General features: G+C 62.5%; 52 protein-coding genes, 1 tRNA gene, 1 rRNA gene and 1 pseudogene (1 of these 55 cut by a window edge). 38 read left to right on the top strand and 17 right to left on the bottom strand.

Translation table 11 applies throughout. The features are described from left to right. The 10 genes from rrf to xerD all read left to right on the top strand — a co-directional run. Positions 1 to 99 (top strand): 5S ribosomal RNA (gene rrf / locus HAV21_RS18540); the annotation flags it as partial. Positions 100 to 427: 328 nt separating this feature from the next. Next, positions 428 to 2,083, top strand: a complete 1,656-nt coding sequence (locus tag HAV21_RS18545; protein WP_166842711.1) for a hypothetical protein — start codon at positions 428 to 430, stop codon at positions 2,081 to 2,083. Next, the gene (locus tag HAV21_RS18550) at positions 2,076 to 3,062 is read left to right on the top strand and encodes an HAD-IIA family hydrolase (RefSeq protein ID WP_142939582.1); all 987 of its coding nucleotides are present in this window, start codon (positions 2,076 to 2,078) and stop codon (positions 3,060 to 3,062) included. The genes HAV21_RS18545 and HAV21_RS18550 overlap by 8 nt, the downstream gene beginning before the upstream one ends. Before the next feature lie 9 nt (positions 3,063 to 3,071). Further along, positions 3,072 to 3,332 (top strand): hypothetical protein, encoded by a 261-nt coding sequence (locus HAV21_RS18555; RefSeq protein ID WP_166842712.1) that lies wholly within the window; start codon positions 3,072 to 3,074, stop codon positions 3,330 to 3,332. A 3-nt stretch (positions 3,333 to 3,335) separates the two neighbouring features. Next, positions 3,336 to 4,148, top strand: a complete 813-nt coding sequence (locus tag HAV21_RS18560) for a TlyA family RNA methyltransferase (RefSeq protein ID WP_166842713.1) — start codon at positions 3,336 to 3,338, stop codon at positions 4,146 to 4,148. 12 nt (positions 4,149 to 4,160) lie between these two features. Continuing rightward, positions 4,161 to 5,201, top strand: a complete 1,041-nt coding sequence (locus tag HAV21_RS18565) for an NAD kinase (protein WP_166842714.1) — start codon at positions 4,161 to 4,163, stop codon at positions 5,199 to 5,201. Positions 5,202 to 5,204: 3 nt separating this feature from the next. Continuing rightward, positions 5,205 to 6,944, top strand: coding sequence for a DNA repair protein RecN (gene recN / locus HAV21_RS18570; RefSeq protein WP_166842715.1), 1,740 nt, complete (start codon positions 5,205 to 5,207; stop codon positions 6,942 to 6,944). A gap of 148 nt (positions 6,945 to 7,092) precedes the next feature. Then, entirely contained in the window at positions 7,093 to 8,838 is a 1,746-nt protein-coding gene (locus tag HAV21_RS18575) for a CTP synthase (RefSeq protein ID WP_166842716.1), read from the top strand. A gap of 27 nt (positions 8,839 to 8,865) precedes the next feature. After that, a complete protein-coding gene (locus tag HAV21_RS18580) occupies positions 8,866 to 9,528 on the top strand; it encodes an NUDIX hydrolase (protein WP_166842717.1) in 663 nt (220 codons plus the stop codon). 2 nt (positions 9,529 to 9,530) lie between these two features. Further along, on the top strand, positions 9,531 to 10,490 hold the full coding sequence (gene xerD / locus HAV21_RS18585; RefSeq protein WP_142939571.1) for a site-specific tyrosine recombinase XerD: 960 nt from the start codon (positions 9,531 to 9,533) through the stop codon (positions 10,488 to 10,490). A 6-nt stretch (positions 10,491 to 10,496) separates the two neighbouring features. Here the strand turns inward: xerD and HAV21_RS18590 are convergent, their stop codons facing one another. Continuing rightward, complete coding sequence (locus tag HAV21_RS18590; RefSeq protein ID WP_166842718.1) at positions 10,497 to 11,255, bottom strand: hypothetical protein; 759 nt, start codon at positions 11,253 to 11,255, stop codon at positions 10,497 to 10,499. A 56-nt stretch (positions 11,256 to 11,311) separates the two neighbouring features. On the opposite strand from HAV21_RS18590, the gene HAV21_RS18595 reads away from it, so the two are divergent. Further along, positions 11,312 to 11,809, top strand: coding sequence for an NUDIX domain-containing protein (locus HAV21_RS18595; protein ID WP_142939569.1), 498 nt, complete (start codon positions 11,312 to 11,314; stop codon positions 11,807 to 11,809). An 85-nt stretch (positions 11,810 to 11,894) separates the two neighbouring features. Here HAV21_RS18595 and HAV21_RS18600 read toward each other — a convergent pair whose 3' ends face one another. From HAV21_RS18600 to HAV21_RS18625, 6 genes are all read right to left on the bottom strand, one after another. After that, positions 11,895 to 13,034 carry a bifunctional 2-methylcitrate synthase/citrate synthase gene (locus HAV21_RS18600; protein ID WP_166842719.1) on the bottom strand — a complete coding sequence of 380 codons (1,140 nt, stop codon included), beginning with the start codon at positions 13,032 to 13,034 and terminating at the stop codon, positions 11,895 to 11,897. A gap of 76 nt (positions 13,035 to 13,110) precedes the next feature. After that, entirely contained in the window at positions 13,111 to 14,016 is a 906-nt protein-coding gene (gene prpB / locus HAV21_RS18605; protein WP_166842720.1) for a methylisocitrate lyase, read from the bottom strand. After that, positions 14,017 to 15,537 (bottom strand): MmgE/PrpD family protein, encoded by a 1,521-nt coding sequence (locus HAV21_RS18610; RefSeq protein WP_166842721.1) that lies wholly within the window; start codon positions 15,535 to 15,537, stop codon positions 14,017 to 14,019. Positions 15,538 to 15,560: 23 nt separating this feature from the next. Then, complete coding sequence (locus tag HAV21_RS18615; protein WP_166842722.1) at positions 15,561 to 16,202, bottom strand: GntR family transcriptional regulator; 642 nt, start codon at positions 16,200 to 16,202, stop codon at positions 15,561 to 15,563. A 75-nt stretch (positions 16,203 to 16,277) separates the two neighbouring features. Then, positions 16,278 to 16,991 carry a response regulator gene (locus HAV21_RS18620; protein ID WP_142939564.1) on the bottom strand — a complete coding sequence of 238 codons (714 nt, stop codon included), beginning with the start codon at positions 16,989 to 16,991 and terminating at the stop codon, positions 16,278 to 16,280. Further along, the gene (locus HAV21_RS18625; RefSeq protein ID WP_142939563.1) at positions 16,988 to 18,634 is read right to left on the bottom strand and encodes a sensor histidine kinase; all 1,647 of its coding nucleotides are present in this window, start codon (positions 18,632 to 18,634) and stop codon (positions 16,988 to 16,990) included. Before HAV21_RS18625 ends, HAV21_RS18620 begins: the two co-directional genes overlap by 4 nt. A 138-nt stretch (positions 18,635 to 18,772) precedes the next feature. Between HAV21_RS18625 and HAV21_RS18630 the strand changes: the two genes are divergently transcribed. The 10 genes and pseudogenes from HAV21_RS18630 to HAV21_RS18675 all read left to right on the top strand — a co-directional run bounded on the left by HAV21_RS18630 (position 18,773) and on the right by HAV21_RS18675 (position 28,560). Continuing rightward, positions 18,773 to 20,119 carry a cation:dicarboxylase symporter family transporter gene (locus HAV21_RS18630; RefSeq protein ID WP_142939562.1) on the top strand — a complete coding sequence of 449 codons (1,347 nt, stop codon included), beginning with the start codon at positions 18,773 to 18,775 and terminating at the stop codon, positions 20,117 to 20,119. A gap of 254 nt (positions 20,120 to 20,373) precedes the next feature. Next, the gene (locus tag HAV21_RS18635; RefSeq protein WP_024820433.1) at positions 20,374 to 21,273 is read left to right on the top strand and encodes an AAA family ATPase; all 900 of its coding nucleotides are present in this window, start codon (positions 20,374 to 20,376) and stop codon (positions 21,271 to 21,273) included. Between the two features lie 6 nt (positions 21,274 to 21,279). Further along, positions 21,280 to 22,218, top strand: a complete 939-nt coding sequence (locus tag HAV21_RS18640; protein WP_166842723.1) for a ScpA family protein — start codon at positions 21,280 to 21,282, stop codon at positions 22,216 to 22,218. Continuing rightward, the gene (locus HAV21_RS18645) at positions 22,202 to 22,867 is read left to right on the top strand and encodes an SMC-Scp complex subunit ScpB (RefSeq protein WP_208097132.1); all 666 of its coding nucleotides are present in this window, start codon (positions 22,202 to 22,204) and stop codon (positions 22,865 to 22,867) included. Before HAV21_RS18640 ends, HAV21_RS18645 begins: the two co-directional genes overlap by 17 nt. Positions 22,868 to 23,018: 151 nt before the next feature. Further along, complete coding sequence (locus HAV21_RS18650; RefSeq protein ID WP_166842724.1) at positions 23,019 to 24,233, top strand: pseudouridine synthase; 1,215 nt, start codon at positions 23,019 to 23,021, stop codon at positions 24,231 to 24,233. Positions 24,234 to 24,236: 3 nt separating this feature from the next. Continuing rightward, entirely contained in the window at positions 24,237 to 25,343 is a 1,107-nt protein-coding gene (locus tag HAV21_RS18655) for a prephenate dehydrogenase (RefSeq protein ID WP_166842725.1), read from the top strand. Continuing rightward, positions 25,343 to 26,056: a (d)CMP kinase gene (gene cmk / locus HAV21_RS18660; protein ID WP_166842726.1), complete on the top strand. Its 714-nt coding sequence runs from the start codon at positions 25,343 to 25,345 to the stop codon at positions 26,054 to 26,056. Before HAV21_RS18655 ends, cmk begins: the two co-directional genes overlap by 1 nt. Then, positions 26,046 to 26,781, top strand: a pseudogene (locus HAV21_RS18665) (lysophospholipid acyltransferase family protein). Before cmk ends, HAV21_RS18665 begins: the two are co-directional and overlap by 11 nt. A gap of 10 nt (positions 26,782 to 26,791) precedes the next feature. Further along, positions 26,792 to 28,342 carry a ribosome biogenesis GTPase Der gene (gene der, locus HAV21_RS18670; protein WP_024820440.1) on the top strand — a complete coding sequence of 517 codons (1,551 nt, stop codon included), beginning with the start codon at positions 26,792 to 26,794 and terminating at the stop codon, positions 28,340 to 28,342. Positions 28,343 to 28,483: 141 nt separating this feature from the next. Further along, positions 28,484 to 28,560: transfer RNA gene (locus tag HAV21_RS18675), tRNA-Pro, on the top strand. A gap of 125 nt (positions 28,561 to 28,685) precedes the next feature. Here HAV21_RS18675 and HAV21_RS18680 read toward each other — a convergent pair. Next, positions 28,686 to 29,132, bottom strand: coding sequence for a MarR family transcriptional regulator (locus HAV21_RS18680; protein ID WP_166842727.1), 447 nt, complete (start codon positions 29,130 to 29,132; stop codon positions 28,686 to 28,688). Between the two features lie 173 nt (positions 29,133 to 29,305). On the opposite strand from HAV21_RS18680, the gene HAV21_RS18685 reads away from it, so the two are divergent. The 6 genes from HAV21_RS18685 (at position 29,306) to HAV21_RS18710 (ending at position 33,871) form a co-directional block, all read left to right on the top strand. Then, positions 29,306 to 30,514, top strand: a complete 1,209-nt coding sequence (locus HAV21_RS18685) for an MFS transporter (protein WP_166842728.1) — start codon at positions 29,306 to 29,308, stop codon at positions 30,512 to 30,514. A 289-nt stretch (positions 30,515 to 30,803) separates the two neighbouring features. Next, entirely contained in the window at positions 30,804 to 31,190 is a 387-nt protein-coding gene (gene gcvH / locus HAV21_RS18690; protein WP_011774387.1) for a glycine cleavage system protein GcvH, read from the top strand. A 136-nt stretch (positions 31,191 to 31,326) separates the two neighbouring features. Further along, positions 31,327 to 31,803, top strand: coding sequence for an FHA domain-containing protein (locus tag HAV21_RS18695; protein WP_142939555.1), 477 nt, complete (start codon positions 31,327 to 31,329; stop codon positions 31,801 to 31,803). Positions 31,804 to 31,823: 20 nt separating this feature from the next. Further along, entirely contained in the window at positions 31,824 to 32,540 is a 717-nt protein-coding gene (locus HAV21_RS18700) for a MerR family transcriptional regulator (RefSeq protein WP_166842729.1), read from the top strand. Continuing rightward, the gene (locus HAV21_RS18705) at positions 32,540 to 33,043 is read left to right on the top strand and encodes a bifunctional nuclease family protein (RefSeq protein WP_017200817.1); all 504 of its coding nucleotides are present in this window, start codon (positions 32,540 to 32,542) and stop codon (positions 33,041 to 33,043) included. Before HAV21_RS18700 ends, HAV21_RS18705 begins: the two co-directional genes overlap by 1 nt. Before the next feature lie 234 nt (positions 33,044 to 33,277). After that, positions 33,278 to 33,871, top strand: coding sequence for a MerR family transcriptional regulator (locus HAV21_RS18710; protein ID WP_142939553.1), 594 nt, complete (start codon positions 33,278 to 33,280; stop codon positions 33,869 to 33,871). 118 nt (positions 33,872 to 33,989) lie between these two features. On the opposite strand, the gene HAV21_RS18715 is transcribed toward HAV21_RS18710, so the two are convergent. Next, on the bottom strand, positions 33,990 to 34,799 hold the full coding sequence (locus HAV21_RS18715; protein ID WP_142939552.1) for a ParA family protein: 810 nt from the start codon (positions 34,797 to 34,799) through the stop codon (positions 33,990 to 33,992). A gap of 303 nt (positions 34,800 to 35,102) precedes the next feature. On the opposite strand from HAV21_RS18715, the gene HAV21_RS18720 reads away from it, so the two are divergent. After that, positions 35,103 to 38,498 (top strand): pyruvate carboxylase, encoded by a 3,396-nt coding sequence (locus HAV21_RS18720; RefSeq protein ID WP_166842730.1) that lies wholly within the window; start codon positions 35,103 to 35,105, stop codon positions 38,496 to 38,498. Between the two features lie 65 nt (positions 38,499 to 38,563). On the opposite strand, the gene HAV21_RS18725 is transcribed toward HAV21_RS18720, so the two are convergent. Then, positions 38,564 to 40,375, bottom strand: a complete 1,812-nt coding sequence (locus HAV21_RS18725) for a long-chain fatty acid--CoA ligase (protein ID WP_142939550.1) — start codon at positions 40,373 to 40,375, stop codon at positions 38,564 to 38,566. Between the two features lie 187 nt (positions 40,376 to 40,562). On the opposite strand from HAV21_RS18725, the gene HAV21_RS18730 reads away from it, so the two are divergent. Continuing rightward, positions 40,563 to 41,621 carry an ROK family protein gene (locus HAV21_RS18730; protein ID WP_142939549.1) on the top strand — a complete coding sequence of 353 codons (1,059 nt, stop codon included), beginning with the start codon at positions 40,563 to 40,565 and terminating at the stop codon, positions 41,619 to 41,621. A 3-nt stretch (positions 41,622 to 41,624) separates the two neighbouring features. On the opposite strand, the gene HAV21_RS18735 is transcribed toward HAV21_RS18730, so the two are convergent. The 3 genes from HAV21_RS18735 to HAV21_RS18745 are packed head-to-tail and all read right to left on the bottom strand — an operon-like array spanning position 41,625 to position 43,754. After that, positions 41,625 to 42,179 (bottom strand): hypothetical protein, encoded by a 555-nt coding sequence (locus HAV21_RS18735; RefSeq protein ID WP_142939548.1) that lies wholly within the window; start codon positions 42,177 to 42,179, stop codon positions 41,625 to 41,627. Continuing rightward, complete coding sequence (locus HAV21_RS18740; protein ID WP_166842731.1) at positions 42,166 to 42,969, bottom strand: alpha/beta fold hydrolase; 804 nt, start codon at positions 42,967 to 42,969, stop codon at positions 42,166 to 42,168. Before HAV21_RS18740 ends, HAV21_RS18735 begins: the two co-directional genes overlap by 14 nt. Beyond that, a complete protein-coding gene (locus HAV21_RS18745) occupies positions 42,966 to 43,754 on the bottom strand; it encodes an alpha/beta fold hydrolase (protein WP_142939546.1) in 789 nt (262 codons plus the stop codon). Before HAV21_RS18745 ends, HAV21_RS18740 begins: the two co-directional genes overlap by 4 nt. A 111-nt stretch (positions 43,755 to 43,865) precedes the next feature. Between HAV21_RS18745 and HAV21_RS18750 the strand changes: the two genes are divergently transcribed. Beyond that, positions 43,866 to 44,657, top strand: coding sequence for a lysophospholipid acyltransferase family protein (locus HAV21_RS18750; protein ID WP_166842732.1), 792 nt, complete (start codon positions 43,866 to 43,868; stop codon positions 44,655 to 44,657). A gap of 66 nt (positions 44,658 to 44,723) precedes the next feature. Further along, positions 44,724 to 46,127, top strand: coding sequence for a 3-deoxy-7-phosphoheptulonate synthase class II (locus HAV21_RS18755; protein WP_166842733.1), 1,404 nt, complete (start codon positions 44,724 to 44,726; stop codon positions 46,125 to 46,127). Between the two features lie 63 nt (positions 46,128 to 46,190). Here HAV21_RS18755 and pknB read toward each other — a convergent pair whose 3' ends face one another. Together pknB and HAV21_RS18765 are read right to left on the bottom strand one after the other, a co-directional pair. Further along, positions 46,191 to 48,254: a Stk1 family PASTA domain-containing Ser/Thr kinase gene (pknB, locus tag HAV21_RS18760; RefSeq protein ID WP_166842734.1), complete on the bottom strand. Its 2,064-nt coding sequence runs from the start codon at positions 48,252 to 48,254 to the stop codon at positions 46,191 to 46,193. A 75-nt stretch (positions 48,255 to 48,329) separates the two neighbouring features. Then, entirely contained in the window at positions 48,330 to 49,667 is a 1,338-nt protein-coding gene (locus tag HAV21_RS18765; RefSeq protein ID WP_166842735.1) for a LysM peptidoglycan-binding domain-containing protein, read from the bottom strand. 255 nt (positions 49,668 to 49,922) lie between these two features. Here HAV21_RS18765 and HAV21_RS18770 point away from each other — a divergent pair, with 255 nt between their 5' ends. Continuing rightward, on the top strand, positions 49,923 to 50,276 hold the full coding sequence (locus tag HAV21_RS18770; protein ID WP_166842736.1) for an Rv2175c family DNA-binding protein: 354 nt from the start codon (positions 49,923 to 49,925) through the stop codon (positions 50,274 to 50,276). Positions 50,277 to 50,455: 179 nt separating this feature from the next. Here the strand turns inward: HAV21_RS18770 and HAV21_RS18775 are convergent, their stop codons facing one another. Beyond that, positions 50,456 to 51,550, bottom strand: coding sequence for a polyprenyl synthetase family protein (locus tag HAV21_RS18775; RefSeq protein ID WP_166842737.1), 1,095 nt, complete (start codon positions 51,548 to 51,550; stop codon positions 50,456 to 50,458). Beyond that, on the bottom strand, positions 51,547 to 52,125 hold the full coding sequence (locus tag HAV21_RS18780) for a hypothetical protein (RefSeq protein WP_166842738.1): 579 nt from the start codon (positions 52,123 to 52,125) through the stop codon (positions 51,547 to 51,549). The genes HAV21_RS18775 and HAV21_RS18780 overlap by 4 nt, the downstream gene beginning before the upstream one ends. Before the next feature lie 72 nt (positions 52,126 to 52,197). Between HAV21_RS18780 and dinB the strand changes: the two genes are divergently transcribed. The 6 genes from dinB to HAV21_RS18810 all read left to right on the top strand — a co-directional run. Further along, positions 52,198 to 53,460 (top strand): DNA polymerase IV, encoded by a 1,263-nt coding sequence (gene dinB / locus HAV21_RS18785; RefSeq protein ID WP_166842739.1) that lies wholly within the window; start codon positions 52,198 to 52,200, stop codon positions 53,458 to 53,460. Positions 53,461 to 53,700: 240 nt separating this feature from the next. Continuing rightward, positions 53,701 to 54,069 (top strand): DUF3040 domain-containing protein, encoded by a 369-nt coding sequence (locus tag HAV21_RS18790; RefSeq protein ID WP_142939537.1) that lies wholly within the window; start codon positions 53,701 to 53,703, stop codon positions 54,067 to 54,069. Between the two features lie 482 nt (positions 54,070 to 54,551). Continuing rightward, positions 54,552 to 54,983, top strand: coding sequence for a division/cell wall cluster transcriptional repressor MraZ (gene mraZ, locus HAV21_RS18795; protein WP_166842740.1), 432 nt, complete (start codon positions 54,552 to 54,554; stop codon positions 54,981 to 54,983). A 168-nt stretch (positions 54,984 to 55,151) separates the two neighbouring features. Next, entirely contained in the window at positions 55,152 to 56,150 is a 999-nt protein-coding gene (gene rsmH, locus HAV21_RS18800; RefSeq protein ID WP_166842741.1) for a 16S rRNA (cytosine(1402)-N(4))-methyltransferase RsmH, read from the top strand. Further along, complete coding sequence (locus HAV21_RS18805) at positions 56,147 to 56,815, top strand: hypothetical protein (RefSeq protein ID WP_166842742.1); 669 nt, start codon at positions 56,147 to 56,149, stop codon at positions 56,813 to 56,815. Before rsmH ends, HAV21_RS18805 begins: the two co-directional genes overlap by 4 nt. Before the next feature lie 42 nt (positions 56,816 to 56,857). Continuing rightward, on the top strand, positions 56,858 to 57,037 hold the beginning of the coding sequence (locus HAV21_RS18810; protein ID WP_142939533.1) for a penicillin-binding protein 2. The gene runs 1,617 nt beyond the window's last position; only the first 180 of its 1,797 coding nucleotides appear in the window; the start codon lies at positions 56,858 to 56,860; its stop codon lies beyond the right edge, outside the window.

A 57,037-nucleotide genomic window follows, 5' to 3' on the forward strand; every position in this document is an offset into this window, starting at 1 on the left:
GGGGAAACGCCCGGTCCCATTCCGAACCCGGAAGCTAAGACCCACAGCGCCGATGGTACTGCACCCGGGAGGGTGTGGGAGAGTAGGACACCGCCGGACAACCATTCACGGAGGAGCCCCGACCACACGGTCGGGGCTCCCCGCATTTAACAACCAAGCCACCCCACAGCTCTCTGCCTGGGGTGCTGTCTCCCATGGCGGATGAGCGCCGGTGGTGCGAGACGGCTTGGTAGCGTCGCGCTTGTGAGACTTGCCACGGGACGGCCTAAAGGTGCTTCCGGCGTTCGGTGGCTGTGGCGGGGTCGAATAGAATTGAACCAGATATACGAGTCGGTAGCCGAGCGCTACTGGCGGCGTGACAACGAAATAAGGGTTATGAGCGACTACGCACGCGCCAGTGGTCGGCTCGCAACAGGAGGAATCCACCATGGCTGAGCACAACGGCGGCAATCGCGGCGGCAATCGCGGAAACTTCGGAGGGAACCGCGACGACCGCGGTTCGTACCGCCCCAACAACAATTCCGGCGGAGACCCGCGCGGGTTCCGTTCCAGGGAGAACCGGGACGGTAATGACCGTCCGGCTCGTGATGGTGAGCGTCGCTCCTTTGGTGGCGACCGTGACCGTAAGCCTTTCGGTGACCGTGGCGATCGTCCGGCCCGTGATGGCGATCGTCGTCCGTTCAATAATGACCGTGGCGACCGTAAGCCCTTCGGCGACCGGCCCGAGCGTGGACCGCGGAACTTTGATGGCCCCCGCCGCGACAACGATGACCGTCGCTCCTTCGGCGGCGACCGTGACCGCAAGCCCTTTGGCGATCGTAGTGATCGTCCGGCCCGCGATGGCGAGCGTCGTCCGTTCAATAATGACCGCGGCGACCGTAAGCCCTTCGGCGACCGGCCCGAGCGTGGACCGCGGAACTTTGATGGCCCCCGCCGCGACAACGATGACCGTCGCTCCTTTGGTGGCGACCGTGACCGCAAGCCTTTCGGTGACCGTGGCGACCGCAAGCCCTACGGAGACCGGCCCGAACGCGGCGGCGATCGTCGTTCCTTTGGTGGCGACCGCAACGAACGCGGTGGCGCATGGGAAGAGCGCCCCGCACGCGTTCCCAACGCCAAGGACATCCGCAGCGCCAACCGTCCTGACCGTGAGCGTTCCCCCGAAATTGACGAGGACGTCACGGGCAAGGAACTCGACCGCGCTACGGGCCACCAGATCAAAACCCTCGAGGAGCAGAGCGCAGGTTGGGTCGCAAAGCACCTGGTCATGGCCGGACGTTTGATCGACATTGAGCCCGAGCTCGCCTTCCAGCACGCCCTTGCTGCAAGCCGCCGCGGTGGACGCCTCTCAGTAGTACGCGAAGCGGTAGGTCTGACCGCTTACGCCGCCGGCCATTACGGCGAGGCGCTGCGTGAATTCCGTACCTACCGCCGCATCAGTGGGTCCAACGTGCATTTGCCGGTGATGGCCGACTGCGAGCGTGGCCTTGGCCGCGCTGATCGTGCACTGGACATGGTGCGCTCTCCCGAAGCCCAGGATCTTGACGCTCCGGGCAAGGTTGAGCTCGCTATCGTTGCCTCCGGCGCACGTGCGGACCTCAATCAGCTGGATGCTGCTGTCAGCGAGCTCGAGATCCCACAGCTGGACATCAACCGAGCCTTCTCTTACAGCCCGCGCCTCTTCCGCGCATACGCTGAGGCTTTGAGCGCAGTGGGTCGTACCGAGGAAGCCGATAAGTGGGCCCGCCAGGCGCTCGTTGCTGAGAGCGCCTTGGGTGTTGGCGACTTCGCTGAGCCCGAAATTCTTGACCTTGGCTGGGACGAGCAGGAAGAAGCAGCCGCGCGGAAGCCGCGCTTCGAGAAGCCGGTGCGGGACACCGACGTCGTGAAGCCTGAAACAGAAACGGTCATTGTTGAGGCCGCAGCCGCTGACGTTGAGCACGATGAGGTTGAGCTTGATGATGCGGAGTCTGACTACTTCGAGTCGGATGACGCAGAATCTGACATCGATTCAGCTGAAGACGACGTAGAGGCAAAAGACGAAAATACCGAGAACGAGGGCTCCGACTCCCAGCATGGCTGATTCACTGATCTCACTGTTTGATGCTGTCCTTTCAGATCTGGACGGGGTGGTCTATGCGGGACCGCATGCCATCCCTGGGGCCGTGGAGTCATTGCGGCGTCTCGAAACTGTAGGCGTTGGCCTTGGTTATGTGACCAACAATGCCTCCCGCACTCCGGCTCAGGTTGCGGCGCATCTGCGGGAGCTTGGCGCGCCGGCTGAGGACCATCAAGTGGTCAGTTCCTCCCAGGCAGCAGGGGAGCTTTTGGCTTCCATGCTGCCTGCGGGGGCGCATGTCCTCATCACCGGCAGCGCAGCTTTGGCTCATGAGATCGAATTGGCGGGACTCAAGCCCGTGCACAGTGCCGCCGAATCTCCGGTAGCCGTCGTCCAGGGTTTCAACCCGGAGATCGGCTGGAAGGATCTCGCGGAGGCGTCGTATGTTGTGGCCGGGGGAGCCATGTGGTTTGCCACCAACACGGACATGTCCATCCCGCAGGCCCGCGGCATGGCCCCTGGGAATGGAACGCTTGTTGCCGCTGTGGCGGCTGCCACGGGAAAGACACCTCTGGTGGCCGGCAAGCCGGAAGCCCCTCTGTTCCATGCAGCGGCCAAACGGCTTAAGGCCGACCGTCCGCTGGTTGTGGGCGACCGTTTGGACACCGACATCCTGGGCGGCAACCGTGCAGGATTTGCGACGGCGGCCGTCCTCACCGGGGTGGACACCACCCACACCATCATTGCTGCACGAACGGATGAACGTCCGGACTACCTCCTGGCGGACTTGGAGGGCCTGTACGCGCCGTATCCGGAGGTTGTCAGCGACGCCGGTACGTTCCGTTGTGGTGCGGCATCTGCAGTTGCCGGGGATGGCACCGTGACCGTCACAGGAGACGAGGCCGATCTCGACGCTTGGCGGGCGGCATGCGCGGCGTGGTGGGCAGCTGTTCCGGACACGGACGTGGCGCAAACGCCGCAGCTGGTGTGGCGAAATCACTAGACTGGTGCGATGACCGACCCCCAACAGTCCGATGCGGAACATCCCGATGCGGAACCACCCGCAGTCCAGTGGCCTGACATGGCGAGCCCCACGGGGGATCCCCTGGTGGACAGGGCCCTCGGCCTGCTGGACGGCGTAGCGGAGTCACCCGTGCCGGACCATGGGGAGCTGTACACCGGCATCCATGACGCCTTGTTGGAAGCTTTGGACGCGGAACCCGGGCTTCCGGCAACCCCGAAGAGCGGCTCGCGCCCGGAAGGCGAAAGTTAACGAATGCCAAGACTTGATCAGGAACTCGTCACCCGTGGGCTGGCGAGGTCGCGTACGCATGCCGCCAAACTCATCAGTGATGGCAAGGTCAGCTCGAACGGTCACGTCCTCGTCAAAGCCGCACATCAGGTGGATGCGGAGACGGAGCTGGATGTCGAATCCCATCTGGAGGACATTTACGTGAGCCGTGCCGGGCACAAGCTGGCCGGCGCGCTGAAGGCGTTCCCCGCCGTCGTGGTTGCCGGTAAGCGGTGTCTCGACGCCGGTGCCTCCACAGGCGGTTTCACTGACGTTCTGCTCCGGCAAGGTGCCGCCCAGGTGGTGGCGGTGGATGTGGGGCACGGCCAGCTGGTGCCGCACCTTGGGGAGGACCCCAGGGTGGAGGTCCATGAAGGCCTCAACGTCAGGTACATGACACCGGAGCAGATCGGTGGCCCGGCGACGTTGACGGTGGCTGACTTGTCGTTCATTTCCTTGACGCTGGTCCTGTGGCCACTTGCACAATGCACCGAGCCGGGCGGTGACATGGTCCTCATGGTCAAACCACAGTTCGAGGTTGGCAAGGAACGCCTAAGCCGAACCGGTGTGGTGTCCTCCGAGAATGAACGCCGGCGGGCGGTGGCCCAGGTTGCCCGCGCTGCAGTGGACGCAGGCCTGGAACTTCAAGACCTTGCGGCCAGTCCGCTGCCGGGCCAGGACGGAAATGTTGAATACTTCCTGTGGATGAAGCGCAGTATGTCAGCGGTGTTGCCTAAGATCGAAGAGCGGGACGAGGACGTTGCTGCGTTGATCAAGAAACTCTGGCCGAACCACTAGAAAGCAGATCTGATGAGCAGGCGTGTACTTGTCCTTGCCCACACAGGGCGGGAGGAATCGCTCCGCGCAGCGTGGGATGCCTGTACGCAACTGCATTCCTCCGGCCTGGTTCCCGTGCTGCAGAAATCCGAACTTGCAGATATTGAACGATTCTTCGGCGCCCTTGATACGCCTATCGAGATCCTCAACGATCACGTCAATCTTGAGGACGTGGAGCTGGTGATGGTTCTCGGCGGGGATGGCACCATCCTGAGGGCTGCCGAACTGGTGCGCGAGGTTGACGTCCCGCTGCTGGGCGTCAACCTGGGGCATGTGGGCTTCCTGGCGGAAAGTGAACGCGCCGATCTGGCCCAGACCGTGGAGTGGATCGCCAGCCGCCAGTACACGGTGGAAGAACGCATGACCATCGATGTCCAGGTGTGGGTCAAGGGCCAGAAGATTTGGCACACGTGGGCTTTGAACGAAGCTGCCATCGAGAAGGCCAACCGGGAACGGATGCTGGAAGTTGTCACCGAGGTGGACGAGCGTCCTTTGACGTCGTTCGGCTGTGATGGTGTTGTCCTCGCTACGCCCACCGGTTCCACAGCCTATGCTTTCTCTTCAGGAGGGCCCGTAGTGTGGCCTGAGGTCGAAGCATTGGTCATTGTTCCCATCAGTGCACATGCGCTTTTTGCCAAGCCCTTGGTGGTGTCCCCGCGTTCCAAGCTGGCCGTGGAAATCATGAACCGGACCGACGCCACCGGAGTTCTCTGGTGCGATGGCCGTCGTTCGGTGGATCTGCCGCCTGGAGCCCGTGTTGAAGTAACGCGCTCGGCCACCCCGGTGCGCCTGGCCCGGACCCACAAGACGCCGTTCTCTGCCCGGCTTGTCCGCAAGTTCCAGCTTCCCATCCACGGCTGGCGTGGCCCGGCCCCTCGGAGCGGCGAAGTCCACACCGGTCCCATCCCCGTCATCCGGACCCTGTCACCGGCTCCTTTGCCCAGTCCCCGGGACTCTGCAACGTCCCAGGACCTGGGGCAAGGTGAGCCATCAGATCCCACGAATGCGAAGTGAACCATGCTTGAAGAACTCCGAATCCGTGACCTCGGCGTCATCACAGACGCAGCCCTGCCGCTAGGCCCGGGCCTCAGTGTCGTCACCGGCGAAACCGGTGCCGGCAAGACCATGGTGGTGACCGCCGTCGGACTTCTTCTTGGTGCGAGATCTGACGCCGGTGCCGTTCGAAGCGGGGCCAAATCCGCCTCGGCCGAAGCTGTGTTGAAGCTTGATCCGGGGCACAGCGCGGTGGAGCGAGCCAAGGAAGCCGGCGGCGAGGCGGAAGAGTTCGACGGCGTTGCTGAACTCCTGCTGGCCCGCACCGTTGGTGCTGACGGACGTAGCCGTGCTTATGTTGGCGGGCGAGCGGCACCAGTGGGAGTGTTGGCCGAGCTGGGCGAAAGTCTGGTGGTAGTCCATGGGCAGTCGGACCAGATCCGGCTCAAGAGCGCTACCGCGCAGCGGCACGCGTTGGACAGGTTTGCCGGAACGTCCCTGGCGAAGGCTCTGGGGGAGTACCAGGACCTGTTCAACCACTGGAAGGCTATCCAGTCTGAACTTGATTCGTTGCGCAGGGAAGCCCGCGAGCGTCTGCGCGAGGCTGAATCGCTGGACGCCGCCCTCAAGGAAATTGATGAGGTGGATCCCCAGCCGGGTGAAGACGAAACGCTCAAGGCCGAGGCCGTAAAACTGGCCAACGTTGAAGAACTGCGTTTAGCGGCAGCTGCTGCCCATGAGTCCCTCATTGCCGAGGAATTCGGGGACGCCGGCGACGCAACCACCATGGTGGATGCGGCCAAGCGGACGTTGGAGCATGTGGCTGAGCATGACGAGGAACTCCGTTCGGCAGCAGCCCGGCTGGCGGAGGTGGGCTTCCTCCTCAATGACATCGCCGCCGAGCTCTCCAGTTACCAGGCGGCCCTGGACACCGAAGGCCCTGAGCGGCTCTCAGAAATCGAGGAACGCCGGGCTGCCCTTGCCAAGCTGATCCGCAAGTATGCCCCGAGCATTGATGAAGTGCTTGAGTGGGCGGCTACTGCGAGGACCCGCCTTGATGAGTTGCAGGATGACTCCACTCGCATCGAATCCTTGGACGCCGAGGTTGCTTCTGCGGAGGCAACGCTGCGCAAGCTGGCGGCGGGCATCACCAAGGCCCGGCTCAAGGCGTCGAAGGACCTCTCAGCCCGGGTCAGTGCCGAGCTGAAGGCTCTGGCGATGGCTGACGCCACCTTGGTCATCGAGGTGGACGGGAGCGGCCCGCTGGGCCCCTGGGGCACTGATGAGATCGCTTTTCTCCTCCAGCCCCACTCCGGTGCTCCGGCGAGGCCCCTGGGCAAGGGGGCCTCCGGCGGTGAACTGTCCAGGGTCATGTTGGCCATTGAGGTAGTGCTCGCCGCAGTGGATCCCGTCCCGACGTTCGTCTTCGATGAGGTGGACGCCGGGGTGGGTGGGCGGGCCGCCGTCGAAATTGGACGCAGGCTGGCGATGCTCGCCCGGCACGTCCAGGTGCTGGTGGTGACCCACCTGCCGCAGGTGGCTGCCTTCGCGGATCAACATATCCGCGTGACCAAAACGTCCGTGCGCGGCGCTGACGGGAAGACCACCACCGGCTTCACCTCCAGCGACGTGCAGCTTCTCAGCGACGATGAGCGGGTCAAGGAGCTTGCCCGCATGCTGGCCGGCCAGGAGGATTCCGAGAGTGCGCAGGCGCATGCCCAGGAACTGCTGGATGACGCAAAGCTTTTACCGCAGCGCGCCTAGTGTCTTTGGGGGAGTGCGGGTGTTTTGGTGGAGTGCGACCACCATCACATCGGTGCACTTAATCCCGCCCGGGTCTTGCTTGGACCGCGGTGGTGAGCAACTATTGACCATTTGGGGAATCCGAACGGACGCTTGGAAGGCGTAATTGATGATAAGCTCGAATTCCGTGGTGCAGCGATCAAATTCCCGTGTAAATTCCCGGTTCCCGGGCTCGTCCAAGACGACCAAACACATCTTCGTCACCGGTGGTGTGGCGTCCTCGCTCGGTAAGGGTCTGACGGCTTCAAGCCTCGGTCACCTGCTGCGGGCACGTGGTTTGTCTGTAACTATGCAGAAGCTCGATCCTTATCTGAATGTGGATCCGGGCACGATGAACCCCTTCCAGCACGGCGAAGTATTCGTGACCGATGACGGCGCCGAAACTGACCTCGATATTGGTCACTACGAGCGCTTCCTCGACGAAAACCTCGAAGGTTCGGCCAACGTCACAACGGGCCAGATCTACTCCACCGTTATCGCCAAGGAACGTCGTGGCGAATACCTCGGGGACACCGTTCAGGTCATTCCCCACATCACCGATGAAATCAAGCGCCGCATGCGCCTGCCTGCTGAAGGCAAGAACGCTCCGGACGTCATCATCACCGAAATCGGTGGCACCGTGGGCGACATCGAGTCGCAGCCCTTCCTTGAGTCCGCGCGCCAGGTCCGTCAGGATGTGGGCCGCAACAACGTCTTCTTCCTTCACGTTTCGCTGGTCCCGTACATCGGTCCTTCCCAGGAACTGAAGACCAAGCCCACGCAGCACTCCGTGGCAGCCCTTCGCTCCATTGGCATCCAGCCTGAAGCAATCGTGATCCGCTCGGACCGCGAAGTGCCCGAAGCCATGCGCGAGAAGATCGGCCGCATGTGCGACGTCGACATCGACGCCGTGGTCAACGCCGCTGACGCACCCAGCATCTATGACATCCCCAAGACCCTGCACTCCCAGGGCCTGGACTCCTACATCGTCCGTGCACTGGATCTGCCGTTCAAGGACGTTGACTGGAGCAAGTGGGACAAGCTGCTTGAAGCTGTTCACAACCCCAAGCACGAGGTCGAGGTAGCCCTGGTGGGCAAGTACATCGACCTTCCGGACGCCTACCTCTCGGTCACGGAGGCACTCCGCGCCGGCGGTTTCGCCAACGAAGCCAAGGTCAAGATCCGCTGGGTCCCGTCGGACGAGTGTGAAACTTTGGCAGGGGCAACCAAGTCCCTGGCCGGCGTGGACGCCATCTGCGTTCCCGGTGGCTTTGGTATCCGCGGCCTTGAAGGCAAGCTTGGCGCTCTGAAGTTCGCTCGCGAAACCAAGCTCCCTGTCCTGGGCCTTTGCCTGGGCCTGCAGTGCATGGTGATCGAGTACGCCCGCAACGTGGTCGGCCTTGAAGGGGCTTCCTCCAGCGAGTTCGAGCCGGATTCGAAGTACCCGGTTATCGCCACCATGGAAGAACAGCTGGACATCGTGGACGGCAAGGGAGACCTCGGCGGCACCATGCGTCTGGGCCTCTACGAAGCCAAGCTTGACGAGGGCTCGGTCATTGCCGAGACCTACGGCACCACCACTGTCAGCGAACGCCACCGCCACCGCTACGAGGTCAACAACAAGTACCGCGACCAGATCGCTGCCGAGGGCCTGGTGTTCTCCGGTACTTCCCCTGACGGCAAGCTCGTGGAATATGTGGAGCTTCCCCGCGAAGTCCACCCGTACTACGTGGCAACGCAGGCGCACCCGGAGCTCAGCTCCCGCCCCACGCGCCCGCACCCGCTGTTCGCAGGTTTGGTCAAGGCTGCTTTGGAGCGTCGTGAAGGTGCCCCCGCGGCCACCAAGACCGGCGCCCGCACAGTAGCTGCCAAGTAAACGCAAGTACTAACGAAGGACGGCGCGATGCCCGGCATTTCTGAAACCCCCCGCACATCAAGGCAGGTTTCGGACATGCCGAGCTCGCGCCGTCTTTTGTCTACCAGCAAGGTGTACGAAGGGCGCATTTGGGACGTGGTCAGCGACTCGTTCCAACTGAGTGACGGCACGGACACCCTGGTTCGTGACTACATCGACCACCCGGGTGCGGTTGCGGTGCTGCCCATGAACGTGGACGGCGAAATCCTGTTGCTGAAGCAGTACCGTCATCCGGTGGGCATGGATTTGTGGGAGATCCCCGCTGGCCTGCTGGACGTCGAGGGCGAGGACTTTGTGGTGGGTGCGGCCCGGGAGCTGGCTGAGGAAGCTGATCTGGTTGCCGCTACCTGGAACGTCCTTGTGGACTTCTTCAACTCCCCGGGCTCATCCAGCGAGGCTGTCCGCATCTACTTGGCACGCGGCCTCAGCGATGTCGCCTTGGCGGACCGGCACGTCCGGACCGATGAAGAAGCTGAAATTGAACTCCATTGGGTGCCGCTTGAAGACGCCGTGAAGGCAGTGATGGACGGCCGTCTGCACAATCCCTCAGCCGTGTTGGGGATTCTGGCTGCCGCTGCCGCAAAGGCCGATGGCTTCACCAGCCTTCGCCCCGCCAACGCGCCCTGGCCGGCTCACCCGAGCCAGCGCTGAGCATGGCCGAGGCCGCCACTCGAACCGCAAATGGCGTTGACCGTGCGGTAACTGACTATCTGCAGCACGTCGGCGTGGAACGCGGTTTGGCGGCCAATACCTTGTCCGCCTACCGCAGGGACTTGTCCCGGTATTCGAACTTTCTGGCAGCCCAAGGTGTAGATCAGCCGGGAAACATCACCCGGCATCATGTGACGGCTTTCGTCCAGGCGTTGTCCGACGGTTCCGATGGCGGCGCGGTACTGGGCGTCCGCTCCGCCGCGCGGACAGTGGTGGCCGTCCGTGGGCTCCATAAGTTTTGGGCGCTGGAAGGAACCACGACGGCGGACCCCGCCAGCGATGTCCACCCGCCCATGCCAGGCAAACGGCTTCCCAAAGCCATCAGTGTTGGCGAAGTGACGCGCATCCTGGAAGCTGCCGGCTCGGATAGCGCCACTGGCCTCCGGGACCGTGCCCTGCTTGAGTTCCTGTACTCCACAGGGGCCCGCATCAGCGAGGCCGTGGGACTGGACGTCGATGACGTCTCCCTCGAAGACACCGGTGGCGACCCCGCAATTGTGCGGCTGTTCGGCAAGGGGTCCAAGGAGCGTCTGGTGCCTCTGGGCTCCTACGGTGCCCGCGCCGTCGGGGCCTATGTTGTCCGCGGCAGGCCGCTCCTGGCGTCCAAGGGCAAAGGCACTCCCGCGCTGTTCCTCAATGCCCGGGGTGGCCGGATCAGCCGGCAGAGTGCTTGGACCATCCTGAAGACGGCGGCCGAGAAGGCCAACATCACCAAGGATGTTTCGCCGCACACTTTGCGCCATTCCTTTGCCACCCACCTGTTGGAAGGTGGAGCAGATGTCAGGGTGGTGCAGGAGCTCCTGGGACACGCATCAGTAACCACAACACAGGTCTATACATTGGTCACCGCGGATACCTTGCGCGAGGTCTACGCCGCCGCGCATCCGAGGGCGCTCGGATAGCCAAGTCTAGTCAAGCACGTTGAGCGTCAGCTCCACTGCGTCCACGAACAATGCCAACAGCGACGTCCCCAAGCCAGCTACGAGCAACAGCCCGGGGTGTGCAAGCCCCACCACCACCCGCTTGAGCCGCGGGCGTCCACGGAGGAACTTCTTTGGTACGCGTGTCTTCTGCGGTACCTGCCGCCAACCCCGCAACCGCCGCAGGAACCATGCGCAGCGGATAATGAAGGCCATCCAAAGGACGGAGAAGACCAGTGGAACTGCGGCCAGCATGAGGTTGAACCCCAGGGCGGTGACTTCCTTCTCGGAATCGCCAATGACAGTCTGCACGGTGGTGGAGATGGAGGCACTCATCACCACGGAGGCTGCCCACACCATGAACGCTGCCACCAAGGCAAGGAACCGGACGAAGAAGTGGCCGAGGACTGTTGCATCCACGGCCCGGAGATGGCTGCGGGGCGTGGCGTGCAGCACCACCAGCGTGGAGATCAGGGTAGGAAGCGCGGCCACGAGTACCAGCAGGTACCAAGTCCATCCGGCCAGGTCCACCACCTCGTCCAGGACGATCAGCCCTGCCCACACCACGGTCCACGCCCAGCCTGCATAAAGGGGGTGTGCCACCAGCCATCGGGGCAACCACGTGTCCCGTTCCGGTTTGGCTTTGGGAGCTCTTTCTGCGGGCCCTGCAGCGTTGTCGGACGGCGGTTCTGCAACGTCGTCGACGGCGGCCACCTTGGTTGGCCGGTTACCCCCACCTTCTGTCATGGGCTCACTGTAGCAATGGCGGCAGTGGCAGGGGAGATCAGGTTAAGGTAGGCAGCATGACTGCAGCCCATGTGACCTTGTGCTTCCTCCTCCGCGACGGCGCGGACGGCGAGCATGTCCTGCTCGGAACCAAGAAGACAGGTTTCGGCAGGGGCAAGGTAGTGGGGGTGGGCGGCCACGTAGAGCTGGGGGAAACCGCCTCGCAGGCTGCGTGCCGGGAGGTCATGGAGGAAATCAACGTGGTGGTCACGGCGAAGGACCTGATTCCGGCGGGCACTGTGGACTTTGTTTTCCCGGCAAGGCCGGAGTGGAACATGGCCACCACTGTGTTCTTGACCCGCGAGTGGGAGGGCGAGCCGTCCGAAAGCGACGAGATTGCCCCCGCATGGTTCCCCGTGGCGGAACTTCCCGTGGACAGGATGTGGGCCGACGCCGAGCATTGGCTGCCGGCGATGATCGCCGGCCGGCGCATCGCCGTGCGGGTGGCTCTGGCGGCCGATAACGAGAATGTGGCTGACGTCCGAACCCTTGAGTGGGTGGACCCTCAGCTGTAGCAGGAGCGAGTGAAGAACGACGCCGGGCCGGTCGCCTTTCGGTGACCGGCCCGGCGTCGTGCTTCTTGCTTAAGAACCGGAAGCGTTACGGAACGTGCCGCTCTTCGGGCCCGTTGTATTCGCTGAGCGGGCGGATCAGGGAGTTGGACGCTACCTGTTCCATGACGTGTGCTGTCCAGCCGGTGATGCGGCTTGCGACGAACAGCGGCGTGAAAGTCTGGGTGTCGAAGCCCATGAGGTGGTAGGTGGGTCCGGCCGGGTAGTCGAGGTTGGGCTTGATGGCCTTGGCTTCGTCCATGGCCTGCTCGAGTCCGTTGTAGAGGCCCAGGAGTTCGGGTCGTCCGTAGTGGGCGATCATCTTGTCCAGTGCGGCTTTCATGGTGGGCACGCGGGAGTCGCCGTGCTTGTAGACGCGGTGTCCGAAGCCCATGACCTTCTTCTTCTGCGCCAGTGCGTCTTCCATCCATGCACGGGCGCGGGTGGCGGCTTCCTCGAGGGATTCTTCGCTGCGGATGCCAATCTCATCGAACGTGTGCATCACGGCCTCGTTGGCGCCACCGTGCAGGGGACCCTTCAAAGCGCCGATCGCGGCGGTGACAGCGGAGTGCAGGTCCGAGAGGGTGGAGGTGACCACTCGGGCGGTAAAGGTGGAGGCGTTGAAGGAGTGTTCCGCGTACAGGATCATGGAGACGTTGAACGCCTCCACCACTTCGGGCACCTGTTCTTCGCCGAAGGTCATCCAGAGGAAGTTCGCCGAGTAGTCCAGGTCATCGCGGGGCTCAACCACATCCTGGCCGCGGCGGCGGCGTTGATCGTAGGCCACGACGGCGGGCATGGCGGCCCAGAGGTCGATTGCCTTTTTCATGTTGGCTTCTGGTGATGAGTCCTCAGCCAGTTCGTGCCGGGCACCGAGTACGGATGCTGCCGTGCGGCAGACATCCATGGGGTGGGCGGTGGTGGGTAACGCGTCCACTACCGTCTTGACCACGGGGTCAAGGGCACGGCCCGCACGTTCCCGGGCAGTGAATTCCGCCAGTTCTGTTTCGTTGGGCAGTTCGCCGTTCCACAGCAGGTAGGCCACTTCTTCGAAGCTGCATTTGGCGGCCAGTTCCTGGACCGGGTACCCGCGGTAGAGCAGCGAGTTGGTCTCCGGGTTGACCTTCGAGACGGCGGTGTAGTCCACCACGACGCCGGCCAGGCCCTTTTTGATGTCTTCAGCTGTCATGCTGAACTCCTTCGTTCATAATGCAAGCGGTCCGGAAGCCCCGGACTGCCTGCTTTCCCCTGAATGAATCCCGGTCCTAGCGAATGCCGGGAACCTGGAAGTTGAAAACGCCGGTATCGAACTGGTTGTATGCCTCGTAGTCCACGAGTTCGTAGAGGCGTGCACGTGTGAGCATGTTGTCCACGTGCGCTTCCTGGGTCCCCGCAGCCTTGATCGATTCCAGAGTACGCTCTGCAGCGCCCATGGCAATGCGCAGGAGGGTAACGGGGTAGATGACCATGTTCACTCCCACCCCTTGGAGCTGGTCCACGGTGAAGAGGTCGCTTTTGCCGAACTCTGTCATGTTGGCCAGGATGGGCACGTCCACGGCGTCGCGGATGGCTTGAAACTCGCTCAGATCACGCATGGCTTCGGGGAAGATCGCGTCGGCACCTGCGTCCACGAGAGCTCGTGCGCGGTCTTGCGCGGACTGAATTCCCTCGACGGCCCGGATGTCGGTGCGGGCCATGATGAGGAAATTCGGGTCGCGGCGGGCGTCTGCTGCGGCTCGGATGCGTTTGGTGGCGGTGTCGATGTCCACCACGTTTTTGCCGTCCAGGTGGCCGCAGCGTTTCGGGTTGAACTGGTCCTCGATGTGGCAGCCGGCAAGGCCCGCGTTTTCGAGTTCCTGAATGGTCCGGGCCACGTTCATGGGTTCACCGAATCCGGTGTCCGCGTCCACCAGGGAGGGCAGGTCCGTCATGCGGGCGATCTGCCCGGCCCTTGTTGCTACTTCGGTGAGGGTGGTGAGGCCGATGTCGGGCAGGCCGAGGTCGTTGGCCAGGACGGCGCCGGAGATGTAGACGCCGGCGAAGCCTTTCTCTTCGACCAGCCTTGCGGAGAGCGGGTTGAACGCGCCCGGGAACTGCTGCACGGTCCCGGAGGCCAGCAGCTCGCGCAGCTTTACGCGCTTCTGTTCAGGGGTGACTTTGGAGTACAGCATTTAGAACAGTCCCTTGGGTGCGTTGTTGAGGTCGATCACGCCGGGGGCTGCGGTGATGTTGAGCTGGTCCAGTTCGCCTTCGCCCAGTTCGGTGACGCGCTCGACGGCGGTGAGGAACCTTTCGATTTCGGCCTCTTCGACCAAACCAGCAGCGAGGGTGCGGAACTTGTTGATGTATTGCTCGCGGGCGAACGGCCGGGCGCCGAGCGGGTGGGCATCGGCCACGGCGATCTCGTCGGTAATCACTGTGCCGTCGTTGAGGGTGATCTCCACGGAACCGCCGAAGGCCTTCTCCGCGATGTCCAGTGAGTGGTAGCGGCGGGTCCATTCCGGGTCTTCTACGGTGGTGACTTTGTGCCAGAGTTCCACGGTGTCCGGGCGGGCGGCGCGTTCGGGGGCGTAGGAGTCCACGTGGTGCCATGCGCCGTCCTGCAGGGCCACAGTGAAGATGTAGGGGATGGAGTGGTCCAGGGTTTCGCGGGATGCGGTGGGGGAGTACTTCTGGGGATCGTTCGCTCCGGAACCGATCACGTAGTGCGTGTGGTGGCTGGTCTTGATCAGCACGGAGGCTACGTTGGCCGGGTCCGTGGTTTCCGGGTGCTCGCGGTTGAGCTTGCGGGCGAGGTCGATCCAGGCCTGTGCCTGATATTCGGCGGAGTGTTCCTTGGTGTAGGTGTCCAGGATGGCGCGCTTGGCTTCGCCGGGCAGGGGCAGGGGTACTTCGTAGGAGGCGTCGGGGCCGTCGAGCATCCAGGCGATCACGCCGTCTTCGCCTTCGTAGATGGGCACAGGGGAGGTCTGGCCGCGCATGGAGCGGTCCACGGCTTCGACCGCCATCTTGCCCGCGAAAGCCGGGGCGTGGGCCTTCCAGGTGGAGATTTCGCCCTTGCGGGACTGTCGGGTGGCGGTGGTGGTGTGGAGGGCCTGGCCCACGGACTGGAAGATCGTCTCCACGTCCAACCCCAGCAACGTGCCGATGCCTGCCGCGGCGGAGGGGCCGAGGTGGGCTACGTGGTCGATCTTGTGTTTGTGCAGGCAGATGGCTTTGACCAGGTTCACCTGGATTTCGTAGCCGGTGGCGATGGCCCGGACCAGGTCGGCGCCGTTGGAGCCCACGTGCTGGGCGACGGCCAGGATCGGGGGGATGTTATCTCCCGGGTGGGAGTAGTCCGCGGCCAGGAACGTGTCGTGGTAATCGAGTTCGCGGACGGCTACGCCGTTGGCCCAGGCAGCCCATTCCGGGGAGACCTGATCGCTGATGCCGAAGACGTGCGCGCCCTTGCCATTGGCAGAGGGTGCGTGGGTCAGCGCCTGCGCGCGGGCGGCAACAATGGGGCCACGGTTCAACGAGGCGATGGCCACCGAGGCGTTGTCGATGATCCGGTTGATCACCATGTCGGTGACCTCCGGGGTGACGTCAACGGGGTCTGCGGCGACCACGGCGATCTTGTGTGCCAATTGCTCTTCGCGCGGGAGGTTCTCTTCGCTCTTGTAGACGCGGACGTGGTGGTTCTTAACCATGGTGCTCCTTCTGGTGGGACGTTCTACCGGGCCGTGTGGGTGGCTTTGACGTGGGTGAGGCTGCGGTGCAGGTGGACTGTGGTGGCCGCTTCTGCCAACCGGGGGTTGCCCGCGGCGATGGCTTCGGCGATTGCGGCGTGTTCCGCGGCTGCCGCGTGGAGCCTGGCGGTGTCGTCGGCGGCCAGACGCCGGACCCGCACCAAATGGACACGCAGGCTCCGCATGGCGTTCGCCAGATACGCGTTGGAGATCGCGGCATCGATGGCATCGTCCAGGCGACTGACCAGGGCGTAGTACTCGTGTCGTGCGGGATCCTGGTCGCTGAGCAGCTCGGGGGCCAGCAGCAGTTGGGAGTGCAGCTCGGCGAACACGCCCGGCTCACCGCGTTCGGCAGCAAGGGCAGCGGCTCTCACTTCAAGCGTTTCGCGTAACTCGAACAGTTCGTCGATGCTCTCCAGCGAGATATCGGTGACGACGACGCCGCGGCCGCCTGCCGCCGTCGTCAATCCTTCTGCGGTGAGCCGGCTCAGCGCCTCCCGGACCGGCGTGCGGGACACGCCCAAGCGTTCGGACTGCTCCACCTCCGCGAGGACCGTGCCTGGTTGGAGGCGCCACTCAATGATGTCTTCACGGAGGGCCGAGTAAGCCCGATCACTGGCGCGCATGACCTCAGTGTATACACAGGACTAGCTAGGAGTCATCAAAACCGCGAAATTCAGCAAATTTGTATACATCCGTGGCTAGGCGTGGTTCCAGCCGTACTCGTTCTCCGGCCGGCCGGGAGTGCCATACCGGGGCGCCCGGGTGACCGTTCCGGCGTCGGCCAAGTACTCCAGATAGCGCCGGGCGGTCACCCGGGACATGCCCAGCGCGTCCATCACTTCGCTCGCGGACACGGGCCGATGTCCCGCGCGCACCAAGTCCTTCACTGCCTCCAAGGTGGACCCGGACAGGCCCTTGGGCAGCGGTAGTTCGGTGGGAGCGCGAAGGCTCGCAAACGCTTGGTCTACGTCGCTCTGCGAGGCTCCTGCTTTGGAAATCCCGGACATGGAGCCTGCCAACTGTTCACGGAACGTCCGGTAGCTGCGGAGTTTGTCGGCGAACGTGGCGTAGGTGAAGGGCTTGATGAGGTACTGCACGACGCCGATGGACACGGCGCTGCGCACGATGTTCAGTTCCCGGACGGCAGTGATAGCGATGATGTCCGCAAAGACTCCCGCGGAACGCATCCGGCGGGCGACGTCCAATCCGTGCAGATCCGGGAGGTTCATGTCCAACAGGACCAAATCCACGGGGGAGCCGGAGGCTGCGAATTCGCCCAGGATGCGCAAGGCCGACTGCCCGTCCGGCGCCGTACCCACCAAGGTGAAGCCGTCCAGGCGGCCAATATAGACAGAGTGGGCGTCCGAGGCAATTGGCTCGTCTTCCACCACCAGGACGCGGATGTCTGTCATGCCTTCTCTTCCTCGGGAACCGGCGCGGGGAGCAGAACATGGAACTGTGCTCCGCCGGGATTGCTGATGGTCATCGTACCGTTGAGTCGGTCCACGGCTTGGCGAACCAACGCCAGGCCGACTCCCCGGCCATGAGCGCCGCGAGGGTTCTCTCCCGGGGACTTCGTGCTGAAACCGTACTGCAGGACGTCATCAATGGAGTCCGGATCGATTCCTCTGCCCGAGTCCCGCACCGAGAATTCGACGGCGGACGGCCCGGCTTGGACGTCCAGCTCCACCTTCCGGGGGAAATCGCCGGCAGCGGCAGCGTCAATCGCATTGTCCAGCAGGTTCCCCAAGATGGTCACCAGGTCCTGAATTTCCAGGCCCCGGACGCCGGAACTCCCCGATGTCCGCACCACCAAGTCCACCCCGCGTTCGTGGGCTTCGGCAGCCTTGCCCATCACCAGCGCGCTCATGACGGGTTCGTCCACGGAGGCCACCATGTCATCCGTGAGTTGCTGGCTGAGTTCAAGGTCCTTGGTGGCAAAGTCCAGGGCCTGGGGCGTGCGGCCCAACTCCAGGAGTGAAACGATCATGTGAAGGCGGTTTGCATGCTCATGCGTCTGGGCTCTCAGGGCATCAGAGAGCGTCTTCATGGTTTGCAGTTCGGTGCCCAAGGATTCGATTTCGGTACGGTCGCGGATGGTGGCCACCGTGCCGTAGATGGCGGGTTTCTGTCGGCTGCGCTCAGGCAATGGCCCTACTGCAGGGGCCTGGTTGACCACCAAAATCCGCGAACCCGTGAGGTGGATTTCGTCGTGAGCTGGCCGACCGGACTCGAACAGCGCTCGCAGGCTGCCGTCGAAGGGAAGATCAGCGAGTTTCGGGGCGTCGTCGGGGGACCGGTCGGCGTCTGAAGGTTCCAATCCGAGAAGTTCCGCGGCCTGGTCGTTGTACATCACAGCCTTGCCGTGAGTGTCGATCAATATCACGCCTTCGCGAACCGAGTGCAGGACCGATTCGTAATAGGCGAAGAGCTGCGCCAGCTGTTCCGGGCCCCACCCCCGGGTGACGGAGCGCAAGTAGCGGCCCAACAGCCATGAGGCCACCGATCCGAAGAACAGGACCACTAAAGCGATGATGCCAATCACGCCCAATCTCTCAGCGACGTCTGTGTCCACGGTGCGGACCGTCACCCCGGCAGCCACCAGAGCCTTGACGTTGCCTTCGGGATCCAGGACGGGAGCAATGGTTCGGACCGACGGTCCCAACGTTCCTGCGGTCACTTCGGTGAAGGTTTCACCCCGCAAGGCAGGCTCGATGGTCCCAATGTAGGGCTTGCCAAGCTCCTCTGTGCGGGGATGCGTCCAACGGGTCCGGTCGGGAGCCATGATGGTGATGAAGTCGGCGTCGGCGTGATCCATGACCTCCAACGCGTAGGGCTGCAGGACCGCTGAGGGATCTGCCGTTGAGGCCGCCTCCACCACCAGGGGATTGTCGGCCAGGGAGGCGGCGATGGCGAGCATCCTGCCGCCGGCCTCGTCGTAAGCCCTGTCCCTGGCTTCCACCACCGAGAACGCGCCGAATACAGCCGTCAGCACCAGGACGAACAACAAATTCGCCACGAACAAACGGCGGGCGATGCTCCAGCTGTGAAACACGAGGGCCTCCCATGACCAATATGACCGCAACGGTGATGTGTGTCACCAACGGCTCAATGATGGATATCACACAAGGGCAGCGGATTGGACATCAGTGCAGGACCGCAGCGCCTTACACAGTATCCAAAGGAGAATCCCATGACCTCTCAACGAGGAGAGTCGGCAGTAGCTGCCAAAACTGGACGCAAGGGGCTCGACAAGTCGCATTACTTGTACATCGCGGTCATCCTGGCCGTAGTGCTCGGCGCCGTCGTCGGCCTGGTGTTCCCTGAAGTTGGAAAGTCCCTCAAGCCCCTCGGTGATGGCTTTATCAAGCTCATCAAAATGATGATCGCTCCGGTCATCTTCTGCACCATCGTCCTGGGCATCGGTTCCATCGCCAAGGCGGCCACCGTCGGCAAGGTGGGCGGTCTTGCACTGGGCTACTTCGTGGCGATGTCCACCTTTGCCCTGGCCATCGGCCTGGTAGTCGGAAACCTCATCCACCCCGGTGAGGGACTCAAGCTGACCCCCTACGATCCCACCAAGAAGGCCGACACCAACAGCACGGTGGACTTCCTCCTGGGTATCATCCCCGGTGACATTCCGGTCCTGCCCACCCTGCTTGCGGCGATTCTGGTCGGTTTCGCCCTGCAGAAGATGGGCAAGCAGGGAGCTCCCATCCTCGCCGCCATCGGGCACGGACAGCGCCTCGTCTTCCGTATCCTCATCATGATCATGTGGCTGGCTCCGGTTGGCGCATTCGGTGCCATCGCCGCCGTCGTTGGTGCCACCGGCGCCCAGGCGATCCTCAGCATGTTCACCCTGATGGTGGCCTTCTACATCACCTGCGCACTGTTCATTGTGGTCATTCTCGGAACGCTGCTCCGCGCAGTGGCCGGCGTCAACATCTTCAAGCTCATGAAGTACCTGGGCCGCGAGTACCTCCTGATTTTCTCCACCTCTTCCTCCGAAGCAGCCCTGCCCCGCCTGATCGCCAAGATGGAGCACCTGGGTGTCTCCAAGCCGGTTGTCGGCGTCACGGTGCCCACCGGTTACTCCTTCAACCTTGATGGCACGGCAATCTACCTGACCATGGCCTCCTTGTTCGTTGCCAACGCCATGGGAACTCCTCTTGATCTTGGCGCCCAGGTCTCCCTGCTGGTCTTCATGATCATCGCTTCCAAGGGCGCTGCAGGCGTCACCGGTGCCGGGCTCGCAACCCTGGCCGCTGGCCTCCAGGCACACAAGCCGGAGCTTTTGGGAGGCGTGGGCATGATCGTAGGAATCGACCGCTTCATGTCCGAGGCCCGCGCACTGACCAACTTCACCGGCAACGCAGTTGCCACGGTCCTGATCGGCACCTGGGTGAAGGAAATCGACAACGGCCAGGTAGAGCGTGTCCTCTCCGGCAGCGAACCCTTCGACGAGCAGACCATGATCGCCCACGGCGGCGAAGAAGAGGCAGCTCCCGAAGCTGAGAACCGCGAGAAGGTTACGGTCTAAGCGGACCGCCACCAAACGCGATGCAGTCAGGCGAAGGCCGGCACCCCACCAGGTGCCGGCCTTTGCTGTTTCCCCTGAGCGACCGATGTTGCTCCTCAACCTTCGACCTCAACCAGAGGGTCAAGGCTCAAGAATCGGCCAAAGTCAAGTTCCCCGAATTACCGTGTCGGGCGCTGTAGCCTAAAGGGGTAGCAGCGCTGTCGTCCAGGGGCGCAGCGGCAGGGAAGATCGTCGTCGAAAGAGTGGTTAGATACGTGAGCATCGAACGGGGAACAGCTACGCTGGAAGGCACCGAGCTCGATCTGGAAGACGCCATCATGGGGCCCACGGGCCGTCCTTATCGCGAATTCCCTGAACCTGCTCCACTGGCCTCCCACGGCCCGGCGAGAGTCATCGCCATGGTCAACCAAAAGGGTGGAGTGGGTAAGACCACCTCCACCATCAACTTGGCCGCAGCGCTCGCCGAGTACGGTCGGCGTGTCCTGTTGGTGGACTTTGATCCCCAAGGCGCTCTTTCCGCCGGCCTCGGGGCCAACCCGCACGAGCTCGATCTCACCGTCTATAACGTCCTGATGGACCGCAAGGTGAACATCCGCGATGCCATCCAGCAGACCGGTGTTGAAGGCGTTGACCTCCTGCCCGCCAACATTGACCTCTCGGCCGCCGAGGTCCAGCTGGTCAACGAGGTTGCCCGTGAGCAAGTCCTGGACCGCGCCCTCAAAAGCGTTGAGGATGACTACGACGTCGTCTTGATCGACTGCCAGCCGTCTCTGGGCCTGTTGACAGTGAATGCGCTGACTGCCGCCCACGGCGTCATCATTCCGTTGATTTGCGAGTTCTTCGCCTTGCGCGCCGTGGCGCTCCTGGTGGAGACCATCGAGAAGGTACAGGACCGCCTGAATCCGCGCCTGCAGGTGGATGGCGTCCTGGCAACCATGTACGACGCCCGCACCCTGCACAGCCGCGAAGTCATCTCCCGTTTGGTGGAGGCGTTCGGAGACAAAGTCTTCGAGACCGTCATTAAGCGGTCCATCAAGTTTGCTGATGCCACCGTGGCGGCCGAGCCCATCACCAGCTACGCCGGCAACCACATCGGTGCTGACGCTTATCGCCGCCTTGCCAAAGAACTGATCTCGCGCGGCGGCGCGCCCTAGCGGACGGTGGGACCGTCAATCGCTCATACCGCGGAAGCGGACCTGGCCTCGCCTTCTGCTACGGAAACGCCCGTACCGGCAGAAACGCCCGACGCCGGCACCTCCGAAGCCCGCAAAGCCGGCTTTGAGGTACGGCTCACTAACTTCACGGGACCCTTTGATTTACTGCTCGGCCTTATTTCCAAGCACAAGCTGGATATCACCGAGGTGGCGCTAGCCACGGTCACTGATGAGTTCATCAAGTACATCAGGCGTCTCCAGGAGCTGGGGGAGGACTGGGCGCTGGATGAAGCCAGCGAGTTCCTGGTGATTGCCGCAACACTGCTCGACTTGAAGGCGGCGCGCCTTCTGCCGGCCGGTGAAGTGGAGGACGCTGAGGACATTGCCCTTCTGGAAGCAAGGGACCTGCTGTTCGCCCGCCTCCTGCAGTACAAGGCATTCAAGCAGATCGCCGGGATCCTGGGAGAGACGCTGGAGCAGGAAGCCCGGAGGTATCCCCGCCAGGTTGCCCTTGAAGGCCATTTCGCCGCGTTGCTCCCGGAACTGGTGTGGCGGCACACCCCGGAGCAATTCGCCGAACTTGCCGCTAAAGCACTCAAACCCAAGGATTCCGCGCCGGCCGAAGTTGGCTTGGAACACCTCCACGCTCCGCCGGTCAGCGTCAAGGAGCAGGCCGAGATCATGGGCTACCGCTTGAAGCTTGGCGCGCCCTTGTCTTTCAAAACCTTGATCGCAGATGCCGAGACCACCTTAGTGGTGGTGGCGCGCTTCCTGGCGTTGCTGGAAATGTTCCGTGACAGGGTGGTGGCCTTCGAGCAGCCCGAGCCGTTGGCTGAGTTGACGGTTCGATGGACAGGCGATGACGCCGGCTGGGACAGTTCCAGCCTGAGCGAGGAGTACGGGCCTGAAGCAGGAACAGGAAGCGGGGATGGCGCCAGTGAATGAGCAGGAAACGGTGCAGGACGGGCTGGCAGAGCTGGAAGCTTTGCCCGGCGGTGCGCGTGCAGCGTTGGAAGCTGTCCTCATGGTGATCGATGAGCCGGCCACTTCGGAGGAGCTGGCGGCCGGGCTCAACGTGACGGTGGCCGTCGTCGAGGATTTGCTGCAGGACCTGCAGCGGGAGTATAGCGGCTATACTGTTAAAGCCCCGGACGTGGATGCTGTCGGCTTTGCCGATGCCAGCACTGCACCCCGGGGTTTTGAATTGCGGAACGTCGCCGGTGGGTGGCGGATCTATTCACGGGCGGAATTTTCCGACGTCGTGGGCAGATTCGTCCTCGAAGGGCAGACCACCAGGCTGACTCAGGCAGCGCTTGAGACGCTGGCGGTCATTGCCTACCGGCAACCGGTCTCAAGGGCCCGGGTGTCCGCCATTCGCGGCGTCAACGTAGATTCCGTGGTCCGGACTCTTACCCAACGTGGTTTGATCGAGGACTCCGGAAACGATCCCGAGTCGGGGGCTGTCCTCTACAGGACAACCTCGTACTTCCTTGAACGGATGGGCATCGGCTCGGTGGCTGAACTGCCACAGCTCTCCCCGCACCTTCCTGGCTTGGAAGGCATCGAGGAGTACTACGACGCCAGCCGGATGTAGCCACGGCCAACACCGGCACTGCAAGAGAACTTAATACTGATTCACGGCGCCACATCAAGGCGCACAGCGACAAGGGGCAGACGATGTCTGCCCGGCTGGCTAGTGTTGATTTCAACACCCATTGCCGGCCATTACTACACAAGGACGGGTCATGACACAGGCGGGACGCCAGAGTTCACCACGTAACGGTTCGGGACGAAACAGTTCCGGACGCAATGAGGCCAAGGGAAGCGGCACGGGCCGCTCCAACGCCGGCGGCTTCTCAGGCCGCGGCGGCAGCGCCGGCGCTGGAAAGCGCAACTTCTCACAGGGCGAGGGCCGCCCCTTTAAGGCTCCGAAGCCGCGTGAAGCGGCACCTTTCGATCCTGACAACCCCACATCAGCGGGCGATTACGACCGCGGCCAGGCAGCAAGGCCCGCTAAGCCCTTCCGCAAGCCCGGCTCCAACAAGCCCGGCTTTGGCAAGGCACCCGGCACTCCCGGTGCCATCAAGCCCAAGGCAAAGCCGGCACGGCAGTATGGCTCCAAGGCCTTCGGCAGCGAACGCTTCGGCCAGAACCTGGGCCCCATCCGCAAGCCGGCCCGCAACCGCGGCCCGCGCCAGGAAGTGCCCCAGTCCGATCTCCACGATGCTGACGGCGTACGCCTGCAGAAGGTCATGGCGCAGGCAGGCGTGGCCTCACGCCGCGTGTGCGAGGAAATGATCCTCGAAGGCCGCGTCGAGGTTGACGGTGTGGTCACCACCGAACTTGGTATGCGCGTTGATCCTACGGCGGCTGTGATCCACGTTGATGGCATCCGGATCCAGCTCGACGACACCCTGGTCTACATGGTCTTCAACAAGCCCAAGGGCGTTGTTTCCACCATGGAGGACCCCGAAGGCCGTCCCTGCATCAGCGACTTCCTCAAGAACAACAAGAACAAGGGCGAACGCCTGTTCCACGTCGGCCGCTTGGACGTCGCCACTGAGGGGCTGCTGCTCCTGACCAACGACGGCGAACTGGCCAACCGATTGACGCACCCTTCGTACGAGGTGCCTAAGACGTACCTGGTCCAGGTGCGTGGCCCCTTCCCGCAAGGCGTGGGCGCAAAGCTGAAGAACGGCGTCGAGCTCGAAGACGGCGTTGCTGCAGTGGACTCCTTCCGCCTGGTTGACTCAACTCCCGGCCACGTCCTGATTGAGGTTGTCCTGCACTCGGGCAAGAACCGTATTGTGCGCCGCATGTTCGACGCCGTCGGATTCCCCGTGGAGCGTCTTGTTCGCGTCAAGGTTGGTCCTATCGGCTTGGGCGACCAGCGCCAGGGCAGCATCCGCAACCTCGGCAGGCAGGAAGTCGGACACCTCCTGGCATCGGTGGGACTCTAAGGCATGTCGGCATTCGGTACGCACGGCCGGGGCCATCTTGATGGCCCGGTCGTCGTTCTCGGGACAGGTTTACTGGGGGCCAGCATCGGTTTGGGTCTGCGCGGACGGGGAGTTCCCGTGTACCTGTTTGATCCCTCGCCCACCAACCAGGCGGTGGCGGTGGACATCGGTGCGGGACGGCCACTGGGGGAGCTGGATGAACAACCCCAACTGGTAGTTGTCGCGGCCCCGCCGGACGTTACCGCCGACGTCGTGCAGAAGGCACTGGCGGATTACGCTTCAGCGGTGGTGGTTGATATTGCCAGCGTCAAGGCCACCATCCAGGCGCAGTTGCGGGAACGCGGCGTTGACCTCGCCCGCTACGTGGGTACCCACCCCATGGCAGGTAGGGAGAAGTCCGGTCCGGTTGCGGCCAGGGGAGAGCTTTTCACGTCCATGCCGTGGGTACTCTGCCCCTCCGAAGAAACCTCGGATGCTGCACTCCAAACCGCACGTTCGCTGGCGGGAGATCTGGGAGCAATTGTTTCCCAATTCACCGCCGACGAGCACGATGAAGCCGTGGCCTTGGTGTCTCACTTGCCGCAGATCATGTCCTCCCTTCTGGCGAGCCGTCTGCAGGGTACGCCGTTGCATGCCCTGTCCTTGGCGGGCAACGGACTCCGGGACACCACCCGCATTGCAGCCAGCGATCCCACCCTCTGGGTGCAGATCCTGGGCGGCAACGCGGAAAAGGTGGTTTCCATCCTGCATGGTGTGCGTGAGGACCTGAACCGTCTGATCGGCACCTTGGAAGAACCCCTCGCCCCCGGCGCGCGGCTGGACCTCGCCCAACTGATCAGTGAGGGCAATGCAGGCCAGGCCCGGATCCCGGGAAAGCACGGCGGACCTCCCCAGGCGTACTCGTGGCTCACCATCCTGGTGGATGATAAACCGGGCCAGATCGCGCACCTCCTCACGGAAATCGGTGAGATCGGTGTGAACCTCGAAGACCTTCGGCTGGACCATTCCTCCGGACAAAACGTGGGCATGGTGGAACTTTCCGTGCTTCCGAGCAAGCATGACCTCCTTGTTGAAGCTTTGACTGACCGTGGATGGCGGGTACTCCAGTAATGACGCGTGAATTCTTTGGCCCGGAGACAGTTGCCCGCCCCGGCAAGCCGCTCGTGATCGCGATCGACGGCCCATCGGGGTCCGGCAAGTCCAGCGTCAGCAAAGAAGTCGCCCGGCGCTTGAAGCTGGCGTACCTCGATACCGGTGCCATGTACCGTGCCCTGACCTGGTTCTGCCTTAAGACCGGCGTTGACCTTCAGGACGGTGCCGCGGTGGAACAGGCTTCCAAGATCATGCCGTTGGAGATCAGTACCACTACCGCCACGGAATATGTGGCGGTTGATGGCACGGACATCACGGACGAGATCCGGGATCCTTTGATCTCCTCGTCGGTCAGTGCTGTGGCCACCACGCTTGGTGCCCGCACCGAGCTGATCCGTCGCCAGCGTGAACTGATCGACCAGCACCACCGCCGCATGGTGGTGGAAGGACGTGACATCACCACCGTCGTCGTCCCCAATGCTGAGGTCCGCATGCTCTTGACCGCCAGTGAGGAAGCCAGGCTGCGGCGTCGTGGGATCCAGTTGGGCGGCACGCAAACCAAGGAGCAGCTCAAAGCCCAGGTGATCCAGCGTGACGCCAAGGACTCAACGGTGGTGAACTTCACCCAAGCCGCCGACGGAGTGGTGACGCTCGATTCCTCCGATCTGAACTTTGAGGAAACGGTGGAGACCGCGCTGGCGATCGTGAGCAAGGTTATTTATGGCGACTGAGACTCAGCTGCCCTCCGCCGGGAGCAGGTTGTGGAGCCGACCCGTTGGCTGGCTCCTGGACCACGTCATTTATCGGACCATCGTGGCGGGCAAAAGCAACGTCCCTGCGGCCGGACCGGTGGTATTCGCCGCGAACCACATCAGCTTCCTGGACGGGCCGGTGATGTTCGGCGCGTCGCCGCGTCCTATGCACATCCTGGTTAAGAAAGAGATGTTCAAGGGCTTCCTGGGCAAGGTTTTGCGAGGATCCGGACAGATCCCCGTGGACCGGGCCGGCGACCGCACCGCCCTGCATGTCGGCAAGAAACTGCTCGACGCCGGTCGTTGCGTAGGGATTCTTCCCGAAGGAACCCGGGGGGAGCGGCTCGGCAGAAAACATCAGCAACGGAGTTGCGTGGCTCGCCCTCACCACGGGAGCCACTGTTATACCGGTTGCCATCCTCGGAACCCGTCAGGATGATGAGCATCGCGACCATATCCCCAAACCACGCCGTAAGCTCCATGTGAGCTTCGGCGAACCCATCACGGTGAAGCGCCGGAAGGGCGAACCGGGGCGTGTTTCAATGGACAGGGCGGCTACGGAGATCCGTGAAGCCCTGGCCGGTCACGTCCAGGACGCCATCCGGGCCACAGGCCAGGGCCTTCCCCTGGAACCTGCGCCCGGTAAACCCACTTCGCAGCACCGCCACTCAGCAGTAGCCGGGACGCCGGCAGACCACCACTAAGGAAAGTGCAATGAGCGATACGACTCAAAAATCCGGCCTCCACGGAGCCGGCGACGACGAATACACGCCCACCGGCACCGACCAGGTGGCGGAAAACCTGGCGGCCCTGGACGACGACGAGGCAGAGCTCCGCGCGGCCACCCTCCGGGCAGGCCTGGAGGACTACGAGCTCGACGAAGAAGACGCCGCGCTGCTCAGCGGTGAATATGGCGATGAGGGCGACGAAGGTCCCCTCAAGCTGGACCCGGTCCTGGCCATCATCGGACGCCCGAACGTGGGTAAGTCCACCTTGGTTAACCGCATCCTTGGCCGCCGCGAAGCCGTTGTTGAGGACACCCCGGGTGTAACCCGCGACCGCGTCATGTACTCGGCCCGTTGGAACGGCCGCAACTTCACCCTGGTGGACACCGGCGGTTGGGAGCACGACGCCAAGGGCATCCACGCCCGCGTAGCTGAACAGGCCGAAATGGCCGTGGAGCTTGCCGACGCCGTACTGTTCGTCGTGGACTCCGCCGTTGGCGCTACGGCCACGGACGAGGGCGTCATGAAGATGCTCCGCAAGAGCAAGAAGCCGGTCATCATGGTGGCCAACAAGGTGGACGACTTCGCCCAGGAAGCTGATTCTGCTGCACTGTGGGGCTTGGGCTTTGGCCAGCCATATCCGGTTTCGGCCCTCCACGGACGCGGGGTCGCCGACCTTCTGGACCACGTCATGGACACCCTGCCCGAGTTCTCCCTGGTGGACGGTGTGGAGCGTTCAGGCGGTCCTCGCCGCATCGCCCTGATTGGTCGCCCGAACGTGGGTAAGTCCTCCCTGCTCAATAAGCTCGCGGGCTCCGAGCGCGTCGTGGTGGATCCGCTGGCCGGTACTACGCGTGACCCGGTTGACGAGTTCATCGAACTTGGCGACCGCACGTGGCGCTTCGTAGACACCGCGGGTATCCGCCGCCGCCAGCACATGGCACAGGGCGCAGATTTCTACGCCTCCCTGCGCACGCAGGCCGCGCTCGAGAAGGCGGAGGTCGCCGTCGTGCTTCTTGCCGTCGATGAGGTCCTCAGCGAGCAGGATGTCCGCATCCTGCAGTTGGCCATCGAGTCCGGCCGTGCCCTGGTTCTGGCCTTCAATAAGTGGGACCTGCTGGACGATGAACGCCGTCGTTACCTCGAACGCGAAATCGAGCAGGACCTTGCCCACGTTGAATGGGCTCCCCGCGTGAACATTTCGGCCAAGACCGGCTGGCACAAAGACCGCCTGGTCCCTGCGCTGGATATCGCACTGGAGAGCTGGGACCGCCGCATTCCCACTGGACGCCTGAACGCGTTCCTGGGCGAGCTCGTGGCAGCGCACCCGCACCCGGTCCGTGGCGGCAAGCAGCCGCGCATCCTCTTTGGCACCCAGGCATCCAGCCGCCCGCCGAAGTTCGTGCTGTTCACCACCGGCTTCCTGGACCCCGGATACCGTCGCTTCATCACCCGCCGCCTCCGCGAAACGTTCGGCTTTGAGGGCACGCCCATCGAGGTCAACATGCGCGTGCGCGAAAAGCGTGGCAAGAAGCGCTAAATGAGACGGGCATCACAGCCCACTTTGGCTGTGATGGCGTCTCCGACCTCCAACTTCGTGTAAGCTTTTGGAGGTGGTTCGGCCGGACTGCTTAGGTGAGACTCTTCGGAGGAAAACTTAGGCGGAGAACGGTGGAACCAGCGGGCTGTAGCGCAGCTTGGTAGCGCACTTGACTGGGGGTCAAGGGGTCGCAGGTTCAAATCCTGTCAGCCCGACCATAAAGGCCGGAATCACGTGGAAACACGATGATTCCGGCCTTTGGTCGTTAATGGCGCATCCCGGCCTTGTTCGATTCCCTCGCCGTTGAGCGCCGGAGAATTCGGGCAAGGCCGGGGGAGTTGGGCTAGACCGCCTGCAATGCGCCCAGTGCCCGCACCAGGGGCTCAAGTTCGGGCACGGTGGCGGCGGCCTCAAGAGCGGAGGCCAGGGTCTGGTCATGCACGGGCTTTGCTGCTTCCAGGAGCTTCTGGCCGGGAAGTGTCAGCTCGGTATAGATGCCGCGGCGGTCGTCCGCACACAGGATGCGGGTGAGCAGGCCGCGGTCCTCAAGCCGGTTGACCAAGCGGGTGGTGGCGCTGCTGGAGAGCGCTGTGGCCCGGGCCAGTTGCTGCATCCGCATGTGCCAGCCGTCCTGGCGGCTGAGCGCGTCCAGCACTGTGTACTCCACTACCGACAGGTCGCTCGACGCCTGGAGGGCCTTCTCGAGCTCCGTTTCGATGCTCCCGTGCAGGGCCGCAAGGGTGCGCCACCCCTGTGCCCGTACTTCGACGGCGTCATCCTTGATGCCCATGTGTCCTGTGCTCCTGACTCGATGTCCTGTGAATCGCGACGCATGGCAAAGTAGTTGCTTGCGCAAGTACCTAGCGTGTGCAACTATATATGAAGCGTCTGCAACTATTATTCTACGGTTCCCGTCGACGCACTTCCACTTTTGGCCGGAACCGATCATTTAAGGAGCTCCACATGCCCGCAGGGTTGATTGCCCTTGCCCTCGGCGGATTCGGCATCGGACTGACCGAATTCGTGATTATGGGCCTCTTGCCGGAAGTTGCTGCCGACTTCCAGGTCAGCGAGGCTTCTGCCGGCTGGTTCATCTCCGGCTATGCCCTCAGCGTCACAGTTGGTGCGCTTCTGGTGACGGCTGCTGTGACCAGGCTGCCGCGCAAGCCGGTTCTCATTGGCTTGCTCGTCTTGTTCATCGCCGGCAACTTCTTCTCCGCCGTTGCTGACAGCTACGCGGCCATGATGATTGGCCGTGTGGTCGCTGCGCTGTGCCACGGCGCGTTCTTCGGTATCGGTTCGGTGGTAGCAGCGAGCCTGGTACCGTCCCACAAGAAGGCCGGAGCCATCGCCATCATGTTCACGGGCCTTACCGCGGCCAACGTCCTCGGCGTTCCCTTCGGTACGCTGCTTGGTCAGAACTTCGGCTGGCGCTCAACTTTCTGGGCGATCACCGCCATCGGAGTTGTAGCCCTGCTCGGCATCGCGCTGATGGTTCCCAAAGCCACCACGGAACCCACCAAGGGGCTCCGCAGCGAGTTGGGCGCCTTCAGGTCAGGACAAGTATGGCTCTCCATCATCGTGACCATCCTTGGATTTGGCGGCATGTTCGGGGCGTTCACCTACATTGCCTTCACTCTTACCGAGGTGTCCGGCTTCGAATCGGGGGCCGTGCCGTGGCTCCTGGTGCTCTTTGGTGGCGGTCTGTTCGTTGGCAACTTCCTGGGCGGCAAGGCCGCGGACAAAGCGTTGGACAAGTCGCTGATGGTGATCCTTTCCGGACTTGTGGCGGTGTTGATCTTCTTCGCCCTCACCGCTTCGAGCAGCATCGCAACCTTGGTGTCACTGGCGCTCATGGGCGGTTTCGGTTTTGCCACCGTCCCGGGGCTCCAAATGCGAGTGATGCATTTCGCCTCCACAGCACCCACGCTGGCGTCCGGTGCCAACATCGGTGCCTTTAATCTGGGGAATGCCCTCGGAGCCTGGCTCGGTGGGGTCACTATCAACGCAGGACTTGGCTATACCTCGCCCATCTGGGCTGGAGCCGGCATCACCCTTGCTGCCCTGCTGGTGATGCTGGCTGCGGCTGCAGCAGCACGGCGCGGGGGACCTGCGGCACCTGCTGTAACTCCCGACGTCGAACGCGAACCGCATGGGGCCACCATCGCCTGACGCCGGGGTTTGGTTTCGGGCTCCAAGGCCCGGCCGGGAAACAAAGAAGCCCGCCACGGACAATCCGTGGCGGGCTTCAATGCGTCTCAAGCGGTGTGAGGCGTGGTGACCTGGATTATTTACGCCCCAATTGCGCTTTTTCCGAGCTGGTACTTGTACTTGCTCGGTCATGGGTCAATCATGGCAGAGACCCCCAATAGGTACAGGGGAAATGTGCCTATACTTTCAGCGGTGGCCATCAGCACAGGCCGCCGTCGAGGTTCGTAAATGTCCCGATGAAAGGCCACCAGTGAGCAATATTCCGGAAGAACTTTCCTACACCGCAGAACACGAATGGGTGACCGCTCCAGATGCCGACGGCGTTGTGCGCATTGGCATCACCGATTTCGCGCAGGACGCATTGGGCGACGTCGTCTACGCCCAGATGCCCGAGCCTGGCACAAAAATCACCGGCAATGAGGTTGTTGGCGAGGTGGAGTCCACCAAAAGCGTCAGTGACATCTACGCTCCGGTGACCGGCGAAGTCACCAATCGAAATGACGCCCTGGACACTGATCCGGCGTTGATTAACTCCGACCCGTACGGCGAGGGATGGCTCATTGAAGTAAAGCTCGCAGAAGCTGATGCAGTGGATTCCCTGCTCAGTGCATCGGAGTACGAACAACAGGTAGGCTAAAGTTATCTGGCCCGTCAGGCTGCTTTCCATAAACCGGAAAGCGGGACGGCGGGCCAGCAACCGATTTGCCCGGCGGTACCGGGAGGCGGAAGTGCCGGCAGGGTTTGGAACTGCCGGCGGATGAGGAGGAAATTCCATGGTTGGCGGCGAACAGAATGAAGCCAATGTCGGGAACGGCGCGGAGGAACAGCCGTCGTCGGAGACCACCTCGATCAGCATTACGCCTACGTGGGACGAGCCGAGCATTGCGCCCAAGTTGGCACCTGAAGAGCGTGCGTCCGTAGACGCGCTTCCGCCGAACTCAGCCCTGCTCATAGCGCACAGCGGCCCCAATGCCGGTGCTCGTTTCCTGTTGGATGCGGACACCACCACGGCGGGACGTCACCCGGATGCTGACATCTTCCTGGACGACGTCACGGTATCGCGCAAGCACGTTCAGTTCATTAGGTCTGAGTCCGGTTTCGAGCTGGTGGATATGGGAAGCCTGAACGGTACATACGTCAATCACGACCGCGTGGACCGCGTGCAGCTGAAGACCGGCAGCGAGGTACAGATCGGCAAGTTCCGGTTGACCTACTACCTGAGCCCTGTTCGCGCAGCAGGCCAAGTCTGACGGGGTATCTGCCTGTGGCTATGGCCCAGCAGGACCGTCGCGGACCGCAGGTCCTGAATATCGGGGAAGTCCTTGCCCAGCTGAGTGAAGACTTTCCCGGTATGACGGCGTCCAAGATCCGGTTCCTTGAGGAAAAGGGACTCATCAATCCCAGGAGGACTCCTGCCGGCTACCGTCAGTATGCAGACAGCGATGTTGAGAGACTCCGCTTCGTCCTGGCCCTTCAGCGTGATCAGTATCTGCCGCTGAAGGTCATCAAGGACTATCTCGACGCAATCGATCGCGGCGAGAGGCCGGAGAATCTCCCTCCCGGTGTCACAGTGTCGCCCCGGGTGGTCTCTGCGGAAATGGCAGCGGAAGTGCAGGGGCGCGCCCGTGCCCTCACGGAAGAGCAGCTGCGTGCCGAGTCGGGCGCAAGCGTGCCGATGCTCGAATCATTGCTGAGCTTCGGGTTGATCAGTCACGTGGGTGGCAAGTTTGACGAACACGCCCTCCAGGTGGCGCGAGCCTGTGTGCAGTTGGAAGGCCACGGACTGGAGCCCCGGCACCTCAGGCCCTTCCAAGCTGCCGCTGAGCGGGAGTTCGGCCTGGTGGAGAGGGCTGTTGCCCCCTTGACCTCTCGACGGGATGCCGCGTCCCAGGCCCGGGCAGCTGAGGCTGCCCGGGAGATCAGTGATCTCTGCCTGACCCTGCACAGGGCCTTGGTGCACGACCGTATCTCACGGATGGACAGCTGATGATCGAAGTCGAAATCGTCGGGGTCCGGATCGAGCTGCCTTCCAATCAGCCGTTGGTGCTGCTTCGAGAGATCAACGGAGAACGCCACGTTCCCATCTGGATTGGAACTCCTGAAGCCAGCGCCATCGCCCTGGCGCAGCAGGGCGTTGTCCCGCCCCGGCCCATGACCCACGATCTCCTGGTGGACGTTGTGGAGTCCTTGGGGCACTCCATCATCAGCGTGAACATTGTGGCCGTGGAGGACAACATCTTCTATGGGCAACTGCAGTTCGACGACGGCACGGTGGTCAGTTCGCGCGCTTCTGACGCGTTGGCCTTGGCGCTGCGTGCCAAGTGCCGCATCTGGTGCGCAGATGCTGTGATGGAGGAAGCCGGCGTTCGTATCACTGAACACGATGAAGGCGAGGATTCGGAGCCGGATCCCGCGGTGGACGAAGAGCGCGAAATGCGCCGGTTCCGGGAGTTCCTGGACGACGTTGAACCGGAAGATTTCGAAGGCTGATCCACCCTAAGCCTAAAGTTGAGGGTGAAACTTTCGACACGACCGGATTTTGAGGCGAAGGTCTTTGACCTCGGCGCTCCACAGGCCTAACGTCGAAGTTATCAAGTTCCCGTTGCATACACTGCCTGCGCAAGTCACACTGGAAGGTGCGGACTTGCGGGAATTACACTGCTGCATTTCGCCGTTGTAACAGGTATGCACCGTCCCCAAGGGAACTGAGAACAAGGAGGTCACGTGAGTCCGAAAGGCGAAGCAGGCGAGCTGAAGCAGTCCTCTGCCGGCATTGCTGCGCCCGCATCCGGCGCCCAGGGTCTGCTCTTCACCGAGGACCTTCCTGTGCTGGACGAGGACGCGGGCTATCGCGGTCCCACTGCCTGCAAAGCGGCAGGCATCACCTACCGCCAATTGGACTACTGGGCGCGTACGGGCTTGGTTGAGCCCGCTGTCCGCGGTGCTGCCGGCTCCGGTTCGCAGCGGCTCTACGGCTTCCGCGACATCCTGGTGCTCAAGGTGGTCAAGCGCCTCCTTGATACCGGCGTGTCACTCCAACAGATCCGCACCGCGGTCGAACACCTCCGCGAGCGGGGCGTTGAGGACCTCGCGCAAATAACGCTGATGAGCGACGGTGCCAGCGTGTACGAATGTACATCTGCTGATGAGGTCATCGACCTCGTCCAGGGCGGACAAGGCGTCTTCGGCATAGCGGTGGGACGTGTATGGCGGGAAGTAGAAGGAAGCCTGGCCGCGTTGCCCAGTGAGCACGCTGGTGAGCAGTCCTTTCCCGACGACGAACTGGGCAAGCGACGCGTCGCGCGGCGTATCAGCTAACAGCTTGCCCGGGAATCAGAATTAGCGATCGAAGGCCTCGTCCCTGCAGGGACGAGGCCTTTTCGATGCTTAAGCGTGCTTGGTGGCGGCGCCTCATGGTGGCGGCAAACGCTGCCGGCTAGCGCTGGCGACGGTCCCGCACTGCGGATTGACCGGCCAGGAGGTTTTCGAGCAAGCCATCGAAGAGCTTGGCTGCGTTCTTTGCCGAGTCCCCGGGCCAGTGATGAACGGAGTGCGCTGCACCCTGGATCTGCTGCCAGTTGGCTTGCTCCGGAATGTGGGGTGTCAGCAGCAGTTCGCCGAACATGGATTCCATTTCAGCCAAGCGGAAGGTGTGCTCCACGGATCCGGTCCGAACCCGGTTCGCCACAATCCCTGCCGGGGCCAGGTTGGGAGCGAACTCCTGCCGGAAGAGCTGAATGGCGCGCATGGTACGCTCCGTGCCGGCAACTGAAAAAAGCCCAGGCTCGGCCACGAGGACTACCCGGTCGCTGGCGCTCCACGCCATGCGGGTCAGTCCGTTAAGGGAGGGCGGGCAGTCAATCAGGACGAGCTCGTAGTTGCTGGCACCTGCCAGCACCGCGGAAAGCCTGCGGAGGTCGCGCCTGCCCAAATCCGGGCGGTCGTAAATACCCGTGAAGGCCGAACCGACTGCGACGTCCAAGGTGCCGTTGCTTGAGCCGTTGGAAACCCAGCTGCTACCGGCCACATTGCCCGGCAAGTTGGCTTTCCGGGGGCTTTTCAGCATCCGGCCAATGTCCAATTGTCCGCCTGGCTGAACGCCAAGTGCCGTGGTGGCATCGGCGTGCGGATCGAGATCCACCACCAATGTGGATATTCCTGCTGCGAGGGCCGCGGACGCCAGACCGGTGGTTACGGACGTCTTTCCCACTCCACCCTTGAGGCTGCTGATGCTGACTACTTGCACTTGAAAACCCAAAACCTAACGCCGGTTGCCGTATCGCGCTGATTCGCTCCGGAAGCGCCGGAGCCGGGGCTTGCCGAAGCCCCCTCAACATCATATGGTGCATCGCGTCTGATTCCCGCTTTCTACGCGCCCGACCGCCCAGGGATCAGGTTCGCCACTAGCACGCCGTCGGATCGCGCGCACGCATATACAGCCCACATGACGAATCCTTTGTGATGGTTGCCACAAAGATTTGTGTTTGATGCTGGCGGCACTACACACTGTGACCACCGACCGATCCACCCGCAATGATGCAGGAGAAGTATGTTTTCGAAAATTCTGGTGGCCAATCGCGGCGAAATCGCGATCAGGGCGTTTCGCGCTGGTTATGAACTGGGCGCCAAGACCGTAGCTGTCTTTCCGCATGAGGACCGTAACTCGATCCACCGGCAGAAGGCCGACGAAGCTTACCTGATCGGCGAGGTGGGTCATCCCGTCCGCGCCTACCTGGACGTAGAGGAGGTTGTCCGCGTCGCCAAAGAAGCCGGCGCTGACGCCATTTACCCCGGCTACGGCTTCCTCTCCGAGAACCCGGACCTCGCCCGTGCTGCCAAGGCGGCAGGAATTACTTTTGTGGGTCCGCCGGCGGAGGTACTGGAGCTGGCCGGTAACAAGGTTGCCGCTTTGGAGGCCGCCCGCAAGGCCGGCGTCCCTGTCCTAAAGTCGAGCAAGCCCTCCAAGGACCTGGACGAGCTCATCGCCGCAGCCGACGAGATCGGCTTCCCGATCTTCGCCAAGGCCGTCGCCGGCGGTGGCGGCCGCGGAATGCGGCGCGTGGAGACGCGCGAGGCTCTCCCCGAAGCTTTGCAGTCCGCCATGCGCGAAGCTGATGCGGCTTTTGGTGATCCCACCATGTTCCTTGAGCAGGCAGTCCTGCGTCCCCGCCACATTGAAGTGCAGATCCTGGCTGACGCCGAAGGCAACGTCATGCACCTCTTTGAGCGCGACTGTTCGCTGCAGCGCCGTCACCAGAAAGTGGTGGAAATCGCTCCCGCGCCGAACCTGGATGAGAATATCCGCCAGGCCCTTTACCGCGATGCCGTTGCGTTCGCCAAGGCCCTGAACTACGTCAACGCCGGAACCGTGGAGTTCCTGGTGGACACGGAGGGGGAGCGGGCCGGACAGCACGTCTTCATTGAAATGAACCCCCGCATCCAGGTTGAGCACACCGTCACTGAGGAAATCACCGATGTGGACCTCGTCCAGGCACAGATGCGCATCGCTTCAGGGGAAACCCTCGCGGACCTGGGGCTGAGCCAGGACTCGGTGTTCATCAAGGGTGCTGCGCTGCAGTGCCGTATCACCACCGAGGATCCCTCCAACGGCTTCCGTCCTGACGTTGGAAAGATCACCGGCTACCGTTCTGCCGGTGGCGCCGGGGTCAGGCTCGACGGCGGTACGGTCTACTCGGGTGCCGAGATCAGCCCGCACTTCGACTCCATGCTGGTGAAGCTGACCTGCCGTGGCCGTGATTATCCTGCAGCCGTAGCCCGCGCACGTCGTGGTTTGGCTGAGTTCCGTATCCGTGGCGTGTCCACCAACATCCCGTTCCTGCAGGCGGTTCTTGCGGACCCGGACTTCAACGCCGGAAACGTGGCCACAGACTTCATCGACAAGCGCCCTGAGCTGCTCAAGTCACACATCTCTGCGGACCGCGGAACCAAGCTGCTGACGTGGCTTGCCGAGGTTACCGTGAACAAGCCAAACGGTGAACTCACAGTTCATTCGGACCCTGCCAGCAAGCTGCCCGCGATCGATGGCCCGGTTCCCACCTCGGGTTCCCGCCGGAAGTTGATTGAACTTGGGCCGGAAGGCTTCGCGAAGGCACTTCGTGAACAGCAGGCGCTGGCCGTCACGGACACCACCTTCCGTGACGCACACCAGTCCCTGCTGGCAACACGTGTCCGTACCCGCGATCTCGTGGCAGCAGGCCCGGCAGTGACGGCGCTGATGCCGGAGCTGCTTTCCGTGGAGGCATGGGGCGGGGCAACTTACGACGTCGCGCTCCGCTTCCTTGGTGAGGACCCGTGGGACCGTTTGGCTGCTTTGCGCAAGGCGTTGCCGAACACCTGTATCCAGATGCTGCTCCGCGGCCGCAACACTGTGGGCTACACCCCGTACCCGGAAGAAGTGACGGAGGCTTTCGTCAACGAGGCCGCCGCTACGGGCATCGACATCTTCCGCATCTTTGACGCCCTCAACGACGTCAACCAGATGGCCCCCGCCATCCGGGCTGTGCGTGCCACCGGGACGGCCGTTGCCGAAGTTGCCCTGTGCTACACCGGCAACCTTCTGGACCCTAACGAGGACCTGTACACCCTCGACTACTACCTGGACCTGGCCCAGAAGATCGTCGACGCCGGTGCTCACATCCTGGCCATCAAGGACATGGCGGGCCTCCTGCGTCCGGCCGCTGCCGCGAAGTTGGTGTCGGCGCTCCGTGAGCGCTTCGACCTGCCCGTGCACCTACACACGCACGACACCGCGGGTGGGCAGCTTGCAACCTTGCTGGCCGCTGTTGACGCTGGTGTGGACGCTGTTGACGTGGCAGCCGCGTCCTTGGCCGGCACCACCAGCCAACCTGCCGCGTCTGCATTGGTTGCAGCATTGGCCAACACGCCCCGCGATACCGGCCTGAGCTTGGCCAACGTTGGCGCACTGGAGCCCTACTGGGAAGCTGTTCGCCGTGTCTACGCTCCCTTCGAATCCGGCCTGCCGGGTCCCACAGGGCGCGTCTACCAGCACGAAATCCCCGGCGGCCAGTTGTCCAACCTTCGCCAGCAGGCCATCGCCCTGGGACTCGGGGAGCAGTTCGAGGCCATCGAGGACATGTACACGGCGGCCGACCGCATCCTTGGCCGCTTGGTGAAGGTCACACCGTCCTCCAAGGTGGTGGGCGATCTCGCGTTGCACCTCGTCGGACTCAACGCCGATCCCGCGGATTTCAACGAGAACCCGCAGAACTACGACATCCCGGATTCTGTCATTGGGTTCCTCTCCGGCGAACTCGGTGATCCTCCCGGAGGCTGGCCCGAGCCGTTCCGCACCAAGGCCCTTCAAGGCCGCAGCGTCAAGGTGCGCGACGTCGAGATCAGTGCCGAGGACAGTGCAGCGCTGAAGGGCGACTCCAAGACGCGACAGCACACGCTGAACCGTTTGCTCTTCGCCGGACCCACCAAGGATTACCTGAAGAGCGTGGACACCTACGGGAACATCTCCGTGCTGGATACCCGTGACTACCTGTACGGCCTCCAGCAGGGCGCAGAGCACGTCATCGAGTTGGAGAAGGGCGTTCGCCTCATTGCCCAGCTTGAGGCTGTCTCGGAAGCTGACGAGAAGGGCATGCGCACCGTGATGTGCACGCTCAACGGGCAGTCCCGACCGGTGGTTGTGCGTGACCGTTCAGTGGTCAGCAATGTCAAGGCAGCTGAGAAGGCGGATCCGGCACAGCCTGGTCAGGTTGCCGCCCCGTTTGCCGGCGCAGTTACCGTCACCGTCAAGGTGGGCGATGCCGTCAACGTCGGCGATACCGTTGCCACCATTGAAGCCATGAAGATGGAAGCTTCCATCACGGCGCCGGTTGCCGGCACGGTCTCGCGCCTTGCCATCTCCTCGGTAGAGCAGGTCCAGGGTGGGGACTTGCTGCTGGTGATCGGCTAGCAATCAGCACCAAAAAGTACCCCGTCCGGAATCCGGACGGGGTACTTTTTTGTGATTCGTTGTGGCTACGAAGCGCGGGGCGCTGTGTACATTTCCTCAATGACGGCGTCGAAGTCCTTCATGACCTGCGCACGCTTGACCTTGAGGGACGGCGTCAGGTGCCCTGAGGCTTCAGTGAAGTCCGCCGGGACGATCCTGAAGGACTTGATGGCCTCGGCCTGGGAAACGGACTGGTTGGCCTTGCTGATGAGCTCCTGGACTGCGGCCTTCACTACTGCGTGGTCAGTGGCTTCTGCAAGAGTGGTGCTTGCGGGCAGTCCGTGACGGTCCAGCCAGCCCGGGAGCGCTTCCTCATCCAGGGTGACCAAGGCACCGATGAACGGCCGGTTGTCGCCCACCACCAGAACCTGGGAAACCAAAGCATCCGCGCGGATCTGATCTTCCAGCAGGGCAGGAACCACGTTCTTCCCGCTGGCGGTAACTATGATTTCCTTCTTGCGGCCAGTGATCTTGAGGAAGCCGTTGTTGTCCAGTTCTCCAATGTCACCGGTACGGAACCAGCCGTCGGTGAACGTTTCGGCCGTCAGGTCTTCACGGTTGTAGTAGCCCCGCATGACGCAAACGCCCTTGGCAAGGATTTCGCCGTCGTCGGCAATCTTCACGGAGTTGCCCGGCAACGGGGCGCCGACGGTGCCGATCCTGATCATGGACGGCGTGTTCACCGAGATCGGGGCGGTGGTCTCCGTCAGGCCGTAGCCCTCCAGGATCTGCAGGCCGATGCCTTGGAAGAAGTGGCCCAGGCGTTCACCCAAGGGGCCGCCGCCTGAGACGGCGTGCGCGACATTACCGCCCATGGCGGCGCGGAGCTTCCCATAGACGAGTTTGTCGAAGACGGCATGCTTGAGCTTGAGCCCAAGACCCAGCGAACCGGCTTCGCGTGCCTTGGAGTAGGCGATTGCCGTATCCACTGCGCGGTGGAAGATGGCACCCTTGCCGCCGTCCTCCGCCTTGGTCAGTGCCGAGTTGTACACCTTCTCAAAGACCCTGGGTACAGCCAGGATGAACGTCGGCTGGAAGCTCTGCAGGTCAGCCAGCAGATTCTTGATATCCGGGGTATGTGCCACCTGGACGCCGCCGGCCACAGCCAGCACGGAAATAAAACGGGCGAAGACGTGGGCGAGGGGGAGGAACATGATGGTCTTGCCGGACTCGTTGATGATCTCAGGCAAGGATGCGCGGGCGTTTTCGGACAGTTCCACAAAGTTGCCGTGCGTCAACTCGCAGCCTTTGGGCCTGCCCGTCGTGCCGGAGGTGTAGATGATCGTTGCGAGATCCTTGAGGCCGGCCGATGAACGGCGGGACTCGAGTTCGTCGTCGGGGACGCCGGCGCCTGCAGCGCGTAGGGCGTCGAGTCCGGCGCCTTCAAGCTGCCAGACATTGGCCACGGACGTAATGTCCTCCGCGGCAACAGCCTGGCGGATGATGTCCTCGTGGTGGGCCGCTTCGCCGAAGGCGGCAACAGCCCCGGAGTCGCCGAGGTTCCATGCCACCTGTGAGGGAGAGGACGTTTCGTAGATCGGTACGGAAACAGCTCCGGCAAACCAAATGGCGAAGTCCACAAGGGACCACTCGTAGCGCGTACGGGACATGATGCCCACACGGTCGCCCACAGCAACGCCGCTGGCGATGAGTCCCTTTGCCAGAGCCCTGACGTCTGCAAGGAAGTCCTTGGCACGGATGTCCTGCCACTTTCCATCCTTATCCAGCTTGGAGAAAAGGGCAGGGTTGGACGCTTTCGCTGCCTCGCGGATCACGAAGTCCGTGATGTTGGTTTCCGGGGCAATATTCACAAGGGGAGGAACACTTATTTCACGCACGGTAGCTCCTTTGATATCCACGGGCCACGAGGGGCTGCTTTCACTCTAGTATGCCCGCTCGCGGTGGTGTGTTCTATTTCACCTACTGGCGAGTAACTTTACGGATCGGCAGTCATTTCAAGCAAATGGGAGCCTTCTGGGCCGAGGAATGCGAATGCGGCCATGCCCTGCGGAATAGGATGATGGGATGCCCGCACTACGGTCCACTTCCCTGGTCAGACCCAAGCCCCCGGCCTCGGCATGGAGGGATGCGCCCTGGGCCGCCCGCCGGAGCCATTTAGGTCGCCGTGGCCTGGCGATCGGGATTGACATCGGCGGCACGAAAGTGGCCGCGGGCGTCGTGGATGCCGAGGGTCGGGTCCTCGCCGAGGCCCGCAGGTCCACGCCCGGCGCGGACCCCCGTGCAGTCGAGCGGACCATCGTGGAACTTGTAGAAGAACTCAGCGCAGGCCACCGGATCGCCACGGTGGGAATCGGCGCCGCCGGTTGGATGGACCTCGACGGCGGCACGGTGCTGTTCAGCCCGCATCTCGCCTGGCGTAACGAGCCCCTGAGGGACAGCCTCCAGAAATTGTTGAGGCGTCCGGTCCTGCTGACCAACGACGCCGACGCCGCCGCGTGGGCGGAATGGCGGTTTGGTGCAGGTCAGGGCGAAAGTCGCCTGGTGTGCATCACCTTGGGCACGGGCATCGGCGGAGCCATGGTCATGGATGGCCGCGTGGAACGGGGGCGCTACGGCGTGGCCGGGGAATTCGGGCACCAGATCATTTTCCCGGGGGGACACCGCTGCGAATGCGGCAACCGCGGATGCTGGGAACAGTACGCCTCCGGAAACGCCCTGGGGCGGGAAGCCAGGCAACTGGTGCGAACCAACTCCCCGGCAGGTTGCGCGCTCTTGGAAAAGGCGGGCGGCACCGCAGAAAACCTGTCCGGGGCGGCCGTGACCGCGCTGGCGCTGGAGGGTGATGCCACCTCGCGTGAGCTCATTGCCGACCAAGGCGAATGGCTGGGTTTGGGGTTGGCCAACCTCGCCGCAGCGCTGGACCCCGGAATGTTCGTGATCGGCGGCGGGCTCTGCGATGCGGGGGAGTTGCTCGCAGGGCCGGCCAGGGAATCGTTCGCTAAAAACCTGACCGGGCGGGGTTTCCGGCCCATGGCCAGGATAGAGCTGGCGGCACTCGGTCCGCGCGCCGGCATGATCGGTGCGGCAGACCTTTCCCGGGTCAGCGGCCGGGCGCGGAGCTAGCAACTAGAGGCGGGCGCCGTCGTCGTCCTCATTCTTCTCCTGCGGAAGCCGCGTAATCAGGTAAATCACCGATGCCACAAAAACTGCCACGATGCCCAAAGTGGCCGTCAGCGGGGCAGACCTCCAGAACATGGCAGTGAAGAGCAGCGCGAGCGGCCCGCCCACAGCACCAACCCACGCCAGCATGACCAGTGGCTCAGTTCCCGCCAGGCTTGGGGGCTCTTCGGGAACGAACGTATGGTCCTCGTCCTCCACCTCGAAGTCCCGGGGCCCGGGCGGTCTGCCGGGTGCCTCGGCGTCTGTGCGCGCCGCTGCCGGATCGGGTATCGGTTGCTGCGCCGGGGTGGAGAGGCCCAGCGGATCGAAGTCCTTGAAAGACTTCCCGTGCCCTGGCATTAACTGCCGGGGATCTGCGTCCTGGATCCCGTAGCTGTCCGCGGGAGGTGCCCCTGCCGGGCCGGACTCTGTGGCCTCCAACCGGGCCACCAGATCCTGCCACACGGCGTCGTCGTCCTTATTGGCGCTTTGATCAGCGGAATTGGGGTCAGGCCTGTTCATGGGTTGTGTCCTTTTCGGAGAAAAGCCCGGGACCTGCCAAGGCCGCTACGGTCTTTTGCATGAACTCGACAGACCCGGCAAAAATTTCCGGCGCATCATTATCAAGGGTGGCCACATGACGGCTGTTATGGAGGTAGCTGACGTCCACTGGTGCCTGAACCCGGGAACGGAGGAGTTCCAGGCTCGCGTTCGAAATCACGTTGTCCACCGTTGACTTATAGACCAGGACGGGTGAGCTGATGCGGGGCAGGATGGCCGCCGTATCTTTGTACATCTTCTTGAGCTGATGCGCGGCCGCGACTGGTGTTCTGGTGTAGGCGCCCTCGTCCTGATCCGGTTTGAGGATGTCGTTGGCGATCGCCGGAGTGGTTTTCACCACGTACTTGAGCGCGGCTACGATCACAGCCCGGGGATCGTCCAGGACCAGCCCGGGGTTCACCACCACCGTCCCTGCGACAGGACGGGTGGCCGCGATCCGCAATGCCAAAGTTCCACCCATGGACAGTCCCGCAGAGAAAACGTAGTCGCACTCGGAAGCCAGCTCGAGATAAGCATCGTCCACGGCACGATGCCACTCCCGCCATGAGCGGGTGGCCATATCCTGCCACGACGTGCCGTGCCCGGGCAGCAAAGGCAGCCTCACGGCATAGCCAGCCTCAGCAAGGTGTTGGGCCCACGGCCTGACGCTGTGGGGGCTCCCCGTGAACCCGTGGGACAGGACTACGCCAACGCGCGGCCCAACCCCATTCCAGCTGCTATGGAACGGCGAGAAATCCGGGAGCATTTTCATGATGACTCTGAGGCTACTCTGTCACCGGCGTGCTGACGGAAAAAGTGGGCCGATTCTTCAAAAATGGTGGGTGCGTCAACATCCAAGGTGGCCACATGCCCGCTGTGGGGGAGGGTGACTACTCTCAGGCGCGAGGATGAAATGTACTTGCTGATGGTGGCCACTGAACTGGGCGGGATGACGCCATCTACCGAGGATTTGAACACCAGGGCGGGGGCCTCAACATGAGGCAAACCCCGGGTGGCCGCGCGGAAAAGCTTCTTGAGTTCATGCACCGACTGCAGTGATGTCTTGGAATAGTCGCCGGTTTCAGCGGTGGCCGGTGCTGGTGAGTCCTCCTCTATGGGAGTGGTGGTCCTCATGACGTACTTGAGGGCGCCCACGTACTTCACCCTGCGGTCATAAAAGCTGAGGCCCGGGTTGACCAGAACCAGCCCGGAAACATCGTGCAGTGAGGCTACCCGAAGGGCAAGTGCGCCTCCCATGGACAGCCCCGCCACAAAACAGCTCTCCGTCTTGGAGGCGAGGTCCACATAGCTCTGCTCGAAGGTCCGGTACCAGTCCTGCCAACGCGTGGTGGCCAGGTCCTGCCAACTGGTTCCGTGGCCGGGGAGCAGAGGCACGGAAACAGCAAATCCCTGGGAGGCCAAGTACTCAGCCCAAGGGAGCATGCTGAGCGGGCTTCCTGTGAATCCATGGCAAATCGCCACGCCTGTGGAGGCATTGGGTCCATGCCCCTCATGGTGGAATGCGAGCGGCGCAGCGGGTAGAGAGCGTTCCGTCATGTGTCCCATCGTGTCACTTCTCCGGACATTTCTCACTGGAGTAGGGTTGCTGTTGAGTGCCGGCCGGATTGCCCGGATGCATGCCAACCATTCGGCCGTGAGAGGACAAACGTGTTCTATTGGGTCATGAAGAGGATCTTTCTTGGTCCCATCCTCAAGCTCCTGTTCCGTCCCTGGGTCAAGGGACTGGACAACGTTCCTGAAAGCGGCGCCGCCATCCTGGCGTCCAACCACTTGTCCTTCTCGGATTCCATCTTCCTGCCCCTGATGGTTCACCGCCCTGTGATCTTCCTGGCCAAGTCCGAGTACTTCACGGGAAAAGGGCTCAAAGGCCGGCTCACTGCGCTGTTTTTCCGTCTGAGCAACCAATTGCCCATGGACCGTTCGGGAGGCGCGGCCTCGGAAATGTCGCTGCAAGCCGGCAAGGACGTCCTGAACTCCGGGGGCCTGCTGGGGATTTATCCGGAAGGCACACGCAGCCCGGACGCCAGGCTTTACCGTGGGAAAGTGGGCGTAGCCAAGCTGGCCCTGCAGACACGCGTACCTGTGGTGCCGGTGGCCATGATCGGCACGGAGAAGGTCCAGCCCATCGGTAAACGTCTCCCGAACATCCGCCGGATCGGGCTCATTTTTGGGCAGCCCTTGGATTTCAGCCGTTATTACGGCATGGAGGATGACCGCCTGATCCAGAGGGCCGTGACCGATGAGATCATGTACGAATTGATGCGGCTCTCCGGGCAGGAGTACGTGGACGAGTACGCAGCAGTTGTTAAGGCCCAGCTGGCCGGTAAGGGCCCCGAACCGGTCCACAAGATTGAGGTTGCAGAAGAGGCTGCCGCGGACATTGCCGAAAACATCGATGTTCCCCGCAGCGACGGGACCGGATCAACGCCGGGACTGTGACGCATGCGGCGGCATCGGTTACGTCTGCAGTCCCGCAACCTTGCTGCGGGCTACTACTCTTGAAGGGTGACTGAGCTAACCGCGAACACCGCACCCTCCGCAGCAGATCCCCTCGCCAGCACCGCCCAAAGCGGGGCGGCAAACTACCCCGGGCTTGACGCCTGGCGGGACCTGCCGATTTCCCAGCAGCCCACGTGGTCGAACACTGACGTCTTCAAGGCTTCCGTCAAGGAACTCTCCGCAGTGCCGCCCTTGGTCTTCGCCGGTGAAGTGGACGTTCTGAGGGAGCGCTTGGCCGCTGCTGCCCAGGGCAAGGCTTTCCTCCTGCAGGGTGGCGACTGTGCTGAGACTTTTGAGGCTGCAACTGCAGACAAAATCAGTGCCAGGGTCAAGACGATTCTCCAGATGGCAGTTGTCCTCACGTACGGCGCTGCCATGCCCGTGATCAAGATGGGGCGGATGGCCGGACAGTTCGCGAAGCCCCGCTCCTCCAATGACGAGACCCGCGACGGCGTAACGCTTCCCGCTTACCGTGGGGACATCGTCAACGGCTATGATTTCACCCCCGAATCCCGTGCTCACGACGCTGGCAGGATGCTTCAGGCGTACCACACGTCCGCTTCCACACTGAACCTGATCCGGGCCTTCACCCAGGGCGGTTTCGCTGATCTTCGCCTCGTTCACCAGTGGAACAAGGGGTTCACCGAGAACCCGGCACATGCACGCTACGAATCGTTGGCGCGGGACATCGACCGTGCCATCAGCTTCATGGACTCCTGTGGCGCCGACTTCGAAGCACTGAAGCGCGTTGAGTTCTTTGCCAGCCACGAAGCATTGCTGCTCGACTATGAGCGCGCACTGACACGCATCGATTCGCGGACCGGACTGCCTTATGACACTTCCGCGCACTTCCTGTGGATCGGCGAGAGGACCCGCGAACTGGACCACGCCCACGTGGACTTCCTGTCCCGGGTGCGCAACCCCATTGGTGTCAAGCTTGGCCCCACCACCAGCGGTGATGACGCCCTGCGCCTGATTGACAAACTGGATCCCAACCGCGAACCCGGCCGTCTAACGTTCATCACCCGGATGGGCGCGGGCAACATCCGCGAGAAGCTGCCAGCCGTCGTCGAACGCGTCACTGCATCCGGCGCGCAGGTGCTGTGGGTGACTGACCCGATGCACGGCAATACGGTCACCTCGCCGAACGGTTACAAGACGCGCAACTTCGATGACGTCATTGATGAGGTGCGCGGCTTCTTCGAGGTCCACCAGGCCCTGGGAACGGTCCCCGGCGGACTCCACGTTGAAATGACCGGCGATGACGTTGCTGAGTGCCTGGGTGGTGCTGATCCTATCGACCAGGACGCTTTCCTGGACCGCTATGAGTCGGTGTGCGATCCTCGCCTGAACCACATGCAGTCCCTTGAGATGGCCTTCCTCGTAGCCGGAGCCCTCTCCAAGAAGTAGGGATGTAACAAAGGCGCGGTCCGGATTATCCGGGCCGCGCCTTTTGTTTATGGCTGGAAGCTATCAGACGACTGTCAGCGTCACCACGGAGTCTTCCGGTACCTCGGTGTTGACGGGATTCTGGTCCCGGACGGTGCCAAAGAACCCACCGAGGACTTTGTTGACCTCAACCTTGAAACCGAGTTTCTTCAATTCCTTTTCAGCTTCAGCGGCCTGCTTTCCGATGAAACTGGGGACCTTGACCAACTTGGGCCCCTTGGACACGGTGAGCGTCACGGCTTCGCCCCGGATGAGGGTACCGTTGGCCGGCACCTGGGAGACCACCGCGCCCTTCGGGACCGCCTTGTCATTGACCGTCTCAGGGGCGATGACTGCTTTTAGGCCAGCGTCCTGAAGAGCCTTGACTGCTGCATCCTGCGCCAGCCCGCGCACGTCGGGCACGGGGATGGGCTGGGGCCCCTTGGAGACCGTCAGGGCCACCGGGGTGCCATGCCTGACTTCCGTGCCCTTGACCGGGTCCTGGGAAAGCACGACGCCGGCGGGCACTTTCTCATCGAAAGTCTCCGTGACGTTGCCGAGAGCCATCTCGGCAGCATTCAGCGCAATCTTGGCCTCGTCCAGAGTGCCACCGGTCAGATCGGGCAAGGGGAAAAGCTGGGCACCTTTGGAAACGAACAACGTGATGGGCTGAAATTTCCGCACTTCGGCACCGGATTCGGGTTCGGTCCCCACCGCAAGGCCGGCAAGGATATCGTCGTCGAAAACGTCCTGCGGTTCCGATTGGAATCCGGCAGTGCGGAGAAGCTGCTGGGCTTCGGCAACGGTTTTGTTCTTGACATCCGGTATGGTCCCCGGCGATCCGGGTCCCATACCGAAAAACCATCCGGCCGATGCCGCCAGCGTCGCGAGGATGACAATCACGATGGTCCAGATGATGCCACGGCGCCGGGGGTTGCCCTCGCGCAGGGGGCGGCTCGGTGTTGCTGCGGCCCTGGCGCGGTCCTTGCTCTCCTGCCGTTCGAGTCGCTTCAGCTCCCGCTTGCCCGGTTGGCGCGCGTCCATCTGGTTCCCGGGAGCAACGACGGCGCTTGGCCTGCCGGGACCACCCGCAGCCATAACGGTGGTGGGGTTGCTTTGCTGGGAAATGAATTCCGTGGGCGACACAGTGGCGGCTAACGCTTCTGTGGGGTTGCTTCCCGAACTGCCAGGTTGAATGGTTGCCGCAGCGGCTGCGGGGGAGCCTGGCGGCCGGAAGGCTGTTTGCCTGCGGTCCAGTTCCTCGTCCGACAGGGTGGTGCGGATGTGGCGGAGCTCCGTCAGCAGCGCAGCGCCATCCACCGGCCTGTTCTCCGCATCAACGGAGGTACACCACTGCACCAGCTCATCAAGGTCCTCTGCAAGGCCCGGAGCAGCATCCGAGGGGCGTCCCACCACCGCATTGACGTGCTTGTAGGCGACCTGAATGGGGGAGTCTCCCACATAGGGCTGTTTGCCCGTCAACATCTCATACAGCATGATGCCGGCCGAGTAGATGTCGCTTCTGGCATCTGCGGGCTGGCCGAGCACAAGTTCGGGGGCCAAGTAGGCCACTGTTCCGATGAGGGCGCCGGTGCTGGTATTGGCGGAGATGGCCCTGGCCAGGCCGAAGTCTCCCACTTTGATGCGTCCGTCGTCTGCAATGAGAACGTTTTCCGGCTTGACGTCGCGATGGATGAGCCCTGAGCGGTGCGCGGCTGCAAGGCCTTCGATCACAGGATCGATCAATGCCAGGGCAAGGCGCGGCGGCAATGGGCCTTGTTCGCCAAGGGTGTCGCGGAGGGTGTGTCCCTTGACGTACTCCATCACCAGGTAGGCAATATGGCCGTCCTCGCCTTGGTCGAGCACGCCGACGATGTGCGGGTGCGAGAGGCTCGCGGCCGCCTTGGCTTCGCGGCTTAGTCGCTCCAGGAACGTGGGGTCATTGGCCAGATGCGGGTGCAGGACTTTGAGGGCCACGTCGCGCTCCAAGCGCTGGTCCGTGGCCAGGTAGACAGTGGACATTCCGCCCCTCGCCAGGCGGGAACGGACAGTGTATCGGCCGTCCACAGTGGTCCCGATGAGGTGGTCCTGCATTGGTTCTTGCACCATACGATCCTAAACGAGGCAGGGAAGGGGCCCGAATCCACAAGGGATGCGGGCCCCTTCCAAGGTGCAGCTGACGGTCTAGCCGAAAGTGCGCTGGCGTGCCTTGATCGACTCGACGTAGCGCTTGGTGTCGTCGTACATGCCGTATTTGCTGACTGAATACTGGCCCTGGTAGTACCCGGCGATTGCCGTGTCCAGGTCCTTGCTGGTGGCAATGAGCGTCCGAATGATCGCCACACCTGCGGTGGCATTGTCGTAAGGGTCCAGAAGGTTGAGCTTGCGGCCCACCAGGTCCGAAGCCCACTGCCCGGAGGAGGGGATAACCTGCATGGTGCCGATGGCATTTGCGGGGGAGACGGCGCGCTGGTCAAAGCCGGACTCCTGTTCGGCGAAGGCCAAAGCCAGGGACGGGCTCACACCCATGCGCCGTGCGGTGTCGGCAACGATGCTCTTCATCTCAGCGCGGCTGGGCACCGGCGAAGCATTCAGTAGTGCCTTGTTCTCGTTTGCTGAGCTGACTACTGCCGGCGGGTAGGTGAAGCCCAGGAACGTGCTGGGTACCAGCGGCTTGGTCTCTCCCGCAGGCTGCAGGCCGGCGCCCGGGATGGTGAGCTTTTGGCCCGGGTAAATAACGGTGGTGGCCGTTACGTTGTTATTGGCGGCCATCAATGCAGCCAGGGTAACCCCATGGCGGGAAGCGATGGAACTGAGGGTGTCGCCTGCCTTGATGGTGTAGGAACCTGTACCGGCCAGCGGGGCGGGAGCAGGCGCAGGAGCTGCCGGTGCTGATGGCGCCGATCCTCCACTGACCTTGATTTTCTGGCCGGGATAGATGATGGAGCTTCCGTTCAGCCCGTTCCAGCTGAAGATGCTGGCCAGGGGAACGTTGTGCTTGGCTGCTATGGCACCCAAGGTGTCTCCGGGGACCACGGTGTAGACGGTGGCGGTGGTGGGGGCGCTGGGTGCACTCGGGGCGGCAGGGGCCGGCCGCGTCGGTGCTGCCGGGGCGGTGCCAGTGAGCTTGATGGTCTGTCCCGGGTATATCAGCGTGGTGGCAGAAAGCTTGTTCAGCTGAAGAACGGCCGTGGTGTCCAGGTTGAAGCGGCGCGCGATAGCGCTGATGGTATCGCCGCGGACAATCGTGTAGGTGTCCGGTACGGACGGGGCCATGGGGCGCAGGGCGGCCGGAAGGGTGGCCGCCACCGCATTGGCAGGAATGACAGTGCCCACGTTGACTGCTTGCGCCTTCATGGCGGCGGCAAGCGTTGCCGGGAGCTTTCGTGGTTGCGGCGCCGGTGTGGCCATGGACGGTTGGGCCAGGGCAAGTGAGGACAAAACCACGGCGGGAAGCGCAGCCGTGGTTGCCGCGATAACCGGCATGCTCATGGTTCGTTTCGGCGAACGGGGCGTCGTCATGGAATGTGTCCTCATCTCAAACAGCGGGGGATTGTTACTGCTGTTGTCAGTGTTACCAACGGGGCTGATGTTATCAATGATGCAAATGTGATCAGTGTGAATCTCTCATACTTAGTCGATCAGCACAACAATTCCTGTCAAACCGAACAAACAGCCACAATTCACGCAGATGAACGGCCCCTGTAAAGCGTCGGCACGCCATCGTCGTCGAACGTCAGCTAGGCGCGGGGCGGGGCGGCGTGGCAACCTTATTCCGTGAGTAATGTAGAAAGCCTTGTTTCCGACTGGCTGCCGCTGCCGGATGTCGCCGATTTATTGGAAGTTTCCATCACCAAAGTCCACGGACTTCTGGATGAGCGTGCGCTGGTCGCCATCAGGCGGGGAGAGCGGAACATCCGCTCCATCCCGGCCCTTTTTGTCCAGGACGGGCATGTTGTAGACAGCTTGAAGGGGACCGTTGCGGTTCTCAGCGACGCCGGCTACAACGACGAAGAATTGATTATCTGGCTTTTCACGCCGGATGAGTCATTGCGGGGGCGTCCCATTGACGCCCTGCGCGAGGGGCGCAAGACAGAGATCCGGCGTCGCGCCCAGTCTTTGGCCTGGTAACGCCTTCGACTTTCCAGCCGGCCTCCTCACGAGGAGGCCGGTCAAAATGCCGACGACGGCGGTGACTCTCACCGCCGTCGTCGTCGCATGTGTTTAGGCCCCTCCATTCGTTGGGGGCGCTTCACAAGTGCTTTGAATTCGGACCGTCCAAGGTATCCGCGTCGGGCAAGGGTTCCGCGTCAGGCCGCACGGCTGACAGCTGCTTCGGCCAGCTGGCGCAATGCCACCAGCGGCAGTTCCTCAAGGGGCAGGCGTTCAAGAGCTTCGAAGGCTCTATCGCTTAGCTCGCCGATCAACGCTTCCGTGGCTTCCAAAGCACCGCATTGGACCATGATGCGCCGAATCTCAGCTACTTCGTCCTCCATCAGGAGAGGGTTGCCGAGCATGCGGTCAAGGTAATCTGCCTCGGCGCGGGGTGCCTGGTTGATGGCAAACCCAACCAACACGGTCCTTTTGCCTTCCCGGAGATCGTCCCCGGCGGGCTTGCCGGTAGTTTCGGGATCTCCAAAGACACCCAGGACGTCATCGCGCATTTGGAATGCTTCGCCCAAGGGCAAGGAGAACTCCGAATACCCAGTCATCAGGCTGGCCGGTGCGCCGGCAAGTGCACCGCCCAACGCCAACGGGTGCTCAGTTGAGTATTTAGCGGACTTGTACCGAATGATGGATTGTGCCCGCGCCACAGATCCCGCCCGGTCACGCACGGGGCCGGCCACTTCCTCCAGGATGTCCAGGTACTGACCTGCCATCACTTCAGCCCGCATCACGTTGAAGATCCGGCGTGCAGGGCTTCCAGCTGCTGCCCGGGGGCCGATTTCCGTGAAGGATTCCTCGCTGAAGGAAAGGCAGAGGTCCCCGGTCAGGATGGCAGCCGCATCTCCAAACCGCCCGCTGTCCAGCGCCCACCCATTGACTTCATGGAGCTGGCTGAACCGTTTGTGCACGCTGGGACCGCCGCGGCGGGTGTCGGATCGGTCAATGATGTCGTCGTGGATCAGGGCGGCCGCCTGGAAGAGTTCCAAGGCGCACCCGGCGGTGACAATGTCCTGGTTGTCGGAAGCGCCTCCGGCGCCCCTCCAACCCCAGTAGCACATCAGTGCCCGGAGGCGTTTGCCGCCGGTAACGAGGGCCGAAATGGATCCGATGAGTGGTTCGGCGTCCGGAGAAACCGACGCCATGAGTTCCTGTTGGGAGGACAGGAACCCGTTCAACCTGCCGGCGACACCGCCAATGAACTGTGCCTGCTCCGAGCTGACAAGTGAAGCGGCCGTCACTTGACGGACCCGGCCGCCACGTTCGCACCGATAGTGAACGTTGAAACGCCTTCTTTTTGCCTCACCGAGACATTCACCGTTTCGCCGTCACCACGAATGAAATCCAAGGACGTGACGTTCCCAACAGCGGACGGCCCCGGGACAAGTTTGAAGCCCTGAGCTTCCATGGAGGTCTTGTAGTAGTCCACAACACCCTCGGGTGGGGCCTTGACCGTTCCAACCAGAGCCACGGTGGCTACTGCCTCGCTCTTATCCACGCTGCTTGAACGAATGGAAGTGTTGGGCATGACCGGAATAAGTTGCGCAGGAAAACCAGGAACCAGCGCATTTACCGTTGCTGTGGTGTCCGGTGCCGGCGCGGGCGATTCGGTGAACGTCGTAGTTTCAGGTGAGGCTGTGGACCCCGAAACGGACGGGGATGGTGTTGACGTCGCCTGGGTGGATGCCGAAGCGGCACCAGATGTGGACGGCGCTGCCGTACCGCCGGGCGATGGTGTGCATGCTGACGCCGCCAAAGCGACACTGACTGCGAGCAGGGCAAACCCTCGCGATTGAGGAGTTCCAAAGAGCTTCACAGGGTATCCTTCCTGGGGCTGAGCCGGACTGTGCCTCCAGTTTAGTCAGTGGCCGGGCATAGTATTGCCGATGTGAGGCAGGAAGCATTCGGTGGCGCTCAAAGCGCCGGTAGCAAGCCCGCCCGCAGCGCCGGAGATGCCCTGCGGGAAATGCGGCGAACCAGCATACTTCACGTGGATATGGACGCCTTCTTTGTCTCCGTCGAACTGCGTAGCCGTCCGGAGCTTCGAGGCAAGCCTGTGATCGTAGGATTCCCCGCGGAACGATCGGTAGTACTTTCCGCTTCCTATGAAGCCCGTGCCACGGGCGTGAAGTCGGCCATGCCGATGTCCATCGCCATGAGGCGGTGTCCTTCTGCGGTGATCATCAACCCCCGGCACAAGGAGTATTACGAGGTCTCAGCCCGGCTCATGGAGATCTTCGCTTCCATCACAGACCTTGTGGAGCCGCTGAGCGTAGACGAGGCATTTCTGGATGTGAGCGGAGCAATTCGTCGCCTTGGGTCACCGATGGACATCGGCCACCTCATCCGCCGCCGGGTCCAGTCCGAACTTGGCATCACGGCATCCGTAGGAATCGCCAGCACCAAGTTCGTTGCCAAGATCGCATCAACGAGGTGCAAACCTGACGGCATCCTCCAGATCGATGCCGAGGATTCCATCCCTTATCTGCATAGTCTTCCTGTCGGTGCATTGTGGGGTGTTGGAGGAAAAACGGCCGAAGTGTTGTCGCGACTGGGCATCCGAACGGTCGCCGATGTCGCCGCAACCCCGCTGGCGTCACTCAAAAAAGTTCTGGGAGCCAGCGGTGAGCACGTTCACCGCTTGTCCATGGGTATTGACCCGCGCCCGGTAACTCCAACCAGGCTTGAGAAGAGCATCGGAGCGGAGGAGACGTTCTCCGTGGATACGTCAGACGAGGCCTTGCTGCACAGGGAATTGCTGCGCCTGTCGCACCGCACTGCCATCCGGCTGAGGAGCTCAGGCATGCTGGCCAGGACCGTGGCGCTGAAGCTTCGCTACGCGGACTTCTCAACGGTCACACGCAGCCGCACCATGCAGACCCCCGTGGACAGCGCCCAACTGATCTACCAAGTGGCCGTGCAACTCCTTGAATCCTTGGGCACCCGGTCCATGAGCGTTCGATTGGTAGGGGTGCGTGCCGAGCAATTGGAGCCGGCAGGTCAGACGTCTCTGCAGTTAAGCCTTGATCGACGGGATGACAACTGGCGGGCGGCCGAACAGGCATTGGACCGTGTCTCCGAGCGTTTCGGGTCCAAAACCCTTCTTCCGGCCCGGTTACTGGAACCCGGCAAGCCCGCAACGGACACCTGAGGAACGAAGGGGTTTTGCGGCAGGACTCCGGGCGTCTTTCAGAACGGCGTCCGACAAACTATCCTATTTATTACAGAGATTTAGATCGTCTGGACAAACTGTTTCCTGAACAGTCGGCCCCGAGATGCCCGCTGAACCAAGAGGGGATTTTCGGGGAACGATTTTCTTGGTCCGATCGTTATGGAAACAGACGCACAGGAAGCGTTATGTCCAGACGCTGGCTGACTAAAGGAGGTCGCGATGCCCCTCTCGGAGCACGAACAGAAGCTGCTTGAGCAACTTGAAAAGCAACTTCATGAGGACGATCCGAAGTTTGCCAACACCATGGGGTCGGATCCCATCCGCAGCTGGTCTACCCGGCATGTGATCATAGGTGTGCTTGGTGCCATTGCCGGTATCCTGCTCCTGCTTGTTGGAGTATCACTGCAGGCGATACCTGTGGGTGTCCTCGGCTTCGTTGTCATGGGTGCTGGCGTCTATTTCGCTACGTTGCGTGGCGCGGCCTTCGGCAAAGCCAGCAAAGGGAAGCCCGGTAAGAGCAAACCAAAGAGCTCGTTCATGAGCAGCCTGGAAGAGCGATGGGACGAACGGCGTCGCGACGACAACTGACAGTCCGCTTCGAATCGGCGTTAGGTTGCCACGGCCTTACCTGAGTCAGTCTTGTCCCTGAGGTGCCAGGGGACATAAACGAAAGACCCGCGCTGCGGGTCTTTTCGCATTTAAGGCCGAACATCCTTCAGCCAGGAAATGCCAGTCCGTTTCCCCATCCACGGACGTTCCAAGGCTCGCTCCACATTCCACCCTTTTCTCCACATTGCTCCCCGTGCCTCCGATCAGTGCCGTATTTGCCGGTTTTCGTGTGCAAAATTCGGAAGCGGGGCCCGGGCGACTCTCTGCCTCCGCATGGTTCCTCCACTTTCCGCCACCACCCGGAAAACCGCGTGAGTTCAGGGCGGAAGAATCTCAAAGTGGTGGAGAAACGCTCCCTGGTGCGTTGACTGTGGGGCGTTGTGGAGTAAAGTGGAGAACATAAGAGGGTAGTGGCAGTGTTGGGCATGTGCGGGCACCTTGATTGAGGGGCGGTGGGGCCAGTGTTTCTGGGTACTCACTCGCCGCGTCTCGATGAAAAGGGTCGAATCATCCTTCCAGCCAAGTTCCGCGAGGAGCTTGCCGATGGACTGGTTCTCACCAGGGGCCAGGAACGCTGCATCTACGTCTTCAGCCAGAAAGAATTCGAGCGCATTCACGAGTTGATGCGGGAGGCACCACTGTCTTCCAAACAGGCGCGTGACTACATTCGGGTTTTCCTGTCTGGAGCCTCTGATGAGGTACCTGACAAGCAGGGGCGCGTGACGATTCCGCCGGCGCTCCGGGCTTACGCAGGGCTTGGTCGGGAGCTGGCGGTCATTGGAGCCGGTACCCGGGCCGAGATCTGGGACGCCGAAGCTTGGAATGAATACCTCAACGAGAAGGAAGCAGCCTTCTCGGAAACGGATGACGAGAATCTGCCCGGGTTCATCTGACCCCGGTTGGATGAAGCCGCAGTCCAGCTTCTTGAATGGGATCTCCAGCCGCCCATCGAACTGTCTTCCTGGCTCAACTTCCCCTGAGCCAGGCCGGCGGCCGATAGGCGCGGATGGGGATCCGATTCAAGAAACAGCATGTAAGCGATTGAGGAAAGAGGAGGCAGCGTGGAAGAGCAGGACGCGGCAAAGCCCACATCGGAGCGCCACGTGCCCGTCCTGAAAGACCGCTGCATCAACCTGCTCGCTCCCGGATTTGAAGCTGCCAGAAAACGCGGTGATACCCCCGTGGCCATCGATGCCACCTTGGGTATGGGCGGACACTCGGAGGCAATGCTGCAGCGTTTCCCGGATCTCCACCTCGTGGGCATCGACCGTGACGAGGAAGCCTTGGCTCTGGCCGGTGCCCGATTGGAACCCTTCTCCGACAGGACCGACCTCGTCCACGCGGTCTACGACGAGATCGAGGACGTCCTTCTGGACCTCGGCATAGCAGAAGTCCACGGCATTCTGATGGACCTCGGGGTCTCCTCATTGCAGCTCGATGAGCGTGAGCGGGGCTTCGCCTACTCGTACGACGCACCCTTGGATATGCGGATGGATACCAGCCGCGGGCAAACAGCGGCTGATGTAGTCAACAACTACAGTGAAGACGAATTGGTGCGCATCATCCGCAAATGGGGCGAAGAGAAGTTCGCCGGGCGGATAGCCAACAGGATCGTCAATGCCCGCACGGACAAACCTTTTGCAACCACGGGGGAGCTCGTAGAGCAGATCCGTAGCGTTGTCCCTGCTGCAGCCGCCAAAAGTGGCGGACACCCCGCCAAGCGCACCTTCCAGGCTTTGCGGATTGAGGTCAACGAAGAACTCGATGTCCTGGAACGGGCAGTTCCGGCAGCTGTGTCCGCGACTGCCATGGGTGGTCGGATCGTGGTGATGTCTTACCACTCGCTGGAGGACAAGATCGTGAAGTCAGTTTTCCAGTCTGGTTCCAAATCATCTGCGCCGCTCGGTTTCCCGGTGGAGCTTGAAGAACATAAACCCGAACTAAAGACCATCACCAAGGGCACGGAAGTGCCTACGGCAGCTGAAATCGCTGAAAATCCCCGTGCGGCGTCTGCCCGGCTGAGGGCAGTGGAGCGTATCAAACCGAGGAGAGACGCATGAGCAACGCCGCAGCGAAGATTTTGCCCTCCACAGTGGGTAGCTCTGCCGGCAGCCTTTCCGCGCCGTCGGAAAAGGCCGAAACCGGTCGCAAAGCCCGCACGCCCTTGTCGGTGGTACGCAGTGCCCCGGGCAAGCGGAGGACGCCGTTCGTCGTCCTTTGCTTTGTGGCGATGGCGGCCGCACTCCTGACGGTTCTGGTGTTGAACATCTCCGTGTCCACGGCGCAGTACCAATTGGTGCAGCTGAAAGCCGAAGCTGCAACGCTGAATAAGGAAAACCAGGACCTGACACAGAAGAAGCAGAACTACGAAGCTCCGCAGAACCTGGCTGCGAAGGCAGCAGAATTGGGAATGGTTGCTTCCACGGTCAAGGGTCAGATCGATCTGAACACCATGGCAGTGACCGGCAAGGCATCACCGGCGGTCAAGGGAGACAACCCCGGTGCCCTGCTTGCAGCCCCGGCCGTTGAGGGGTTGATTGATGTGGTTCCGTCGGTGACAACCAAAGACCCCTTGGAAAGCCGCACTACGGAAGCAGCTCCGGTGGCTCCGGCAGCAACGCCGTCCACCCCGGCAGCACCCACCGCGTCCCCTGCCGCTGCCCCGCCTGTTGAACTCCACGGGGGATCGGTACCGGCACCCCGGCAGAAGGCACCAGGGCAGTAGATCGTCAGACCACCGAAGCAGGGCCAGCAGCAAGGAATCAACGTGGCAAAGAACCCCGGCACATCGACAAAAACGAAGACGCCGGCGGCAAGAAAGCGGTTGCGCGTTGGCCTTGGCATCATGCTGACCCTGCTGCTGGTGGTGGGCGGCAAGCTTTTCATGGTCCAGGGCCTGGACATGGGCGGCATGGCTGAAGCCGCCTTGGCGAGCCGCCTGACTCCG

It is taken from the genome of Paenarthrobacter sp. MSM-2-10-13, assembly GCF_011605365.1.
Classification (GTDB): Bacteria; Actinomycetota; Actinomycetes; order Actinomycetales; family Micrococcaceae; genus Arthrobacter.

What these genes read in the sequence shown, in the direction of transcription:
- HAV21_RS18545 (WP_166842711.1), top strand. Translation starts at nt 428, where the DNA reads ATGGCTGAGCACAACGGCGGCAATCGCGGCGGCAATCGCGGAAACTTC.
- HAV21_RS18550 (WP_142939582.1), top strand. Translation starts at nt 2,076, where the DNA reads ATGGCTGATTCACTGATCTCACTGTTTGATGCTGTCCTTTCAGATCTG.
- HAV21_RS18555 (WP_166842712.1), top strand. Translation starts at nt 3,072, where the DNA reads ATGACCGACCCCCAACAGTCCGATGCGGAACATCCCGATGCGGAACCA.
- HAV21_RS18560 (WP_166842713.1), top strand. Translation starts at nt 3,336, where the DNA reads ATGCCAAGACTTGATCAGGAACTCGTCACCCGTGGGCTGGCGAGGTCG.
- HAV21_RS18565 (WP_166842714.1), top strand. Translation starts at nt 4,161, where the DNA reads ATGAGCAGGCGTGTACTTGTCCTTGCCCACACAGGGCGGGAGGAATCG.
- recN (WP_166842715.1), top strand. Translation starts at nt 5,205, where the DNA reads ATGCTTGAAGAACTCCGAATCCGTGACCTCGGCGTCATCACAGACGCA.
- HAV21_RS18575 (WP_166842716.1), top strand. Translation starts at nt 7,093, where the DNA reads ATGATAAGCTCGAATTCCGTGGTGCAGCGATCAAATTCCCGTGTAAAT.
- HAV21_RS18580 (WP_166842717.1), top strand. Translation starts at nt 8,866, where the DNA reads ATGCCCGGCATTTCTGAAACCCCCCGCACATCAAGGCAGGTTTCGGAC.
- xerD (WP_142939571.1), top strand. Translation starts at nt 9,531, where the DNA reads ATGGCCGAGGCCGCCACTCGAACCGCAAATGGCGTTGACCGTGCGGTA.
- HAV21_RS18590 (WP_166842718.1), bottom strand. Translation starts at nt 11,255, where the DNA reads ATGACAGAAGGTGGGGGTAACCGGCCAACCAAGGTGGCCGCCGTCGAC.
- HAV21_RS18595 (WP_142939569.1), top strand. Translation starts at nt 11,312, where the DNA reads ATGACTGCAGCCCATGTGACCTTGTGCTTCCTCCTCCGCGACGGCGCG.
- HAV21_RS18600 (WP_166842719.1), bottom strand. Translation starts at nt 13,034, where the DNA reads ATGACAGCTGAAGACATCAAAAAGGGCCTGGCCGGCGTCGTGGTGGAC.
- prpB (WP_166842720.1), bottom strand. Translation starts at nt 14,016, where the DNA reads ATGCTGTACTCCAAAGTCACCCCTGAACAGAAGCGCGTAAAGCTGCGC.
- HAV21_RS18610 (WP_166842721.1), bottom strand. Translation starts at nt 15,537, where the DNA reads ATGGTTAAGAACCACCACGTCCGCGTCTACAAGAGCGAAGAGAACCTC.
- HAV21_RS18615 (WP_166842722.1), bottom strand. Translation starts at nt 16,202, where the DNA reads ATGCGCGCCAGTGATCGGGCTTACTCGGCCCTCCGTGAAGACATCATT.
- HAV21_RS18620 (WP_142939564.1), bottom strand. Translation starts at nt 16,991, where the DNA reads ATGACAGACATCCGCGTCCTGGTGGTGGAAGACGAGCCAATTGCCTCG.
- HAV21_RS18630 (WP_142939562.1), top strand. Translation starts at nt 18,773, where the DNA reads ATGACCTCTCAACGAGGAGAGTCGGCAGTAGCTGCCAAAACTGGACGC.
- HAV21_RS18645 (WP_208097132.1), top strand. Translation starts at nt 22,202, where the DNA reads ATGGCGCCAGTGAATGAGCAGGAAACGGTGCAGGACGGGCTGGCAGAG.
- HAV21_RS18650 (WP_166842724.1), top strand. Translation starts at nt 23,019, where the DNA reads ATGACACAGGCGGGACGCCAGAGTTCACCACGTAACGGTTCGGGACGA.
- HAV21_RS18655 (WP_166842725.1), top strand. Translation starts at nt 24,237, where the DNA reads ATGTCGGCATTCGGTACGCACGGCCGGGGCCATCTTGATGGCCCGGTC.
- cmk (WP_166842726.1), top strand. Translation starts at nt 25,343, where the DNA reads ATGACGCGTGAATTCTTTGGCCCGGAGACAGTTGCCCGCCCCGGCAAG.
- der (WP_024820440.1), top strand. Translation starts at nt 26,792, where the DNA reads ATGAGCGATACGACTCAAAAATCCGGCCTCCACGGAGCCGGCGACGAC.
- HAV21_RS18680 (WP_166842727.1), bottom strand. Translation starts at nt 29,132, where the DNA reads ATGGGCATCAAGGATGACGCCGTCGAAGTACGGGCACAGGGGTGGCGC.
- HAV21_RS18685 (WP_166842728.1), top strand. Translation starts at nt 29,306, where the DNA reads ATGCCCGCAGGGTTGATTGCCCTTGCCCTCGGCGGATTCGGCATCGGA.
- HAV21_RS18695 (WP_142939555.1), top strand. Translation starts at nt 31,327, where the DNA reads ATGGTTGGCGGCGAACAGAATGAAGCCAATGTCGGGAACGGCGCGGAG.
- HAV21_RS18700 (WP_166842729.1), top strand. Translation starts at nt 31,824, where the DNA reads ATGGCCCAGCAGGACCGTCGCGGACCGCAGGTCCTGAATATCGGGGAA.
- HAV21_RS18705 (WP_017200817.1), top strand. Translation starts at nt 32,540, where the DNA reads ATGATCGAAGTCGAAATCGTCGGGGTCCGGATCGAGCTGCCTTCCAAT.
- HAV21_RS18720 (WP_166842730.1), top strand. Translation starts at nt 35,103, where the DNA reads ATGTTTTCGAAAATTCTGGTGGCCAATCGCGGCGAAATCGCGATCAGG.
- HAV21_RS18730 (WP_142939549.1), top strand. Translation starts at nt 40,563, where the DNA reads ATGCCCGCACTACGGTCCACTTCCCTGGTCAGACCCAAGCCCCCGGCC.
- HAV21_RS18735 (WP_142939548.1), bottom strand. Translation starts at nt 42,179, where the DNA reads ATGAACAGGCCTGACCCCAATTCCGCTGATCAAAGCGCCAATAAGGAC.
- HAV21_RS18740 (WP_166842731.1), bottom strand. Translation starts at nt 42,969, where the DNA reads ATGAAAATGCTCCCGGATTTCTCGCCGTTCCATAGCAGCTGGAATGGG.
- HAV21_RS18745 (WP_142939546.1), bottom strand. Translation starts at nt 43,754, where the DNA reads ATGACGGAACGCTCTCTACCCGCTGCGCCGCTCGCATTCCACCATGAG.
- pknB (WP_166842734.1), bottom strand. Translation starts at nt 48,254, where the DNA reads ATGGTGCAAGAACCAATGCAGGACCACCTCATCGGGACCACTGTGGAC.
- HAV21_RS18765 (WP_166842735.1), bottom strand. Translation starts at nt 49,667, where the DNA reads ATGACGACGCCCCGTTCGCCGAAACGAACCATGAGCATGCCGGTTATC.
- HAV21_RS18790 (WP_142939537.1), top strand. Translation starts at nt 53,701, where the DNA reads ATGCCCCTCTCGGAGCACGAACAGAAGCTGCTTGAGCAACTTGAAAAG.
- HAV21_RS18805 (WP_166842742.1), top strand. Translation starts at nt 56,147, where the DNA reads ATGAGCAACGCCGCAGCGAAGATTTTGCCCTCCACAGTGGGTAGCTCT.